Source organism: Actinomadura sp. WAC 06369, assembly GCF_003947565.1.
Lineage (GTDB): Bacteria > Actinomycetota > Actinomycetes > Streptosporangiales > Streptosporangiaceae > Spirillospora > Spirillospora rifamycini.
In genome coordinates, this window is record NZ_QHJN01000060.1 from 1 (window position 1) to 41,696 (window position 41,696).

General features: G+C 73.8%; 43 protein-coding genes. 28 read left to right on the plus strand and 15 right to left on the minus strand.

Going from position 1 to position 41,696, the window contains the following annotated elements; genetic code table 11:
* The 3 genes from DMH08_RS17970 to DMH08_RS17980 all read left to right on the plus strand — a co-directional run.
* Positions 1-484 (plus strand): PP2C family protein-serine/threonine phosphatase (locus DMH08_RS17970; RefSeq protein ID WP_148108594.1); only part of this gene is annotated, 484 nt, incomplete at its 5' end.
* Positions 485-643: 159 nt separating this feature from the next.
* Positions 644-967: a hypothetical protein gene (locus tag DMH08_RS17975; RefSeq protein WP_026402353.1), complete on the plus strand. Its 324-nt coding sequence runs from the start codon at positions 644-646 to the stop codon at positions 965-967.
* Positions 968-1,239: 272 nt separating this feature from the next.
* Positions 1,240-1,653, plus strand: a complete 414-nt coding sequence (locus tag DMH08_RS17980) for a hypothetical protein (protein ID WP_125616083.1) — start codon at positions 1,240-1,242, stop codon at positions 1,651-1,653.
* Positions 1,654-1,818: 165 nt separating this feature from the next.
* On the opposite strand, the gene DMH08_RS17985 is transcribed toward DMH08_RS17980, so the two are convergent.
* Positions 1,819-2,247, minus strand: a complete 429-nt coding sequence (locus tag DMH08_RS17985; protein ID WP_026402351.1) for an NUDIX hydrolase — start codon at positions 2,245-2,247, stop codon at positions 1,819-1,821.
* Positions 2,248-2,339: 92 nt separating this feature from the next.
* On the opposite strand from DMH08_RS17985, the gene DMH08_RS17990 reads away from it, so the two are divergent.
* Positions 2,340-2,636, plus strand: coding sequence for a GntR family transcriptional regulator (locus DMH08_RS17990; protein WP_125616085.1), 297 nt, complete (start codon positions 2,340-2,342; stop codon positions 2,634-2,636).
* 9 nt (positions 2,637-2,645) lie between these two features.
* On the opposite strand, the gene DMH08_RS17995 is transcribed toward DMH08_RS17990, so the two are convergent.
* Positions 2,646-3,491: a GntR family transcriptional regulator gene (locus DMH08_RS17995; protein ID WP_199747867.1), complete on the minus strand. Its 846-nt coding sequence runs from the start codon at positions 3,489-3,491 to the stop codon at positions 2,646-2,648.
* A gap of 329 nt (positions 3,492-3,820) precedes the next feature.
* Between DMH08_RS17995 and DMH08_RS18000 the strand changes: the two genes are divergently transcribed.
* The 4 genes from DMH08_RS18000 (at position 3,821) to DMH08_RS18015 (ending at position 6,265) form a co-directional block, all read left to right on the plus strand.
* Positions 3,821-4,066, plus strand: a complete 246-nt coding sequence (locus DMH08_RS18000) for a sensor histidine kinase (RefSeq protein ID WP_026402349.1) — start codon at positions 3,821-3,823, stop codon at positions 4,064-4,066.
* Positions 4,067-4,162: 96 nt separating this feature from the next.
* Positions 4,163-4,567 carry a transposase gene (locus tag DMH08_RS18005; protein WP_158642338.1) on the plus strand — a complete coding sequence of 135 codons (405 nt, stop codon included), beginning with the start codon at positions 4,163-4,165 and terminating at the stop codon, positions 4,565-4,567.
* Positions 4,564-5,676: a methyltransferase domain-containing protein gene (locus tag DMH08_RS18010; RefSeq protein ID WP_158642339.1), complete on the plus strand. Its 1,113-nt coding sequence runs from the start codon at positions 4,564-4,566 to the stop codon at positions 5,674-5,676. Before DMH08_RS18005 ends, DMH08_RS18010 begins: the two co-directional genes overlap by 4 nt.
* Before the next feature lie 7 nt (positions 5,677-5,683).
* Positions 5,684-6,265, plus strand: a complete 582-nt coding sequence (locus DMH08_RS18015; RefSeq protein ID WP_125616095.1) for a hypothetical protein — start codon at positions 5,684-5,686, stop codon at positions 6,263-6,265.
* 34 nt (positions 6,266-6,299) lie between these two features.
* Here DMH08_RS18015 and galE read toward each other — a convergent pair whose 3' ends face one another.
* Entirely contained in the window at positions 6,300-7,301 is a 1,002-nt protein-coding gene (gene galE / locus DMH08_RS18020) for a UDP-glucose 4-epimerase GalE (protein WP_125616098.1), read from the minus strand.
* Positions 7,302-7,504: 203 nt separating this feature from the next.
* On the opposite strand from galE, the gene DMH08_RS18025 reads away from it, so the two are divergent.
* From DMH08_RS18025 to DMH08_RS18065, 9 genes are all read left to right on the plus strand, one after another.
* Positions 7,505-8,149, plus strand: coding sequence for a response regulator (locus tag DMH08_RS18025; protein ID WP_125616101.1), 645 nt, complete (start codon positions 7,505-7,507; stop codon positions 8,147-8,149).
* Positions 8,150-8,240: 91 nt separating this feature from the next.
* Entirely contained in the window at positions 8,241-9,578 is a 1,338-nt protein-coding gene (locus DMH08_RS18030; RefSeq protein WP_125616104.1) for a hypothetical protein, read from the plus strand.
* Positions 9,579-9,583: 5 nt separating this feature from the next.
* Positions 9,584-10,726, plus strand: coding sequence for a DegT/DnrJ/EryC1/StrS family aminotransferase (locus DMH08_RS18035; RefSeq protein WP_125616107.1), 1,143 nt, complete (start codon positions 9,584-9,586; stop codon positions 10,724-10,726).
* Positions 10,727-10,728: 2 nt separating this feature from the next.
* Positions 10,729-11,841, plus strand: a complete 1,113-nt coding sequence (locus DMH08_RS18040) for a polysaccharide biosynthesis protein (RefSeq protein ID WP_125616110.1) — start codon at positions 10,729-10,731, stop codon at positions 11,839-11,841.
* Positions 11,838-13,061: a glycosyltransferase gene (locus tag DMH08_RS18045; RefSeq protein ID WP_026402343.1), complete on the plus strand. Its 1,224-nt coding sequence runs from the start codon at positions 11,838-11,840 to the stop codon at positions 13,059-13,061. The genes DMH08_RS18040 and DMH08_RS18045 overlap by 4 nt, the downstream gene beginning before the upstream one ends.
* Complete coding sequence (locus tag DMH08_RS18050) at positions 13,058-14,428, plus strand: O-antigen ligase family protein (RefSeq protein WP_125616113.1); 1,371 nt, start codon at positions 13,058-13,060, stop codon at positions 14,426-14,428. Before DMH08_RS18045 ends, DMH08_RS18050 begins: the two co-directional genes overlap by 4 nt.
* The gene (locus DMH08_RS18055; RefSeq protein WP_125616116.1) at positions 14,425-15,771 is read left to right on the plus strand and encodes a lipopolysaccharide biosynthesis protein; all 1,347 of its coding nucleotides are present in this window, start codon (positions 14,425-14,427) and stop codon (positions 15,769-15,771) included. Before DMH08_RS18050 ends, DMH08_RS18055 begins: the two co-directional genes overlap by 4 nt.
* A 4-nt stretch (positions 15,772-15,775) precedes the next feature.
* Positions 15,776-16,633: a sugar transferase gene (locus DMH08_RS41050; RefSeq protein WP_199747868.1), complete on the plus strand. Its 858-nt coding sequence runs from the start codon at positions 15,776-15,778 to the stop codon at positions 16,631-16,633.
* Positions 16,634-16,664: 31 nt separating this feature from the next.
* A complete protein-coding gene (locus tag DMH08_RS18065) occupies positions 16,665-17,579 on the plus strand; it encodes a hypothetical protein (RefSeq protein ID WP_125616119.1) in 915 nt (304 codons plus the stop codon).
* A 12-nt stretch (positions 17,580-17,591) separates the two neighbouring features.
* Here the strand turns inward: DMH08_RS18065 and DMH08_RS40185 are convergent, their stop codons facing one another.
* Entirely contained in the window at positions 17,592-17,765 is a 174-nt protein-coding gene (locus tag DMH08_RS40185) for a hypothetical protein (protein WP_157432984.1), read from the minus strand.
* Between the two features lie 143 nt (positions 17,766-17,908).
* Positions 17,909-19,474: a Rieske 2Fe-2S domain-containing protein gene (locus DMH08_RS18070; RefSeq protein ID WP_125616122.1), complete on the minus strand. Its 1,566-nt coding sequence runs from the start codon at positions 19,472-19,474 to the stop codon at positions 17,909-17,911.
* Positions 19,475-19,762: 288 nt separating this feature from the next.
* Between DMH08_RS18070 and DMH08_RS18075 the strand changes: the two genes are divergently transcribed.
* The 3 genes from DMH08_RS18075 to DMH08_RS18085 all read left to right on the plus strand — a co-directional run bounded on the left by DMH08_RS18075 (position 19,763) and on the right by DMH08_RS18085 (position 22,147).
* On the plus strand, positions 19,763-20,494 hold the full coding sequence (locus DMH08_RS18075) for a sensor histidine kinase (RefSeq protein ID WP_125616125.1): 732 nt from the start codon (positions 19,763-19,765) through the stop codon (positions 20,492-20,494).
* Positions 20,491-21,138 carry a response regulator transcription factor gene (locus DMH08_RS18080; protein ID WP_125616128.1) on the plus strand — a complete coding sequence of 216 codons (648 nt, stop codon included), beginning with the start codon at positions 20,491-20,493 and terminating at the stop codon, positions 21,136-21,138. Before DMH08_RS18075 ends, DMH08_RS18080 begins: the two co-directional genes overlap by 4 nt.
* Positions 21,139-21,217: 79 nt before the next feature.
* The gene (locus DMH08_RS18085) at positions 21,218-22,147 is read left to right on the plus strand and encodes an alpha/beta fold hydrolase (RefSeq protein ID WP_125616132.1); all 930 of its coding nucleotides are present in this window, start codon (positions 21,218-21,220) and stop codon (positions 22,145-22,147) included.
* 89 nt (positions 22,148-22,236) lie between these two features.
* On the opposite strand, the gene DMH08_RS18090 is transcribed toward DMH08_RS18085, so the two are convergent.
* Together DMH08_RS18090 and DMH08_RS18095 are read right to left on the minus strand one after the other, a co-directional pair.
* The gene (locus tag DMH08_RS18090; protein WP_199747869.1) at positions 22,237-23,316 is read right to left on the minus strand and encodes a sensor histidine kinase; all 1,080 of its coding nucleotides are present in this window, start codon (positions 23,314-23,316) and stop codon (positions 22,237-22,239) included.
* Between the two features lie 14 nt (positions 23,317-23,330).
* Entirely contained in the window at positions 23,331-23,987 is a 657-nt protein-coding gene (locus tag DMH08_RS18095; protein WP_125616138.1) for a response regulator transcription factor, read from the minus strand.
* Positions 23,988-24,140: 153 nt separating this feature from the next.
* Here DMH08_RS18095 and DMH08_RS18100 point away from each other — a divergent pair, with 153 nt between their 5' ends.
* From DMH08_RS18100 to DMH08_RS18125, 6 genes are all read left to right on the plus strand, one after another.
* Positions 24,141-25,619, plus strand: a complete 1,479-nt coding sequence (locus DMH08_RS18100; protein WP_125616141.1) for a hypothetical protein — start codon at positions 24,141-24,143, stop codon at positions 25,617-25,619.
* A gap of 57 nt (positions 25,620-25,676) precedes the next feature.
* On the plus strand, positions 25,677-26,975 hold the full coding sequence (locus DMH08_RS18105) for a sensor histidine kinase (RefSeq protein ID WP_125616144.1): 1,299 nt from the start codon (positions 25,677-25,679) through the stop codon (positions 26,973-26,975).
* On the plus strand, positions 26,972-27,637 hold the full coding sequence (locus DMH08_RS18110; RefSeq protein WP_125616147.1) for a response regulator: 666 nt from the start codon (positions 26,972-26,974) through the stop codon (positions 27,635-27,637). Before DMH08_RS18105 ends, DMH08_RS18110 begins: the two co-directional genes overlap by 4 nt.
* A gap of 43 nt (positions 27,638-27,680) precedes the next feature.
* Positions 27,681-28,385 carry a response regulator gene (locus DMH08_RS18115; RefSeq protein ID WP_442778642.1) on the plus strand — a complete coding sequence of 235 codons (705 nt, stop codon included), beginning with the start codon at positions 27,681-27,683 and terminating at the stop codon, positions 28,383-28,385.
* Positions 28,386-28,694: 309 nt separating this feature from the next.
* A complete protein-coding gene (locus DMH08_RS18120; protein ID WP_125616150.1) occupies positions 28,695-29,285 on the plus strand; it encodes a DUF6230 family protein in 591 nt (196 codons plus the stop codon).
* 5 nt (positions 29,286-29,290) lie between these two features.
* Complete coding sequence (locus DMH08_RS18125; protein WP_125616153.1) at positions 29,291-30,232, plus strand: DUF6114 domain-containing protein; 942 nt, start codon at positions 29,291-29,293, stop codon at positions 30,230-30,232.
* Here the strand turns inward: DMH08_RS18125 and DMH08_RS41665 are convergent.
* Genes DMH08_RS41665 through DMH08_RS18140 form a run of 4 tightly spaced genes read right to left on the minus strand, consistent with a single transcriptional unit; the run spans position 30,139 to position 35,208 of the window.
* On the minus strand, positions 30,139-30,480 hold the full coding sequence (locus DMH08_RS41665) for a hypothetical protein (RefSeq protein ID WP_158642340.1): 342 nt from the start codon (positions 30,478-30,480) through the stop codon (positions 30,139-30,141). The two genes, DMH08_RS18125 and DMH08_RS41665, sit on opposite strands and share 94 nt — an antisense overlap.
* Positions 30,477-31,556 (minus strand): serine/threonine-protein kinase, encoded by a 1,080-nt coding sequence (locus tag DMH08_RS18130; protein WP_125616156.1) that lies wholly within the window; start codon positions 31,554-31,556, stop codon positions 30,477-30,479. The genes DMH08_RS41665 and DMH08_RS18130 overlap by 4 nt, the downstream gene beginning before the upstream one ends.
* Before the next feature lie 22 nt (positions 31,557-31,578).
* Positions 31,579-33,366, minus strand: coding sequence for a serine/threonine-protein kinase (locus DMH08_RS42395; RefSeq protein WP_267898556.1), 1,788 nt, complete (start codon positions 33,364-33,366; stop codon positions 31,579-31,581).
* 3 nt (positions 33,367-33,369) lie between these two features.
* Positions 33,370-35,208 carry a serine/threonine-protein kinase gene (locus DMH08_RS18140; protein ID WP_084551061.1) on the minus strand — a complete coding sequence of 613 codons (1,839 nt, stop codon included), beginning with the start codon at positions 35,206-35,208 and terminating at the stop codon, positions 33,370-33,372.
* A gap of 308 nt (positions 35,209-35,516) precedes the next feature.
* On the opposite strand from DMH08_RS18140, the gene lysX reads away from it, so the two are divergent.
* Both lysX and DMH08_RS18150 read left to right on the plus strand, forming a co-directional pair.
* Positions 35,517-38,747 (plus strand): bifunctional lysylphosphatidylglycerol synthetase/lysine--tRNA ligase LysX, encoded by a 3,231-nt coding sequence (gene lysX, locus DMH08_RS18145; RefSeq protein WP_233617663.1) that lies wholly within the window; start codon positions 35,517-35,519, stop codon positions 38,745-38,747.
* A 42-nt stretch (positions 38,748-38,789) separates the two neighbouring features.
* Positions 38,790-39,308: a GNAT family N-acetyltransferase gene (locus DMH08_RS18150; protein WP_125616159.1), complete on the plus strand. Its 519-nt coding sequence runs from the start codon at positions 38,790-38,792 to the stop codon at positions 39,306-39,308.
* Between the two features lie 4 nt (positions 39,309-39,312).
* Here DMH08_RS18150 and DMH08_RS18155 read toward each other — a convergent pair whose 3' ends face one another.
* The 4 genes from DMH08_RS18155 to DMH08_RS40195 form a co-directional block, all read right to left on the minus strand.
* Positions 39,313-39,852, minus strand: coding sequence for a hypothetical protein (locus tag DMH08_RS18155; protein WP_125616162.1), 540 nt, complete (start codon positions 39,850-39,852; stop codon positions 39,313-39,315).
* A gap of 50 nt (positions 39,853-39,902) precedes the next feature.
* Entirely contained in the window at positions 39,903-40,283 is a 381-nt protein-coding gene (locus DMH08_RS18160; RefSeq protein ID WP_125616165.1) for a hypothetical protein, read from the minus strand.
* 40 nt (positions 40,284-40,323) lie between these two features.
* Positions 40,324-41,412, minus strand: a complete 1,089-nt coding sequence (locus DMH08_RS18165) for a winged helix DNA-binding domain-containing protein (RefSeq protein WP_125616168.1) — start codon at positions 41,410-41,412, stop codon at positions 40,324-40,326.
* Positions 41,413-41,473: 61 nt separating this feature from the next.
* On the minus strand, positions 41,474-41,696 hold a 223-nt coding region (locus DMH08_RS40195), incomplete at its 5' end, for a hypothetical protein (protein ID WP_158642341.1).

Genomic DNA, 41,696 nt, shown 5'->3' on the forward strand with positions numbered 1-41,696 from the left:
GCGCGGCGCCGCCGTCGTCTGCCAGGAGCCGCCCGAGGCGGTCCTGCACCACCTCGACGTCGCGAACCGCCTCCTCGCCGAGGAGGCCACCGCCACCTGCATCTACGGGGTCGTCAAGGGCTCCGGCGCGGACTGCGAGCTCCTCCACTCCTCCGCGGGCCACCCCCCGCCGCTGCTGACCACCGCCGACGGCGCCACCCGCTACCTCGACGACGGCTCCGGCCTCATGCTCGGCACCGGCGTCGACCTGCCCCGCCCCGCGGCCCGCACCCCGCTCCCCCCGCACTCGACCCTCCTGCTGTACACCGACGGCCTCATCGAGCGCCGCGACGAATCCATCGGCGCCTCCCTCGACCGCCTCCGCGAGCACGCCGGCGCCCTCGCCCGCGCCCCCCTCGGCGTCTTCTGCGACGAACTCCTCATCCGCCTCGGCGCCGACGGCACCGACGACATCGCCCTGATCGCCCTCCGCCCCACCGGCTGACTAGCCGCCCGGCGACGAACGCACCGCATGTCCCCTGTGCGGGAGCGTCACGGCCTTGGCACGGGCCTCGTTCCATCAACGCGAATTGGTGAGCGAACTTTTCGGGGTGGGAGCGAGTCGTACGTGATGCCATCATGTTTCCGGAGCGAAGGAAAACGTATGAATGCCGGTGACCTGACCATTGTCGCAGTGCTGGCCGGGTGCGCCGGCTTCGCCGGGGTCGTCACTTACCTGCTCGTCGGTCGCGACCTTCGAGGTGGGGCCAGGGTGGCGGCCGCGGTGGGCGCCGCCGTGCTCGTGGGATTGGCGTCCATATTCGTGCTCTACCTCGCGGTGGCCGCGTTTCTGGCGTGCGGGGCGGCCTACCTGGTGGCGCGCCGCATGCTGCGACCAGGGCTCGCTTTGGCGGCGTCCGGGGTCGTTCTACTCGGCGGACTCTCGTGCGCTGTAGCGCTCATGTCCATCGCACTCAGTGAAATGTAGGCGGCGACTTCTCCCGTCAGATAGCCACCGGTTGTCGTGGAGGACGAGCGTTACTCAGCAGGGACCACCGGACGGGCGTCGGGGTTGGCGTCGGCGTGCGTCGGCACCCAGCACGGCGAGGGGGGGCGACCGATGGACGGGCCGGGACAGGTTCACGGATCGTCATGCGGTTGTGGACCCAGGATCAATAGCCGTTGACCGCCGCGTGGCACCCTGACAGCGCAAGTCACCGCACATAGCCGAAGCGGGCGCCAGCAGACGGGAGCGTGGGCATGAAAAAGATTTCCACCATAATGGTGGCGGCGGGAACGGCGGCCGCGGCAATGACCATTACCGCGTCCCCGGCGCACGCCAGCCAGGATGCGGTGGTACACGTGCGCCTCTGCGATATGACCTGGTGCGGCAGCGCAGGGTACGCGCACTTCAATTCAGACCCCACCCCCCTCATTCCCGGTGACGCATTGAGGGTCTGCGACACCGAGGCCGACGGCTGGGGGGTCATCGGCTGGCTGGTCACCAACGAAGGCCAGGTCATTCGCAGCGCGACCACCCAGGGCCGCAATTCGCCGTACTGCACGTCCTGGAAGAGCGGGAACCTGCCGGAGGACATGTACCTCACTGTCATAGCCTGCAAAATCAAGGGGAAGACCACGGAGGGCTGCCGAAGCCTCGACGCATGGGCCTGACCGAGGGGCTCCGAACGGGCGTACCTGGACGCCCTTGCTCAGCAAGGGCTCCGGGGACGGCCCCCGCCGCAAGGCGTTCGAGCCAGCGGATTGGCTCGACGAAGTACGCGTGCGACGACGTGCCCTCACCGAACGCGATGAGTACTCGTTCCCGTTGCCCGTCCGTCACCCGATGATCCGGACGCCATCATGATGCCGAATGGGGACGGTCGCATGATGGGCCATGGCGTCCACTACCCTGACCGCAAACGCTTCATTTGCCAGCGTTCGAACTTCCTCGACGGTGGCCCAATAGAATGCCTTGCTCTCCTCGGACGGGGTCAGCACGCCACCGTCGACCGTGCAGCGGAAGACCAGTGCAACAATACTGCGAACTATATTCTTGTACACTCCGGTAAGCCCGACCGGCGTCACCAGCAGGCCCGTTTCCTCCAGCACTTCTCGCTGCACTCCAGCGACAATGCTTTCGCCCTGCTCGAGGATCCCGCCGGGAGCCTCCCAGTGCCCGTTGTCTCTTCGCTGCATGAGTAGCGCACGGCCCCGCTCGTCCACGACGACCCCGGCAACACTGACCGAGTGACGACCGTCCAGCATGTCGTGCCCCCTGGTACGAGTCTAAGGAACCACTGGCCAGCTACTCGCGAACGCTATTGCTCTCCCGCCTGTGGCTACACTCACCGTAGTACATGTACGTACGAGTTGAGGAGTTGCCTCACGTGGCTGGCCTTAAACTTCCGGAAGTGGACCCACTCAGCGACCGGCCGGTATTCAAGCAGATTGCGGACCATCTTCGGGTGGCAATCGAAAGCAACGGGTTCCCGCCCGGAGCAAAACTTCCTTCCGAGAGCAACTTGATCGCACATTATGAAGTAGCTCGCATGACAGTGAGAAACGCTCTTCAGATACTCCAAAGCGAAGGGCTGACTGTCGCGGAGCACGGGAAGGGAGTGTTCGTCCGTTCCCGTCCACCGGTTCTCGTCTGAGGGCGAGCGTTACCCGGCAGGGGCCACCGGACGGCCGTCGGGGCCGGCGTCGGCGTGCGGCCACAGCGCGGACTCGTCCCGCCGCAGACGCGACACCTCCTCCATACGGTCGCCCGGGATGACGACCTGAGTCACCTCAACGGCCTTCTCGTCCTTCGCGCTGTAGCTGATGCGAGCGATCTCCCAGACGGGAAGCTCGGCCGGAATCAGCAGCGACTTGGTCTCGCTTGCCGTCGGCATCCGCACCCGACGCCTCTCCAGCCATTCCAGAGGCCCGTGCCCCGCGGCCTCGATCGCGTCGACCCACGCACCCGGCCCCGTCCCGAACGGCTCCGCGACCTCTGGCACCTCTCTGCTGATCCTGGGGTGGATCCACGTCGTCGAAATCTGGAAGGCTGGCTCCCCCTCCGGCCCCGTCACGCGCAGACGCCTCATGACCGTCGTCCCGACCGGCACGTTCAGCATGTGCGCGAACCGCGGGTCCTCGATCGGCGCCTCACCGACCTCCGGCTCGATATGGTGCACCCACAGCTCGTTGCCCATGGCCGCCGGGAAGCTGTAGCCCGCCGCGAACTCCTGCCCGTCCTTCAGATGCCGGGTGTTCCGCCTGACCAAGTCGGTACGCATGACCGTCTTCCGATGCTTCGGCCGGACGACCGTGCCCCGCCGAGGCACCGACACCAACCGCCCCTCCTGCGCGAGCTTGCCGACCGCACGGGCCACCACGTTCCGGCTCGCGTCGTAGTGCTTCGCCAGCTTCTCCATCTGCGGCAGCGTCTCGCCCGCCTGCCACTCACCTTCGTCGATCCGGCGCAGCAGGTCGTCGGCGATCTCGTTGTACCGAGCTGCCCCCACGTGTCCACCCCATCGCATCTATTTGTTGAAGCTTATTGACAGACCTGCAGGCCAAGGAGACGATGAAGCTCGGACGCGATTTGTTGAAGCAAATCCCGTCCGAGGTCGTCGCTCGCACCCTACAGACGTACCCGGCATGTCGGAAGCGAGACCCGCTATCCCCCTTAGCCACAGGGCGTGCGAGCACCACAGGTACGCGATCCGGAGTCTCCGATGACGCTCGTCCAACCTACGACGACCGCCGTCGCCTACAGACCTGGATCACCACGACCGGCTCGACCACAGGGTCGGAGAAGTTCCTTGGGTCGAGCCAAACAAGGGCGCACGTAATGGACATCAGACTCGCTGCCGCTGCGAACTTGGACCTGACCTGTGTCGTCACTCGGACGACGCCTGGGCAGGTGCGGACGCTCGTGGAGTTTCGGCTCACGGAGTGGGGGCTGCTCGGCATCGTGGACGACGTGCAGCTTGTTGCCAGCGAGCTCGTCACCAACGCGCTGCGGTGTACGCCGGATCGGAAGGTGCGGGTCCGGCTCACGCGCGAGCGCGACTCGGTCCTGTTAGGTCCTGTTTAGAAAGTCCTGGTTCGGGCGGCATGTCGCGCCTGGAGACGAGTGAGGTCTCCGGTAGATGGATCAACGACCAAGAAGACCATCACCACCGGAGACCTCGTGCCCAGCGTACCGATCGGAGCCCGCAAAGACCTGACCGACCGGCAATGGCGGGTCCTGGAGCCGCTGCTGCCGGACGGGCGCGGACGTGGCCGTCCGCCCAAATGGTCGCGCCGGCAGCTGGTGAACGGCGTCCGGTGGCGGACCCGGGTCGGCGCACCGTGGCGTGACGTGCCCGAACGCTACGGGCACTGGCAGTCGGTCTACCGGCTGTTCCGCTGCTTCCAGCGAGCCGGGGTCTGGGCGTTGATCTGGGCGAAGCTGATGGCATTCGCCGTGACCGAGGACGGTGCATGGTGGTTCCTCGAGTGCGGGCCGGGCTCCCAGTGGGCCTGGCTGGAGGACGAGACAGGGGCTCCCATCGCGGAGGCCGTCGCCGACACCCTTCTCGGAGCGGCCGTATGACCGACGACCTCGATGGTTGGCGCGGCCGCGCGGCCGCCCTCGCCGAGGGGCTCGCGCGGCAAGGCGCGATCACCGACTCCGCATGGCGCGAGGCCGTCGCGGCGGTGCCTCGGCACGTCTTCGTGCCCGCGTTCCACGACGATGAGGCCGGAGTCGTGCGCGCCGGTGATCCTCGGTGGCTCGACGCGGTCTACAGCGACGACACGCTGGTGACGCAGCGCAAGGAGCACGACGGGTCCGCATGGTCCACGAGTTCGACCACGCGGCCGAGCCTGATGCTGCGGATGCTGGAGCTTCTGGACGTCTCGGACGGCATGACCGTCCTCGAGATCGGCACCGGGACCGGGTACAACGCCGCTTTGCTGTCCGAGCGGCTCGGAGCGGAGAACGTCACGTCGGTCGACATCGACCCGGAGCTGGTCGAGGCCGCTCGGGGACGGCTTGCCGGTGCGGGGTACGTCCCTCGTCTCGAGGCGCGCGATGGTGCGCTCGGGTGCCCGGGGCGGGCTCCGTACGACCGGGTTATCGCGACCGTCGCCTTCGAGCGCGTCCCGCGTGCCTGGATCGGGCAGGTTCGTCCGGGCGGGGTCGTCCTCGCCGACGTCCGTCCACGGGGCATGACCTGGGCGGGCGCGCTGGCGCTCCTCACCGTGGGCGCGGACGGGACGGCGGGTGGGCCGCTCGTGAGCTGTACGTGGGGCTTCATGTCCGCGCGTCCGGACGTGTCGCGGCCCGGCGCGCCGGAGCCCGTCCACATCGACGCGACGTCCGTGCGGAGCCGGACGAGCGAGGTCGGCGCGGGTGCGCTGCGCACGCCGGGCCTGTCGTTGCTGATCTGGCAGCGGCTACCGGGGATCAACGCCTACTCCGAGGCCGGCGGCGCGCAGATCACGGCGCCGGACGGCTCGTGGGCGAAGGCGTCCGGGCGCGTCCCGGCGCACGTGGAGCACGGCGGGCCCTCGGACGTCTGGACGCGCGTCGAGGAAGCCCACGCCTGGTGGGTCGGGCACGGACGGCCGGGGGTCGAGGACTTCGGGCTCGCCGTCGGACCGGACGGGCAGCGCCTCGTGCACCGCGGGCGCGGGAGAGGGATGGGGGGTTTGGGATAGTTCTTTCATGATCAAAGTTGTCGTCGCCGTGGTGGTCGGGGCGGTGTTCGGGGCGGTCACGTCGTTGCTGAACGCGCTGTCGAGTCCCTACACCGGCATCGGGGAGCCGCTCGCCGGGACGGTGGCGGCGCCGGTGCTTCAGGTCGCGAGCCGGCTGCTGGGCGTGGGGTGGTCGTGGGCCGCGCTGGCCCTGGCCGCCGGGTGGTACGCCCGGCGGGCGCCGCTCGGGGCCGCGGCCGGGACGGGCGCGCTCTTCGCGGCCACGGCGGCGTACTACGTGCTCGATCCGGTGCTGCGCCAGGAGCCGTTCGGCTGGCACGCGGGCGCGCTGGTGTTCTGGGGCGTCGCCGCCGCCGTGTTCGGGCCCCCGCTCGGCGCGCTCGGGGCGTGTGTCGGACGGCCGGGGCCGCTCGGGCTCCTCGCGGGGCTCGTCGTCCCCGCCGGCGCGGCCGCGGAGATGCTCTGGTTCCGCGCGCCGCATCCGCTCATCCCGCTGTCGCCCGCCGAGCAGACCGCCCGGTGGATCGTGCTGGTCGGCGCCGCGGCGGTCGCGTTCGTGCTGGTCGTGCGGCGGTTCGCGCGGCTGTGAGCCCGTCCGGCTCCGCCGGACGGGCCGCACGCGGTCAGGGGGCGAGGGTCCGGCGGCGCTCGGCCCACTTGAGGGAGTGGCGGATCGCGTCCTCGATCGTGTAGTCGGGCTTCCAGCGGAGCAGGTCCCACGCCTTCTCCGGACGGACGAACGCGCCGACGACGTCGCCGGGGCGCGCGGGCGCGTCCTCGGCGCGGAACGCGTCGCCGACGACCTCGCGGAAGGCGGTGACGAGCTCGCGGACGGTGGTGCCGCCGCCGGTGCCGAGGTTGACGACCTCGTAGCCGGGGTGGTCGGACTTGGGCGGGACGACCGCGTCGAAGCGGGTCGCGGCCTCGTAGAAGGCGCGGGCGATGTCCCAGACGTGGATGTAGTCGCGGACGGCGGTGCCGTCGCGGGTCTCCCAGTCCACGCCCGTGATCTGGAAGGGGACGCCGAGCTCGTAGGACTCGATCATCTTGCCGAGGGCGTGGGTGGGTTTGCTGCTCTGCAGGCCGGAGCGGAGCCGGGGGTCCGCGCCGATGGGGTTGAGGTAGCGGAGGGAGATGACGCGGAGGCCGTGGGCCCTGCAGAGGTCCTGGAGGAGCAGTTCGGCCATCATCTTCGAGCGGGTGTAGGGGTTCTGCGGGTCGAGGGCCGAGGTCTCCGTGACCGAGAGGTCGGGTTCGGGCCGGTACATCCCCGCGGTCGAGGCGAAGATCATCCGGTCGGCGCCGTTGCGGAGCAGGTGCCCCGCGAGGTCGAGGGTCTTGGCGAGGTTGACCCGGTAGTAGCGCTGCGGGTCCCGCATGGAGTCGGGCACGACGATGAGCGCCGCGCAGTGCACGGTGGCGATGACGTCGGGGTGCTCGCGGAAGATCGCGTCGATGAGGTCCCCGTCGCCGATGTCGCCCTGGTAGAAGATCTTCCCCGCGGTGAACTCCGGCCGCCCCGTGACGAGGCTGTCGAGCACGACGGGCGTGATGCCGTGCTCGGCGAAGACCGACGCGATCGTGCTGCCGATGAAGCCGGCTCCCCCGGTGATCAGGACTTTCATGTGGCATCCCCTGAAGCCAGTGCCTGGACACGCACAGAATCCGCAGCGTCACGGGGGCGGTCAACGCCGGTGTCCGAGTTCGGACGGGCGTCAACCGGGGCGGGGCGGCGGGCGTCCGCGCACGGTTCCTCCGGGCGCGCGAGGCGGGACGAGTACAGCGTTTGCGGGATCCGGACGGGCGCCGGACGCGGCATGGTCGGGAGATGCGACCCATCCGCGTCCTCATCGTGGACGACCACACGCTGTTCGCCGAGGCGCTCGCCGCCCGGCTGGGGCGGGAGCCCGACCTGGTGATCCTGCCGATCGCCGCCGACGCCCGGCGGGCGCTGGCGCTGGCCGCGACCGAGCGCCCGCAGGTGGTGGTGCTGGACATGACGCTCGGCGCGGAGAGCGGCCTGGACGTGCTGGACCGGCTGCGGGAGTCGCATCCGGACGTGCGGGTGGTGGTGCTGACGGCGATGAGCGAGCTCGACGTGCTGGTGCAGGCGGTGCGGCGGGGCGCGGTGGGGTGGCTGTCGAAGACGGAGAGCGCGGAGCTGGTGGCGCGGGTGATCCGGTCGGCGGCGCGGCGCGGCGGGTGGGTGCCGCCGGACGTGCTGGGCGAGGTGCTGCGCCGGCTCGTGGGCGGGGCGGAGGAGGAGCGGCTGCCGGAGCTGACGCCGCGGGAGCGGGAGGTCCTGCAGTGCATGGTGGACGGCCTGGGCCGCGCGGAGATCGCGGACCGGCTGGGGCTGTCGGCGAACACGGTGCGGACGCACACGCAGAACCTGCTGGCCAAGCTCGGGATGCATTCGGCGCTGGAGGCGATCACGCTCGCGATGCGGGCGGGGATGCGGCCGCGGGACTGATGCAAACGGCGTAGGCCGGGGTCGTCTTTTGGGCGATTTCGCGCGGTTACGACGTTCTTACGCTCGGCCTGACGAGGGCGGAGGGAAGATCGTGGAACTCGACGAGGTCGCCGCGCGGGTGGGGCGCCGCTACTGGGCGCTCCTGCTGGTCCTGACCGTTGTCCCCGTGCTGGTCGTGGGGTTCGTGATGAACGGGCGGGAGCCGCCCGCGGTCGCGCAGACCCGGATCGAGGCGAGCGGCAGCGTGACCGACGCGGCCGTCGGGGACGCGGGCGTCAGCATCGTGGTCAGCCAGGTGACGGCCTACGCGACGAGCCGGAACCTGCTGACGGCGGTGCTGAAGGAGCAGAAGATCGACCGCGACCCGCGGGAGCTGGCGAAGAAGATCGAGGTGACGGGCCTCGGCACGGCCACGATCGTGGAGCTGGCGGTCGAGGACGCCGACCCGGAGACGGCGCGGAAGCTGGCGGACGCCGTCGGCGACGCGGTGGTCGAGCAGATCAACGAGTCGAACCGGGGTGCGCTGACGGAGCAGATCGACGAGATCAACGACCGGATCCGGGACCTGGAGGAGAAGCTCGCCCCGCTGGCGCGGCGGGCGTCGGGGACGGTGCCCGACGTCGGGGCGATGAACGAGCGGGAGCGCGTCCAGGCGGAGCTGACGGACCTGCGGTCGAGCCGGACGGAACTGACCTCGCAGCTGACGGCGGCGGGTTCGGCGTCGGTGGTGCAGCCGGCGGTGCTCGCGCCGGAGTCGGACCCGATGGTGATGCTGGCGGCGATCGCGGGGCTGGTCGGGCTGGTGCTGGCGATCCTGGTCGCGGTGGTGTGGGAGATGCTGCGGCCGACGGTGCCGGGGCAGCGCCGGGTGGCGCGGCGGCTGGGCGTCCCGCTGCTGGGCTGGGCGGACCGGGGCCCGGCGGAGCTGGCGGACCTCGGCCGGTGCACGCGGCTCGCGGCGCGCCGGGAGGGCGTCGCGCAGATCACGCTGGTCGGGGCGCCCGGCCCGCTGCCCGCCGAGCTGGTGTCGACGGTCGCGTCCGCGGTGTACGGGGACGAGACGAAGCTCGTCGACGCGCGGACGGAGGAGCCGGAGGAGGAGCGGCCGGACGACGGCGGGGACGGGCCGGCGGCGAACAGCAGCGGGCCCGCGGCGAAGAAGACGAGCACGTCGGTGGTGCGGGCGGGCACCGCGGTGATGGCGAAGAAGGCGGGCGAGGTCGCGCGGCGGACGCCGGTGCCGTCACGGGAGCCCTGCCACGTGCACGCGTTCGAGGACGTCGACCCGGGGACGGACGCGTCCGCCGGTGTCGTCGTCGTGGTCGGTCCGGTCACCGCGGTGTCGGGGCTGGAGGCGGTGCGTGACCTGGTGGCGGCGTCGGGGTGGCCGCTGCTGGGGGTCGTCGGTACCCGGAAGATCAAGAGGTAGGGCAGATGAGTTCCGTTCCCTTCACCGTTCCGTCGCTGGCCGGAGAGGTCTCCGACGCCGTCGTCAAGGTCCTCGACTCGGGGTGGATCACCACGGGCCCGCAGACGGCCCAGTTCGAGCAGGAGTTCGCCGACTACCTGGGCGCGCCGCACGTGGTGGCGGTGGCGTCGTGCACGACGGCGCTGGAGCTGAGCCTGCGGGCACTCGGGCTGCCGCCCGGTTCGGCGGTGCTGACGCCCAGCCTGACGTTCTGCGGGGCGATCAACGCGATCCTGCACGCGGGCCACCGGCCGGTGCTGGTGGACGTGGACGAGGACACGCTCGTCCCGAGCGCGCGGACGGTCGCGGCGGCGGCGGCGCGGGCGGGCGCGGCGGCGATGGTCGTGCAGAACCAGGGCGGCTACCCCGTGGACGTCGCGGCGCTCGCCGAGGCGGCGGGGCTGGACCGGACGCGGGTCGTCGAGGACGCCGCGCACGGGCCGGGCGCGGCGCGCGGCGGCGCGCCGGTGGGTTCGGCGTCGTTCGCGGCGTGCTTCAGCTTCTACGCGACGAAGAACATGCCGATCGGCGAGGGCGGGGCGGTCGCGTCGGACGACCCGGAGTTCGCCGACCGGGTGCGGGCGATGCGGCTGCACGGCATGTCGAAGGACTCGTGGCGCCGCTACCTGCCGGGCGGGAGCTGGCGCTACGACGTGAAGGCCGTGGGGCTGAAGGCGAACATGACGGACGTCCAGGCGGCGATCGGGCGGGCGCAGCTCGCGGCGCTGCCGGACTGGCAGCGGCGCCGCGCGGAGATCGTCGCCGCGTACGACGCGGCCCTCGCGGGGCTGCCGGGGCTGACGCTGCCGCAGCGGGACCTCGACGGGATCACGCACGCGTGGCACCTGTACCAGGTGCGGGTACCCGACCGGGACGCGGTGAGCGCCGAACTGGAGGAGGCCGGCGTCGCGACGTCCGTCCACTTCATCCCGGCGCACCAGATGACCGCCTACCAGGAGATCCTGGGCGTGGAGGAGTGCGCGTCGGTGCCGGTGACGGAGCGGATCGCCGGGGAGCTGCTGTCGCTGCCGCTGTACCCGGGGCTGACGGCCGACCAGGTGGACCGGGTGGTGTCCGCGCTGACCGAGGCGCTGCGGGCCCGGGGCTGACCGTGCGTCGCTACCTGCCGCGCCGCCGTCCGGTCCCCGCCGTCCCGGGACCGGCCAGCCCGATGGCGCTGCTGCTCGGCCGGGACGAGGTGGTGCTCGCGGGCCCGCGCGGGCGGCGGCTGGTGCGGGGCCGGCGGGTGCTGGTGACCGGGGCGTGCGGGCCGGTCGGGGCGGCGCTGTGCCGGCGGGTCGGGCGGTACGGTCCGGCGGCGCTGTGCCTGGTCGACACCGACGGCGGCGGGCTGGAGCGGCTCGGCCGCGAGTTCACCGGACTGCCGGACGGGACGGTGACGATCGCGCGCGCCGACGTGCGGGACGCGGCCCGCGTCGACCGGGTGGTGGCGATGGCGGGCCCGGAGCTGCTGTTCCACACGGCCGGGCGGCGGGACCTGGCGGCGGTCGAACGGGACCCGTGCGGGGGCGTCGCGGAGAACGTCCTCGGCACCCGGCACACGGTCGACAGCGCGGTGCGGCACGGGGTGGAGCGGCTGGTGCTGGTGTCGTCGGAGCTGGCCGCGGACCCGACGTCGGTGCTGGGCGCGACGCTGCGGCTGGCGGAGCTGCTGCCGCACGCGGCGACGGGCACCCGGACGTGCTTCGCGGCGGTCCGCGTCGGCAGCGTGCTGGACGGCGGGCCGCCGCTGCGCCGGCTGGCCCGCCGGATCTCGGCGGGCGAGGCGGTGACCGTCCCGCATCCGGCGGCGACGCGGAACTTCATGACGGTGGAGGAGGCGGCGGGGCTGCTGCTGGAGGCGGCGGCGCTGGCGGAGGAGGCGGAGACGTTCGCGCTGGACGTCGGCCGCCCCGTCCCGGTCGTGGACCTGGTGCACCGGTACGCCGAGCAGCTGCGGCTGCCGGAGGTGACGATCCGGTTCAGCGGCCTCGGCCCCGGCGAGAAGCTCGCGGAGAAGGCGTTCGCCGACTCCGAGCGCCGGATCCGCACCGTGCACCCGAAGATCTGGGCGACCCGGCCGGCGCCGCCTCCGGCCGGGCTCCCCGCGCTGCTGGACGCGCTGGAGGCGGCGGCGGGCGCGGGCGACGCGCGCCGCGTGCGGCTGCTGCTGCGGCGGCTGCTGCCGGAGTACCGACCCTCCTCGGCTGTGAGGTGCCCGTGAGCAAGGACCGGAAGCTGCGCGTGGCCACGGTGATCACCCGGTTCAACGGGGGCGCCGGGCAGGTCGCGCTGAACGGGATGCTGGCGCTGCCGGACGGCGCCTACGAGCGCGCGATCGTCACCGGCGGCGTCGGCATCGACAGCGAGGCGTCCGGCGGCGGGCGCGCGGCGGTGCGGTACGGGGACGACGCGGTCGCGCACGCGGCGGCGGGCGACCTGACCCCGCGCGCGCACACGGCGGGGATGGAGATCGTGCAGGTGGGGCCGCTGGTCCCGCAGATCTCCCCGCGCGACGACCTGGCGGCGCTGCGCACGCTGGAGGCGGTGCTGCGCGACGGCCGGTACGACGTCGTCCACACGCACAGCGCGAAGGGCGGCGTGATCGGGCGGGTCGCGGCGGCGCGGGCGGGCGTGCCGCGCATCGTGCACACCTGGCACGGATTCCCGTTCAACGAGTTCCAGTCGTGGGCGCGGCGCCGCGCGTATATAGGTCTGGAGCGGATCGCGGCGAAGCGGACGGACGCGTTCCTCGCGATCGGGTCCGAGACGGTGACGACGGCGCTGCGGCTGGGGCTCACGACGCCGGAGCGGGTGCGCCTGTCGTGGCCGGCGGTGGACGTCGCGGCGTACGCGGCGGCGCCGGGGTCGCGGGCGCAGGCCCGGCGGCGCCTCGACCTGCCGCTCGGGGTGAAGGTCGTCGGGTCGGTGGGGCGGCTGACGTTCCAGAAGGGCCCGGAGGTCTTCGCGAAGGCGATCGCGCGGCTGCCGGGCGACGTGTTCGGGCTGTGGGTCGGCGGCGGGCCGATGGCGGGCGAGCTGGCGCGGCTGACCGACCGGCTCGGGATCGGCGAGCGGATGCGCTGGCTCGGGCACCGCGACGACGTCGCGGCGGTGCTGCCCGCGTTCGACGTGATGGCGATGGCGTCCCGCTGGGAGGGGCTGCCGTGCGTGCTGGTCGAGGCGATCGGCGCGGGGATCCCGCTGGTCGCGACGGCCGTCCCGTCCAACCAGGACCTGGTGCTCGCCGGGGAGACCGGGATGCTCGTCCGGCCGGAGGACCCGGCGGGGCTGGCGGCCGCGGCCGCGGTGCTGCTGGACGATCCGGTCGCCGCCGCCCGGATGGCGGCGCGGGCCCGCGACCGGGTCGGCGACTGGTTCTCCCCCGCGCATCTCGGCACCGTGCTGGACGAGACGTACCGAGGGGGCTCGCGGCGCCCATGACGACGATCACCGACAGGCCGCCGGTCGCGGCGGCGCCGGACGGGCCGGACGGGCGCGGCGCGGGCCCCGGCGGCGGCGCGGGCCCGGCGCCGCTGCGGAACCGGTGGCGGCCGGAGGCGGTGCTGCTGTCCCTCGGGATCGCGTCGCTGCCGATGCTGATGCCGGCGGGACTGCCGCCGGGCCCCGGCAACACCGGGCTGCCCGACCTGATGCTCGTCGTCCTGACGGTCGCGACGCTGCTGTGGGCGGGCACCCGGAAGGTGCCGGTGCGGTGGCCGTTCCTGCTGCCGACCCTGCTGACGATCATCGCGGGCGGCGTCGCGGCGTACGTGAACCAGGCCGGGCTGCTGACCCTCGCCAAGGACCTGTTCGTCCTGTTCTGGGGCGTGTGCGTGGCGAACCTCAGCCGCGACCCGGGGCTGCTGCGGGTCGCCGTCCGCGCGTTCGTCGGCTTCGGGACGTGCTACGCGCTCGTGATGATCGGCGGGTTCGTCCTCGGCGTCGACGCGCTGTCGGGCAAGCAGCCGGACGGCATGCGCGCCATGTTCACGTTCGGCGACGCGAACTACGCGTCGAACTGGTTCATCTGCGTCTTCTTCATCGTCCGGGCCACGCGGACGCCGCGCGCGGCGTGGCGCCGGTACGCGGTGCTGGGCGTCCTGCTGGCCGCCGAGCTGCTCACCGGCTCCAACGGCGGCCTGCTGTCGCTGCTCGTCGCGCTCGTCCTCGGGCACCTGTTCCGGCTGTTCCGCGAGGGCCGCGCGTACCGGGCGGTCGCCACCGGCGCCCTCGCCGCGCTCGTCGGCGGCACCGGCGCCGCGGTCGTCACGACCGTCGACATCCAGCCCTACCTGCACCGGATCAGCGCCGTCCACCCGGTGCTGCGCGACTCGATCGGCCGGACGACCGACTCCAGCACCGCGACGCGCAGCACCGTGTTCGCCACCACCGCCGACATGATCGCCGAGCAGCCGCACCCGTGGGGCATCGGGCCCGGCGAGACCGAGAACGCGATGCGGGACCGGCAGGAGACGTACGTCCGCGAGGCGCACAACGACTACATCGCCTCGACGCTCGAACGCGGCTTCCTCGGCGGCGTCGCCCTGGTCGCCCTCGTGTTCGCGCTGCTGCTGACGTGCGCGCGGATCGCGCGGCACGGCGCGCTGACCGGGGAGTACGCCCGGATCGTCCCGCGCCCGGAACTGTTCGGCGCGCTCGTCGCCGTCTTCCTGATCTCCGGGATGTTCTACGAGACGCTGCACTACCGGCACGGCTGGGCGGTGTTCGGGCTGATCGCGGCCCTGCACCTGTTCGGGCGCCGGGAGTCGGCGGACCGTCCGCTCGCCGCGACCGGGGGCGGCCGATGACCGACACCCGCACGCCCGGACCGGCCGTCCCGCCCGACCCCGTCCCGCGGGACGCGGCCGGGGCGGACGCCGGACGGCTGCGGCGGCGGCTCGTCGCGCTCGTCGCGGGCAACATGGCGGGCCGGGTCGGGGCGCTCGCGTCGCTCGGCGTCGCGACCGTGATGGTCGCGCGGATCGGCGGCCCCGCGCTGGTCGGCGCGTTCACGCTCGTCCGGATCCTGCCGGGGCTGCTGTGCCAGCTGTCCTCGGCGGGCCTGCCGGGCGCCGCCCCGTACTTCCTGGCGCGCGACGCCGAGGACCGGCGCCGCGTCCGTCCGACGCTCGCCGCGCTGACGGTGCTCGGCGCGGTCGTCGCGGGCGCCGGCTGGCTGCTGCTCAGCCCGGCGATCCACCTGGTGTTCTTCCAGTCGTTCGGGTTCTGGATCACGCTCGCCGCCGCCGCGCCCGCGTTCACGCAGACGTTCGTGTCGGTCGGGAAGGGCCTGCTGCAGGGCACCGGCGACCAGGCCGGCGCGAGCCTCGCCATCGCCGTCGAGGAGTTCGTGTTCCTGCCGATCTACGGGGTCATCCTGATCGGCTGGTACGGGCCCGGCGCGCTGATCACCGGGCTGGTGCTCGCCGACGTCGCCGCCGCCGCGTGGATCGTCCGGCGGCTCGCCCGCGGCGGGTTCTTCGCGGGCTGGGGCCGCCCGGACGCGCGGCTCGGCCGCCGCATCGCCGGGTACGGGCTGCGCGGGTACGTCGGGCAGCTCATCGACCTGCTGCAGCTCCGGTTCGACATGGCGCTGCTCGGCGCGATCGCCGGGCCGAGCGTCCTCGGCGTCTACACGGTCGCGAGCAAGTTCGCCGAGCTGGTGCAGCTCCCGGGACTCGCCGTGAACTACGTCCTCTATCCCGACTTCGCCAAGGACGACCGGGCGACCGCCGCGCGGCGCACCGCCCGGCTCGTCCTGCCCGCGCTCGGCGTGTCCGCGCTGGCCGCGCTGCCGCTCGCGCTGGTCGCAGGAACGGCGCTGCCGTGGGTGTTCGGCGACGTGTTCGACGACGCGGTGGTCCCCACCTACATCCGCCTCGCGGGCGTCGTCACGTTCGGCGTGACCGGCCTGGTCATGGCCTACCTGTACGGGGTCGGACGGCCCGGCGCCGCGTCCACCGGGCAGGCCATCGGCCTCGCCGTCGTGGTGGTGCTCGGGGTGCTGCTGATCCCGTCGCACGGAGCCACGGGCGCCGCTATCGCCACGTCCGTGTCCTTCGTCGCGACCACCGCCGCGCTGCTGCTCTGGTTCCGGCGCGTCCGGGACCGGGACGTCCGGGCCCGGCGGGCCGCCGGAGAGAAGGGGTGACTCCATGTCCGAGGACCGCACCGACCTGCCGAGCAGTCCCGTCGACCCGTCCGACGGCGTCCCGCCGTCCCGGTCCCGCCGGGTGCTGGACGTCGCGGGGGCGCTCGCCGGGCTGCTGCTCCTCAGCGTCCCGCTGCTGCTGATCTACCTGCTCGTCCGGCTGTCGAGCCGGGGGCCGGGGGTGTTCCGGCAGACCCGCGTGGGCCAGGGCGGGCGGCCGTTCACGATGTACAAGTTCCGGACGATGCGGCAGGGCGTCGGCGGGCTCACCGTGACCGCGACCTGCGACCCGCGGCTGACCCGGGTCGGGAAGCTGCTGCGGCAGTGGTCGCTGGACGAGCTGCCGCAGCTCGTGAACGTCCTGCGCGGGCAGATGACGCTGGTCGGGCCGCGCCCGGAGACCTACGACCTCGCCGTGCACTACGACCCGCACTGCCGGTGGATCTTCGACCACCGGCCGGGCCTGACGGGCCTGTCGGAGGTGCGGTTCCGCGACTTCGACGTGCTCCCGCCCGGCGAGGAGGTCGACCTCGGCAACTACATCCGGAAGATCGTGCCCGCGCGGGTCGCGATCGACGCCGTCTACCTGCGGGACCCGTCGATGCGGGCGACGTTCCGGGCGCTGTGGGACACCGTCCGGCACATCCTCGGCTTCACGCTGCCGCCGCTGCGGGTCGGCGCGGACGGCGCCGTCGGCGAGGCCCCGGAGGGCGGGCGCCCGCGCGCCGTCCCGCCGCCGGACGACCCGGCGCCGGACGACCGGGCGCCGGAGCCGCTCGCGGAGCCCGGGCCGCTCGCGACGCCGTTCGCCGACCCGGCGCGGCCGACCGGGGCCGCGGAGAAGCCGGGCCCGGCCGCCTGAACCGCCGCTCGACGCTCTCGGGGGAGAGGGAATGGACCTGCGGTACAAGATCGGGGCGGCCGTGGCCGCGGCCGCGCTCGGGACGGCCGGCCTGCTGCTGGCGGTGCGGGCGGCGGACCGCTACGACCCGTACACGGGGCCGCCCGCGGCGCCCGGCACGTCCCCCGCCGACCCCGACCCGACCCGCCGCATCGCGCTCAACACCGAACCGGCCGACTACCCGCGGCTGCGGGAGCTCGGCTACGACCTGGTGGACATCCGGCCGGACCCGTCGCTCGTCGCCGGGATCCCGCACGGCATGCAGGCGCTGATGTGGGTCGGCAACTTCCACTGCGACGACTTCACCCTCGACTTCGACGCGTTCACGCGGGCCGTCCGGACGTACGGGCGGGACCCGCGCGTCTACGGCTGGTACCTGTCGGACGAGCCGAACACCGGCGAGTGCCCGCGGGTCGCCGCGGAGATCGAGCGGCGCGCCGACTTCCTGGAGGAGCACGCGCCCGGGCAGGTCTCGTTCATCTCGCTCACCGACTGGCCGATGGGGCCGGTGACGCCGGGGAAGGTGAACGTCGACATCGTCGGCCTCGACCCGTACCCGTGCCGGGGGGCCGTCGAGCCGAAGCGGACGTGCGACATCGGGGCGATCGACCGGATGGTCCGGATGGCGGACCGCGCGGGCATCCCGCGCGACCGCGTCGCGCCCGTCCTGCAGGCGTTCGGGCAGGAGTGCTCGTCCGGCGACAAGCAGTACTGGCTGCCCACCGAGGACCAGTTCCGCGCCCTGCTGCGCCGCTGGGACCGGCTCGTCCCCGCGCCCGCGCTGGAGATCACCTACACGTGGGGCCCGCAGGAGGAGTGGGCGTGCCCGACCCTCGCGGACGCGTCCGGCGGCGGGCATCCCGACCTGCAGAGCATCGTCCGGGCCCGCAACACCGGGCGCCCGTAGCCCGGACGTCCGCTAGGGGGCGGCGTCCGGGGCGCCGTTGGTGTCGGTCACCGCGCCCTCCGGCGCGTTGCTCGGCAGCGGGACCTCGACCGAGCCGATGGTCACGGCCGCCCACTCCATGAGGCCGACGACGAACACGAGACCGACGATGAGCAGGCCGAGCCTGGTGCGGTTAAGGCCGCGCACCCTATCAACCCCCAAACGATCACCGAAAGCACCACAATAGTGGCAAAGCCGAGCCCGGACGCTCACGCGGGCGAGCATCCGGGCCCGGCCCTCGACGCGGGCCCCGGGACGGAAGGGGGTCCGGGGCGCGCGAGCCCGGGACGTCAGCCGATGCGGCGGCTGGTCAGGTTCGCGGCGCGGGCGTTGACGCACACGCCGGTCGCCAGGTCGAACGCGAAGTTGTGCGCGAGGCAGTGGACCCGCCCGTCCCGGACGATCGCGCCGACCGCCAGGTCCTCGCCCGCGTGCGGGCAGTACCGGGGGATGTCGTAGCGGCCGCCGTCCCACTCCACGGTGATCCGCTCGCTCCAGTCGCGCCCCGTCTCGTACGCCTCGACGGCCTGGAGTGCGGGCGCGTTCGCGTGCTTGAGCAGCCCCACGAGGTGGTCGTTGTAGACGTCCGGGTCCCGGTAGAGGCTGAGCCGGAACGAGATCAGCAGGTCCTCCCACGCCATCCGGCCGGCCAGGACCGACTCGACCCAGCGGCCCGCCGTCGTGATCCGGTAGTGCGGGCGGACGTCCGCGGCGGCCTCGGCGACCGACACCCCGTCCGGGGACAGGTCCACGTCCCACGTCCCGCCGTTCGGGCCGGTGACCTCGAACCGCACCACCATCGCGATCTGCCGCAGGAAGTAGTCGCTGAGCCCGCCCAGGTACTTGAAGTGGGCGGCGAACCGGTCGAACAGGCCCGGCTCCGGCTCGGGGTTCGCGGCGAACACCCGCGCGATGTGCGGCGCGCGGTCGGCCGCGTACCGCTCCAGGTACTCGGCGCGGGCGCCGTCGGCGAACGAGAACCCCGCCGACACCGGGTCCCGGACGATCCCGCCGGTGTCGAGGTCGAGGGAGTCGCCCGGCTTGAAGCAGTCGAACCGCTGGCCCGGCAGGTGCTCGCGCAGCCACACCGCCGCGGCCTCCGGGTCGCAGAACGCGCCGTCCTTCTGCTCCAGCACCCAGTTCAGCGGCGCGACCTCGGCGTCCAGGAAGCAGGGCGGGCCGGCGAACGGGACGGCCAGCTCCGGCGCGGCCTGCCGGACGAGCCGCTGCACCGACCGCAGCTTCGACACCCGCTTGCTCATCGAGATCTCCGCCATCTCGGCGGCCGGGTACTCGTAGCAGATCGGATGCCAGGACGCCCCGGACGCCTGCAGGGCCATGACGTCCAGCCGTCCCCCCGCCATGTGCTTCGCCCGGCGCGCCTGCGCCGCGGTGAGCCGCGCGTCGTTGCCGTGCAGCACCGACCGTCCGTCCGCGACGAACAGGAAAGCGGCGTCATGGCACATCGGCGATAGTTCCGGAATGACGGTCATCCAGGACCCATGGGAGTCGAGTGGAAATGTCTCCCACGGTTCTATCTCTATTACCGTTCGGTCACCCGCGACGGCCGCCATCCGTTCACGGAACGCGGGACCGGGGTAGCGCGGAATGAGGATTCGGGTCCGCGCCGGCAGCCGGCGGATGACCCACGGGTCGAAATGATCTAGATGCTCGTGCGAGACCGCGACCCAGTCGGCGTCCAGGAACCGGTCGGCGTCCAGGTGATCGTTTCTCGGATACTGGTGCCAGGCCCCGAGAAACGCCCCCGTCGGTGCGAGCCAGGGGTCCGCGAGCAGGCGGAACGCCCGGGCGTCCAGCGACACGCCCGCATGTCCGAGAAAAGTGACCGTCGGCATACCGCGACTGTCCCCCCGCCGCCGCCCGCCCGCACCCGGCGTAATGCGCAATACGGCTACGCCGTAGGCATGACGGAAATGTCATACGGGTAACCGACAATCTTGCCCGAGACGCCGATCCAATCAGCCGCGTTTACCGACAGATGTGCATGACCACTACCGGTCAGCCAGGGGACGGTTGCGGCCAAATAACTGGACACCGCGCGTACACCGGGTGACCGTCGATACGGTGCTGGTGATAACGGACGGGGGTCCTTCATGAGCGACGGGCGGTCTCGGGGAATTCCGATGGACGCGCCCGCGGGCGTCGCCACGCTCACCGGCGCGCAGGTGCGGGACTTCGCCGCCCGCTCCGCGCGCCCGTGCGCGGCGTCGTCCGCCGAGGGCGACGCGCTGCGGCGGCGGCGCCTGCGGCACGACATCCGGCACGAACTGGGGACGATCATCATGCTGGCCTCGGCCGTCGCCGTGGCCGACGACATCGGCGACGCCAGCCGGGCCCGCGTCGAGCAGCTGCTCGGCGAGACCCGCTGGCTCGACCACCTCCTGCGCCGGCTCGACGGGGACGACGACGACCGCCTCCCCGGCCCCGAGCGCATCCGCGTCGACGAGCTCACCGCCGAGGTCGTCACCGGCATCAAGCTCGCCACCTCCCACGAGGTCTGCTACCACGGCGGCGAGGCGTGGGCCCACATGGACCCCGTCGCCCTGTGGCGCGCCGTCCGCAACGTCCTCGACAACGCGTGCCGCGTCGCCCGGAGCCGCGTCGACGTGCACGTCTCGGCCGACCAGCACTGGGTGACCGTCCAGATCGACGACGACGGCCCCGGCTTCGGCACCGGCGGCTCCCGCGGCACCGCGTCCCGCGGCCTCGCGTCCCTCGGCCTCGGCATCGTCCACGACCTCATCTCCGGATACGGCGGCAGCCTCGAGATCCGCACCTGCGAGATGGGCGGCGCCCGCGTCCGCATGCTGCTGCCCGCCGCCCCCGACCCGGACGACTGGCGGCCCCACCCATGAGAGTGCTGATCTGCGACGACCACGCCGTCTTCGCCGACTCGCTGTCGCTCGTCCTCGCCGACGCCGGGCACACCGTCGTCGGCGTGGCGTACTCCCCCGCCGACGCGCTGCCGCTGCTGCGCGCCGGCGGGGCCGACGTCTGCCTCATCGACCTGCGGTTCCCGTCCGGCACCGCGCTCGACTGGATGCCGCGCCTGCGCACCGCCGCGCCGCACACCCGCTTCGTCGTCCTGACCGGCTTCCTCGAACGCCCGGTCCTGGACGCGGGCATCGCCGCGGGCGTCCGCGGCTTCGCGCACAAGGGGCAGCAGGCCGGCGACGTCCTCGACGTCCTGCGCCGCGTCGCCGCCGGCGAGACCGTCGTCGACCAGGGCCTCGGCCGCCCGAACGCGCGCCGCCGCGGCGACGCCGAACGCGTCGCCCGGTTCCTCACCCCCCGCGAGCGGGAGGTCCTCACCCGCCTCGCCCGCGGCGAGTCCACCCAGGCCCTCGCGAAGGCCATGGGCGTCACCCGCAGCACCGCCCGCAGCCACGTCCAGAGCGTCCTCAGCAAGCTCGGCGTCCACTCGCAGCGCGAAGCCGTCATCGAAGCCGCCCGCCACGGCCTCGTCAGCGTCGAGACCGGCGAGTGGATCGCGGGCTGACCCCCGCCCCCGTCGGCACCTCGGCGACGCGATGTCCGTTGATCCAGGCACTTGCAGGCCACTGGACGAGGACCGCGCCATGACCGAACGCCCGACCCGACTCATCGACCTGGACGCCGGAAGGGTGGAGTACCGGCTGGAGGAACGCGGGCCCCGCACCGTACTGATGCTGCACGGCGGGCACATGCGCGCCGGGATCGCGCTGGGCGAGGCCGCGTTCACCGGCGCCGGGCACACGGTCCTCGCCGTCTCCCGCCCCGGCTACGGCCGTACTCCGCTGGCCACCGGGACGACGCCCGACCGGTTCGCCGGCGTCCTCGCCGACCTGTGCGCGCGGCTCGGCATCGGCTCCCTGGCGGCCGTGGTGGGCCAGTCGGCGGGCGGGCCCTTCGCCCTCGCGCTGGCCGACCGCCATCCCGACCTGGTCGAGCGCCTCGTCCTGGAGAGCGCCGTCGGCCTGCTGCCGTGGCCCGACCGCCGCTCCCGCCTGGCCGCCGGAGCGGTCTTCCACCCCCGGACCGAGGCCGTCACCTGGTCCCTGGTGCACGCGCTCGCCCGGCGCGCCCCCGGCCTCGTCCTCCGCGGGCTGCTTTCCGACCTGACGACCCGCCGCGCCGCCGATGTGCTCGGCGAACTGGACGGCCCCGGCCGGGCCGCTCTGGCGGGGCTGTTCGGCCGGATGCGCTCGGGCTCGGGGTTCGCCAACGACGTGCAGGTCATGTCCGCCCCGGACGGCGTCGGCCGCAGGGCCTCCCAGGCGGCCCGGCTCCGCTGCCCGGCCCTGGTGATCGCCTCGCGCGACGACGGGTCGGTGCCCTACGCGCACGCCCGGTCCCTGGCCGGCGCCATCCCGGACGCCCGGCTCGTCCCCTGCACGGCGCCGAGCCATCTCATCTGGTTCGGTGACGCCTACCGCGACGCGGCCGCCGCCGTCATCGAGTTCCTCGCCGTCCCCCGCACCGGCTCCGCCGCGGATCCGGCCCCGCCGGCGGAGCCCACGCCGTCCTGACCCGTTCGGGGACGGAGGCGGGGTGTCTCCCGGGGCCTCACCCGCAGCCACGGCCTCGCCGGCGTCGGGACCGGCGAATGGATCGCGGGTCAGTCCCCGTGGGCGGGTAGTTCCACGGTCACCGTCAGGCCGCCTTCCGCGCGGGGGGAGGCGGCCACCCGGCCGCCGTGGGCTTCGGCGATGGCGCGCACGATCGACAGGCCGAGCCCGCTGCCGCGGTCGGAGCCGAGGCGGTCGCCGTGCAGGCGGCGGAACGGGTCGAAGATGCTCTGGACCTCGTAGGCGGGCACCGGCAGGCCCGTGTTGGCGACCAGCAGCTCGATGCGGTCGTCGCGCCTGCGGGTGGTCACCCAGAGTTCGCCGCCGGCCCGGTTGTGGCGCAGGCCGTTGTCGACGAGGTTCTGCACCAGGCGTTCGAGCAGGATCGCGTTCCCCGCCGTCGGCGCGCCGTCGAGGAGGCGATGGACGGTGACGTCCTTCGTCCCGGCCTCCTCCTGCGAGCGGTCGAGGGCGTGCTCGGCCACGTCCCTGAGGTCCAGGGGGCTCCGGTCGAGGACGGTGCGCTCGCCCTCCGCGAGGGTGAGGAGGCCGTCGATCAGCCGTTCGTGCCGGGCGTTGACGAGCAGGAGGGACTCGCCGAGGCGGCGCAGGTCCTCGGAGGCGGCCGGGTTGCGGACCGCGACGTCGACCAGCGTCTGGTTGATGGAGAGCGGGGTGCGCAGCTCGTGGGAGGCGTTGGCGACGAACCGCCGCTGCCCGTCGAAGGAGCGGGCGAGCCGCGCGAGCATGCCGTCGAAGATGCCCGCCAGTTCGGTGGCGTCCTCGCGGGGGCCGTCCAGGCCGATGCGCTCGGTCAGGTCATGGCTCTGCGCGACCCGCCGCGCGGATTCGGTGACCCGCCGCAGCGGGCGCAGCGCCCACCCCGCGAGCAGCCAGCCGAGCCCGGCCGCCACCAGGCTCACGACGGTGACACCCGCGGCACCGAAGACGAGCAGCCTCGACAGCGCCGCCCGCCGGATGCGGTCGTACGCGGGGAGGTTCCAGTAGACGTCCTCTTCCGCGGAGTGGAGCATCTCCGGGAGGTACCGCCTGGCCGCCACGTGCAGGACGGCCAGGAACGCCCCGCAGGCGACCGCGGTCACGAGAGCGCAGACCAGTGCGAAGCGCACGCGGATGGTCGGTTTCATGCGACGCGGTACCCGTGCCCCGGGACGGTGACGATGACCTGGGGTTCGCCGAGTTTGCGGCGCAGCTTCATCATCGTGACGCGCACGGTGTTGGTGAACGGGTCCGCGTGCTCGTCCCACACGCTCTCCAGCAGGTCCTCGGCCGACAGCACACCGCCGTCCGCCCGCATCAGCTCGGCGAGCAGGCCGAACTCCTTGCGGGCCAGCGGGATGTACCGGCCGTCGCGGTAGACCTCGCGGCGCGCCCGGTCGAGGAGCACGCCCGCCCGCCTGAGCAGCGGCGGATCGGCCGGACGGGCGCGGCGTCCGAGGGCGTGCACGCGGGCCAGCAGCTCCTCGAACGCGAACGGCTTGGTCAGGTAGTCGTCCGCGCCCATGGACAGCCCCGCCACCCGGTCCGGCACCGTGCCCGCCGCGGTGAGCATCAGGACCCGCACCGGGTCGGCCGACCGGACGACCCGCCGGCAGATGTCGTCGCCGTGGACGACCGGCAGGTCGCGGTCGAGGACGAGCACGTCGTACCGGTTGCAGCCGAGCCGCTCGAGCGCGCCGTCGCCGTCATACGCGACGTCGACGGCGAACGCCTCCGTGCGCAGGGCGTCCGCGATCGAGTCGGCGAGGAGGTGCTCGTCCTCGGCGATGAGAATCCGCATGCCGTCCCCTTCCAGGCTCGCGGCCGGTCCGGAGTATGCCCCGCTTCGGATAACGCCGACGTAACCGAAACCGGTTACGGCGAGTTTAACGATCTTGAGTTGTACTCCCTGGCGTTCCGCCGGGGACCGCCCCGGCGCCGAGGGGCGGGAGATATGGCGATCACCTTCGAGAGGCCGGCGGCCCGGCCGTCGTGGCGGCGCGACGCGCCGTTCGCGGTGTTGCTGGCCGCCGGCACCGGGTTGCGGGCGTTGACGATGGCGGGCTACCGCCCCGCGCTGTGGTTCAACGACTCCTACGACTACGTCCGGATCGGGTTGGACCCGTTCCCGCATCCGCTCCGCCCGGAGGGGTACGGCCTGCTGCTGCACCTGCTCGGTCCGCTGCACAGTTTCGCGGCGGTCACCGCCGTGCAGCACCTGATGATCCTCTGCCTGGCGATCGCGGCCTACCGGCTGATGGTGTACCGGTCGGGCGTGGACGGACGGTGGGCGGCCGTCGCGACCGCACCGCTTCTCCTGGACCCGTACCAGATCCAGCTGGAGCACATGGTGATGTCGGACACCCTCTTCACGGTGCTGGTGTTCGGCGCCGTGTGCGCGCTGGTGCGCGCGTCGCCGCGGTGGGCCGCCGTGGCGGGCGTCCTGCTCGGGGCGGCCGCCGTCACGCGGACGGTCGGCGTCCCGCTGGTGATCGTCGCGGGGCTCTACCTGGCGGCCCGCCACGGGCCGCGGCGCGCCGCGGCGGCGCTGGCCGCGCTGCTCGCGGCCTTCGCGCTTCCGGTGGGGTCGTCCGTGCTGTGGCACCACTCGGCCACGGGACGGTTCGAACTCGCCGGGGCCGGCGGCGTCTACCTCTGGGGACGCACCGCCGCCTTCGCCGACTGCGCCGCGCACCCGCCGCCTCCGCGACTCGCCCCCATGTGCCCCCGCGAACCTCCGGGGCGGCGGGCGGCGTCGTCCACGCAGATCTGGCAGGAGGGCTCGCCGACCGGCTGGCGGCACGGCCGGCCGTTCCCGGAGCGGACCGACGCGACCGCGAGGCGGTTCGCGCTGTGGGCCATCGCGAACCAGCCGGGCGACTACGCGGAGACGGTCCTCTACGACGTGTTCGTCCGCGGCTTCTCATGGTCGAGGTCCGGCTACCCGCACCCCTGGACGGAGTCCTTCTACCATTTCCCGAGCGCGTCGCGGCCCGACGCCGGCTTCCCGCTCATCGGCGGCGGAACCGCGTCCGGCGCCGCCCGGCGCTACGAGCACGGCCCCGCGGGGACGCGGGTCGTCGAACCGTACGCCGCGCCGCTGCGCTGGTACCAGCGCCACGTCCGCATGCCCGGTACGGTTCTCGGGCTCGTCACCGCCGCCGGCGCGGCGGGTCTGCTGCGGCGCCGCAGGACGTCCCTCGAAGCGGGGCTCCTGTGGACGACCGGAGTCGCGCTCCTGGCGGTCCCGCCCGCCATCACGGACTTCGACTACCGCTACCTGCTCCCGGCCGCTCCCCTGCTCTGCACGGCCGCCGCCATGGCCTGGCGGACGGGGGACGCGGGCACGCCCGGCCGGCCGGGGCGGGCGGACGGGGAGCGCGATCGGCCTCGCCCGCGCACGGGCCGACGCGCGGTACGTCCCGGGGCGTAGGCGGGGTGTCCCCCGGGGGGCGACGTGGCGGCGGGGCCGCTGACCTACTGTTCAGGCATGAGCACTCAGCCGCACGCGCCGGTTCGGGGGCAGTGGCCGCGGCCGAGCGGGTGGCCGGTGTGGATCGTGCCCCTGTTCCTGGCGTTCTTCCAGGTCGCGGGGTCGATCGGGGCGCAGCACGGGCCGTCGGACGGGACGCGGGACGGCGGCCCGTGGAGCGACCAGGGGCCGCCCTGGGCGGACGGCTCGATGGACATCGGCAGCACGCCGCTCGACCCGCTCGGGTTCGCGCTGCTCGTCGGCGGGCCCGCGCTGCTGCTGTTCCGGCGGCGGTACCCGGTGTTCACGCTGGCGGCGGTCGGCGCGGTCACGGCCCTGTACTTCCTGCGCGCCCACACCTACGGGCCCGCGCCGACGGCGCTGGGCGTGGCGGCGTTCGGCGCGGTCATGGCGGGGCACCGGCGCGCCGCGTGGGCGGGGACGGCGGTCGGGCTGGCCGGGTTCTTCACGCTCACCGCGCTCATCGGCGTCCCGCTCGCGGAGCGCGGCGCGCCCGGCCCGGTGTTCCCGGTGGAGGAGCCGACCGCCGGCGGCATGACGATCTTCGTCGGGTGGGCGCTGGTGGTGCTGATCGGCGGCGAGCTGGTGCGGATGCGCGCGCAGCGGGCGGCCGAGAGCGCGCGGACGCGCGCCGAGGAGGAGCGCCGGCAGGCGAGCGAGGAGCGGCTGCGGATGGCGCGCGAGCTGCACGACGTGCTGGCCCACAACATTTCGATGATCAACGTGCAGGCGGGCGTCGCGCTGCACCTGATCGACGACGATCCGGGCCAGGCGCGGACGGCGCTCGCGGCGATCAAGGAGGCCAGCAAGGAGGCGCTGACCGAGATGCGGTCGGTGATCGGGGCGCTGCGGGCGCAGGGCGAGACGGCGCCGCGCTCGCCGACGGCCGGGCTCGACCGGCTGGACGAGCTGCTCGCGCGGGCCGAGTCGGCGGGGCTCACCGTCGACGCCGAGGTCACCGGCGACCGGGGCGCGCTGCACGCCGGGACGAGCCTGGCCGCGTTCCGGATCGTCCAGGAGGCCCTGACGAACGTGACGCGGCACGCGGGGCCCGGCCCGGTGACGGCGCGGGTCCGCATCGCCTACCGTGAGCAGGAGATCGAGGTGCGGGTCGAGGACGACGGGCGCGGGGTGTCGCTGCTGGACGACCGTCCGGCGGGCAGCGGCATCCGCGGGATGCGGGAGCGGGCCGCGGCGCTGGGCGGTACGTTCGAGGCGGGTCCGCGGCCGGGCGGCGGGTTCGCGGTCCGCGCCGCGCTGCCCCGCGACGCGCCGGACGAGAGGGACGCCCCGTGATCAAGGTGCTGCTGGCCGACGACCAGATCCTCGTCCGCGCCGGGTTCCGGGCGCTGCTGGACGCGCAGACCGACATCGAGGTCGTCGGCGAGGCGAGCGACGGCGAGGAGGCCGTCGCGCAGGCGAAGCGGCTGCGCCCCGACGTGATCCTCATGGACATCCGGATGCCCGGCCTCGACGGGCTCGCCGCCACGCGGCGGATCGCCGAGGACGAGCGGCTGGACGGCGTCCGCATCGTCATCCTGACCACGTTCGAGCTCGACGAGTACGTGTTCGAGGCGCTGCGCGGCGGCGCGAGCGGGTTCCTGGTGAAGGACACCGAGCCGGTGGAGCTGATCCACGCCGTGCGGGCGGTCGCGGCGGGCGACGCGCTGCTGTCGCCGAGCGTCACCCGGCGGCTGATCGCCGAGTTCGCGGCGCGCGCCAAGGAGCCGGCGCCGTCGCCGCACCTGAACGCGCTCACCGACCGGGAGCGCGAGGTCATGGCCCTCGTCGGTGAGGGGCTGACGAACGAGGAGATCGCCGCGCGGCTCGTCGTCAGTCCCGCGACGGCGAAGACGCACGTCAGCCGCACGATGGTGAAGCTCGGCGCGCGCGACCGGGCGCAGCTCGTCGTGTTCGCCTACGAGTCCGGGATCGTCAAGCCGGGCTGGCTGCCGTAAATTCTCACTTCCTGGAGATTGGCTGTCGCCCCACCGCGCCGACGTGGCAGGGTGGAGCGAGCAGGGATGGGAAGCGGAGGAGCCGCGCGGCGACGCCGTCAGCGAGCAAGGGAGTCCGGTGCCGAACGACACGAGGATCCTCGCCGTCGACGACCGCGAGGAGAACCTGACCGCGCTCGCGGCCGTGCTGGACGCGCTGCCCGTGGAGGTCGTGACGGTCACGTCCGGCCAGGCGGCGCTCAAGGAGCTCCTCGACGGCGAGTTCGCGCTGATCCTGCTCGACGTCGTGATGCCGGAGATGGACGGGTTCGAGACGGCCGCGCACATCAAGGGCCGGGCCCGCACCCGGGACGTCCCGATCATCTTCCTCACCGCGGCGGGCGACACCGGCGAGGTGGCGTTCCGCGGCTACTCGGCGGGCGCCGTCGACTTCCTGACCAAGCCGTTCGACCCGTGGCTGCTGCGCGCCAAGGTGTCGGTGTTCATCGAGCTGCACCGCCGCAACCTGGAGCTGCGGCGGCAGGCGGCGCTGCTGCAGCGGACCCTCGGGGAGGACGGCGAGGAGGCGTCGGCGCGCTGCGACCGGCTGGTCAAGGCCCTCGACGAGCGCCTCAGGCGGGTCGAGGACGACGTCGCGCACCTGCGGCCCGACGAGTCCGCGGCCGACGTGCCGGGCGCCCTCCACGACCTCGCCGACCACGTCGGCGAGCTCCGCCTCGCCCTCGACGCCTTCACCGCCGGCGGCTGACCCGCGCCGCCGCGACCGCGGCGCGCCTTCACGCCTTCGCGCCTTCACGCCTTCGCGCCTTCGTGCCGCCGCGCCCGGCGCCCTCAGTAATCACTTACTGTGACGGTCCGCGCGGGGGACCGAAATGCCCGCCGGGGCGGGCGATCCGCAAGATCACACAGGTCAGGGGCGATTTCGGTCATGACCGAATCTCTGGTTCCGGGGTTGTCGAAAGTAAGTACTTAGGAGTAACTTGCACTCTACGTCACGCCCGTGACCCCGATCACGCGGTGTGCGCACCCCCGCCGTCGACCCCCCGGGAGCAGTGCCATGTCCAAGTCCGCCGCGCCGCCCGGCCGCGTCCGCTGGAAGCGTTTCGCCGCCGTCGCCGCCCCCGCCGCGATCGGCGCGGGCGCGATGGTGTTCATGACCGCCCAGGGCTCCGTCGCGTCGTCCTTCGCCGTCTCCGGCGGCAGCTTCAAGGTCAGCGCCGACCGCCTCGTCGGGACCGGGTTCGTGCAGTACGGCGGCGTGGACAAGGACGGCAAGGGCGGCGATCACCCGGTGCAGGTGTCCGGCATCAGGAACGCGAAGATCTCGAACATGTGCCAGTCGGTGAAGGTCGGGCCGTTCACGCTGCGGCTGACGGCCGGGACGGGCGACACGCCGGTCGAGGCGACGGACCTGGTGCTGGACGTCGCGCAGCTCGACGCGGACGCGACGTTCTCCAACATCGAGATCGGGCGGGACGCGAGCACGCTCGACAAGGGCCCGTCCGGCTCGACGGGCGCGGCCGGCATGTTCGGGCAGCAGGCCGACCGCATCGAGCTGCGGAACGTCCGGCAGACGGCGTGGGCGACCACCGCCGGGACGTTCAAGCTCAGCGACCTGCACATGACGCTCGGCGACGAGTGCTTCTGAGCGCCGTGAACGCCTCCGCACCGCACGGGTTCCGCCGTTGGCGGCGGACGCGCCCCTTCTGGGGCGGTCTGCTCGCCGTCCTCGGCGGCGTCGAGCTCATCACCGTCCCGCTGGCGCCGATGCCGATCACCGTCCACCAGGGCATGGCCGGGGTCGCGAGCTGGCTGATCGGCGCGCTGCTGGTGACCGCGGGCGCGCTGCTGTGGTTCCAGCCCGCCCAGCGGTCGTTCTTCGGCGTGCTGGCCGTGCTGCTGGCCCTCGCGTCGTTCCTGACCTCGAACTTCGGCGGCTTCTTCGCGGGCCTGCTGCTGGGCGTGCTCGGCGGCGCCCTCGGGTTCGCGTGGACGCCCGCGCCGGAGTCGCCGCCGGTCCGGGACGCGACGGGCGCGTGGGACGTCCCGCGCGGCGGGCGGCTCACGGCGCTCGCCGTCCCGCTGGCGCTGCCCGCCTTCCTGGGCGCGCACCTCCCCGCCCCCGCGCCCACCCCGCCGCCGCAGGCCGCCGCCGCGCCCGCGCCCGCGCCCGCGAAGGACGCGGGGGCGGGGCCGCGGGTCTACCTCGGGGCGGCGGCGCTGCGCGCGACCTCCCTGACGATGACGGGCCTCAGCTACGACGGCGTCGCGCGGCTGCCGTCGGCCGGCGGGACGGTCGAGGCGCTCAAGTTCTCGATGTCGAAGGCCGTGCTGAAGGACGTCGACCAGGTCGCCGGACGCGGCGGCGCCGCGTCCCGCACGACGACCGGCAGCCTGGCGCTGGACGGCCACGTCGTCATGTACACGACGAAGATGTCGGCGAAGCTGCTCGGCGTGCCGGTGACGTTCACGCCCGCGCATCCGCCGCCGCTGACGCTGCCTCACATGGTGATGACGGACGTGGTGTCGGAGCGGCCGTCCGTGCGGGCGGACGGCGCCGCGATCGACGGGCTCGGCATCTCCGCGCGCGCCTGATCCAGGGCGCCCGTCCCCATCCGGTCGCGGAGGATGAGCGCCCCGGCGATCACGGCCGCGACCACCAGGATCGCCGCGACCGTCACGATGATGATCGTCTTGCGGCGCTCGCGGGCCTTCGGGGTGCTGCGGGACGGCCGCGACACCGGCGGGGGCGGCTGCTGCTGCCAGTTCGACTGCGGCAGGCCCCAGGGCGGCGCCGACTGCCGCGGCGACGGCGCCGGCGGCGGCGCGGGCGGCGGCGTCACCGACGGGCGCGGCTGCGACGTCGACGGCGACGGCCGCTGCGCGGACGGCGACGGCTGCGGCGGCGGGGGCGCCCACTCGGTCTCCACGAGGGTGCGCGGCTCGCCGCGCCGGTCGTCGTCGGTCTCGGTGGCCTCGGGGTCGTGCGGGTCGAGGACCCGCGGGTCCAGGATGGTCTCGGCGGCGTCCTCCCGCGTCTCGTCGTCCACCGGGCGGGACACCGGGTTCGGCGCCGGACCGGGCGCGGGCCGGGCGGCCGGGGCTCCGGCATCGTCGCGACCTGGGTGAGCAGCGGCTGCGCCTGCGCGGCGGTCATCCGGACGCGGGGCTCGCGCGCCAGCAGCCCTTCCAGGACGCGCGCGAGCGGCCCGGCGTTGCGGGCGGGCGGGACGGGCTCGGTCAGCGCGGCCTGCAGGGACGCCATCGCGTCGGGGCGCTCGTACGGGGAGCGGCCCTCGACGGCCGCGTAGATGGTGGCGCCGAGGCCCCACAGGTCGGAGGCGGGGACGGCCCGCTCCCCCGCCGCCCGCTCGGGCGGGATGTAGGCGGGCGACCCCATGACGAGACCGGTCTGGGTGAGGGTCGAGTCGCCCTCCATCTGCGCGATGCCGAAGTCGGTGAGGACGACGCGTCCGGTGGCGGTGATCAGCACGTTGCTGGGCTTCACGTCGCGGTGCAGGATGCCCTTCTCGTGGGCGTGCCGGAGCGCACCGAGCATCTGCAGGCCGATCTCGGCGATGCGGCGGTGGCCGACCGGGCCGCGCTCCAGCAGGTCCTGGAGGGACGGCGCGGTGACGAGTTCCATGACGATCCAGGGGCGCCCGGCCTCCTCGACGACGTCGTGGACGGTGACGACGCCGGGGTGGTTGAGCCGCGCGGACGCCCGCGCCTCGCGCAGCGTCCGCTCGTACAGGACGGCGTGCTCGGACTCGGTCAGGCCCGGCGGGAGCTCGACTTCCTTGACCGCCACCTCGCGGTCGAGCATCGTGTCGTGGGCGCGCCAGACGGTGCCCATGCCGCCGCGCCCGACCACCGAGTCGAGCCGGTAGCGGTTGCCGAGCAGCCGTCCCTGTGCCATGTCGTCAAGGTCCCCCCGTCGTTCATCCCACCCCCGTGGGACGGAACGTGTCGAGGACATTGTTCACGAGAGTCGTGTTCGCGTTCCACCGGGAGGCCGGAAGCGCGACCACGATCGCATACGACCGGCCGTCGATGACGACCCCGCGGTCGCGGGCGCGGGTGGTCTCGCCGGCGCGGATCCAGGTGAACTCGATGTCGGCGGCGGGGTGCCCGGCGACCGTGCTGCGGGTGAGGGACACCCGCTCGTAGGCGCGCAGGTTGCCGTCGGCGATGGCCTGCTGCTCCCAGACCTCCCAGTGCCGGTAGGGCTCGCCGTGCCACGGCGTGGGGTCGACCTGGACGTACCCGCCGGTCGCGGGGTCGTTCCACACGATGCCGCGGCCCTGCTCGTTGCGGACCCAGGTCTGCGGGACGCCGATCGTGTAGCCGGGGCCCTTCTCGCGCTTGAAGTTCGGCGGGATCACGGCCGGGGCGGGCGTGCTCGGGTACGCCTCGACCTGCGTGGACGGGCCGTCCAGCGGTCCGTTCGGCTGTCCCGCGGCGGGCGTCCCCGGTGCGCCGGACGCGTCGCCGGACGCCTGCCCCCGCGGCCGCTCCTGGCCGGTTCCGGCCCCGGCGGCGGACTCGCCGCCGTCCGGCCGCAGGAGGAACGCGCCGACGGCGACGACGGCCGCCACGGCGAGGGCGCCCGCGATGACCAGCGGTGTCCGCGCCCGGCCGCCGGCCCGCTTCCGGGCCGGCCCCGTGACGTGCGGGTCCGGGTGCGGGGGCGCGGTCGGGGCGTCGGGGAACCCGATCGTCCCGGTGCCGCCGGGCGGGTCGGGGACGGGGATCGGAGCGGGGATCGGCGCAGGGAGCGGGGCGGGGACCGGCGCGGAATCCACGGCCGTCGCGGCGCCCGTGCGCCCGGCCGCCGCGCGGCTCGCCGCCGTGCCGTCGAGCGCCGTGCCGTCGAGCGCCGTCCCGTCGGAGGCGGGCGCGGCGAGGGACGCGGCGCGGCCGTCCGCGACCGCCGCGAGCGCCTCCTCGGCCTGCTGCGCGCCCGTCCGGGCGGCCGGGTCGCGTTCGAGGAGCCCCATGAGGACGGGCGCGAGGGGGCCCGCGTTGCGCGGCGGCGGCGCGTCCAGCGTCATCACGGCCGCGAGGACGGCCATGGCGTCGCTGCGGTGGTGCGGGGCCTTGCCCTCGCACGCGGCATAGAGGGTGGCGCCGAGCGCCCACAGGTCGGACGCGGGGAGGGCGGCGTCGCCCTTGACCCGCTCGGGCGACATGTAGGCGGGCGACCCCATGACCATGCCGGTGCCGGTGAGGGTGGCGTCCCCGGCGACCTGCGCGATGCCGAAGTCGGTGAGGACGGCCCGGTCGTCGCCGGTGACGAGGACGTTCGCGGGCTTGACGTCGCGGTGCAGGACGCCGATGGCGTGCGCGGCGCGCAGCGCGCCGATGACCTGCCGGCCGATCGCGGCGACGCGGGCCGGGGCGAGCGGCCCGTCCTCGTCGATGATGTCCTGCAGCGACCGCCCCCGGACGAGTTCCATGACGATCCACGGGCGGCCGTCCTCGTCGACGACGTCGTGGACGGTGACGACACCGGGGTGGCCGAGCCGCGCGGACGCCCGCGCCTCGCGCAGCGTCCGCCGGTGCCGGTTCTCGCGCTCGTCGTCGGCGAGGCCGTTCGGCAGCACGACCTCCTTGACGGCGACCTCCCGGTCGAGGGTCTCGTCGGCGGCCCGCCAGACGGTGCCCATGCCGCCGCGCCCCACGACCGAGAGCAGCCGGTACCGCCCGGCCAGCAAGCGTCCCGCCACGTATCAGTCCTCCGCCGGGGTGAACGACCGGTAGACGGGCTGCAGTTCGGCGAACAGCCGGCCCCAGCCGTCGTGCGGGGCGCTCAGCAGGATGGCGTAGCCGTGGTCGTTCGCGACGAACCCGCGGTTGAGGATGTGCATGCGGGTGCCGCCCTTGCCGTCGTAGGTGAACTCCCAGTCGGCGGAGTCGTCGCCGTCGTCGGTGTCGGGGACGGGCGGCTGCTCGCCGGTCGGGGCCATCTTGAGCCGCTCGTACCCGGGCCAGCCGGAACCGCCGTTCTCCTGGTTCTGCCAGTCCTGGAGGGCGCTGTCGCCGGGGTTGTCCGTCTGGTCGATCTGGATGTAGGCGCTGCGGTCGGGCGAGTAGAAGAAGTCGCCGCCGCGCTTCGACTCGGGGCCGGTCCAGTCGTCGGGGACCTGGATGCTGTAGCCGCTGTCGTCCTCGTGGAGGCGGAAGCCGGCCGCGACGGTCGAACTCGGCGACGGGTCCGGCGTCTGCTCCGGCGTGCTCGTGGCGGGCACGGCGCCGCCGCCCGGGTTCGCCGCGCCGCTCTGCGTCGTGCTGGTCGCGCTCTCGTTGCGGGCGGGCTGCTCGTCGTCGCCGCTGCTCGCGAGCGCGATGCCGGTGACGACGAGGACGACGATCAGCACGACGACCGCGATGACGACCAGGTTCCGGTTCCCGGCGAGGCCCGTCCCGGACGGTCCGCCGCCGGACGTCCGGTTGCCGGGCAGCCGCGGCAGGCCGGGGATCCCCGCGAGCTTGGTCTCCGCCCCGCCGACGCCGCGCGTGTCGGGTTCGGCGCGCCACGGGTCGCGGGCCGTGTCGGCCGCGCCGCCGCCCTGCCCGCCGTCCGTCCCGCCCGGCCCGGCGTCGAAGCCGGACGCCGCGGCGGGCGCGGCCACGCGGGTCGCGTCGGGGGACGGGCCGCCGCGGGCGGGTTCCGGCGCGGTGCCGGCGGCCGGGGCGTCGACGGCCATCGTGTGCTGGGTGTCGATGGACTCCTGGCGGACGAGTTCGTCCAGCAGCGCCCCGGCCTCGATCGCGTCCATCCGCTGGTCGGGGTTCTTGCGCAGCAGGCCCTCGATGACCGGGATGAGGGGGCCGCCCTTGTCCGGCGGGTCGGGCTCCTCGGAGATGACGGCGACGAGCGCGGCCATCGGCTCGTTGCGCTCGAACGGCGACTTGCCGTGCACCATCGCGTACAGGGCGACGCCCAGCGACCACAGGTCGGACGCGGGCCCGGCCTTGCGGCCCCGCGCGCGCTCGGGGGCGATGTAGGCGGGGGAGCCCATGACCAGGCCGGTCTGGGTGAGGGTGGCGTCACCGGCGGCGATGGCGATGCCGAAGTCGGTGAGGACGGCCCGTTCGCCGGTCCGTCCGGTGCCGGTGATGAGCACGTTGCTGGGCTTGACGTCGCGGTGCAGGACGCCGGCCTGGTGCGCGGCGTGCAGCGCGGCGAGCATCTGCCGGCCGATCTCGGCGGCGCGCAGCGGGTCGAGGGGCCCCTCGCGTTTGATCACCTGGTCGAGGGAGCGCGACCGGATGAGCTCCATGATGATCCAGGGCCGCTCGTCCTCCTCCACGACGTCGTAGACGGTGACGACGCCGGGGTGGCCGAGGCGCGCGGCGGTGCGGGCCTCACGGAACGTGCGCTTGTGGTGGACGGCGCGTTCCTCATCGGTGAGACCATGCGGGAGGATGACCTCCTTCACCGCGACGTCACGACCGAGGACCTCATCGTGTGCCTGCCAGACCGTCCCCATGCCGCCTCGGCCGACTTGGGTCACCAGTCGGTAGCGGCGGGCGAGCAACCGCTCGCCGTTGGGCTCATTTGGCATATCCGCGACCATATCCACTTTTGCTGACAATCTTGGACCAAGCTTGCAAGCCACATCCCCCCACCCGTACGACGCCCGAGGCGGCGCCGGGGTTCGCGCACGGATGAGCAGGAGCGGGGAGGGTGACTGAGGTGTCACCGCCGACGAGACCGGACCAGGAAGAAGTCCCGGCACGGCCGCCGGGGAGACGCCCGGACCGGCGGCCGGACCGCCGGCCGGAGGCGGCGCCCGCCCAGGAGGCGGCGCCGGAACCGGCCGGGACCTGGCCGTCCGGTGAGTGGCGCCGCCTCGTCCAGGCCGCGCCGACGATCTTCTTCTGGTACACCCGACTCTCCGGGATCCTGTCACTGCTCGCCTGGATCTCCTATGGTCTCATCCTCGAGCTGGCCGACATCTGGGCCTTGCGGTGGATCGGCTACCTCGGCTGGTTCCCCAGCGTGCCCATCGGCCTCGTCTGGATCCTGCTGTCGATGGGCGTGCGGCGCCGCAAGAAAGCCGCCTGGCGCATCCTGCTGCTGGTGCTGTGCCTGCCCGCCGCCCTGCACGTCACCGCGTTCCTCGCGAAGCTGCTCGACCCCGGCCTGGACGTCCCGCCGGGCGTGGCCGTCGCGTCCGTCCTGTACCTCGCGGCGATCGCCCTGCTGGTGGCGGCGCGCGGCGAGTTCACCACCCTGCCGGACCGTGCCAACCGGCGCCTCGCCGCGCTCGTCTTCGCCACCCTCCTGGTCGTGACCTGCGGGATCGGCACCTGCCTGGTCACCGCGACCGACCGCGACGAGGGCGGCGGGTTCTGGACGCACCCCGTCTACGCGATCTCGCAGACCGTCCTCGGGCCGCGGGTCACCGGCGGGCCGATCGACATCTCCGTCGCGTTCTGGGTGGACGTCATCCTGTGGGTGCTCGGCACCGGCCTCATGCTCGCGACGTTCTGGGCGCTGTTCAAGCCGGGCCGCCGCGACCCCGTCCTCAGCCCGCAGGAGGAGCTGTCGGCGCGCGCGCTGCTCGCCGAGTACGGCGAGCAGGACTCCCTCGGCTACTTCGCGCTGCGCCGCGACAAGGACGTCATCGTCGCACCGAACGGCAAGGCCGCCATCGCCTACCGGGTGGAGGGCTCGGTCTCCCTCGCCAGCGGCGACCCGCTCGGCGACCCCGAGTCGTGGGACCAGGCGATCGACGCGTGGCTCGGCGAGTGCCGCGCGCACGCGTGGATCCCCGGCGCCGTCAGCGTCGGCGAGCGCGCCGCGCACATCTACCGGCGGCACGGCTTCGACGCCCTCGAACTCGGCGACGAGGCGATCATCGACCTGAGCGACTTCGGCCTGGACGGGCGCGAGATGCGGCAGGTCCGGCAGGCGGTGCGGCGGGTCGAGCGCGCCGGGTACACGGTCCGGATCCGGCGGCACGCGCAGATCCCCGACTGGGAGATGGCCGACCTCGCCCGCCGCGCCGACGACTGGCGCGGCGAGGAGACCGAGCGCGGGTTCTCGATGGCGCTCGGCCGGCTCGGCGACCCCACCGACGGGCGCTGCGTGATGGTGGAGGCGTTCGACGCGGACGGGAGGCTGCGCGGCCTGCTCAGCTTCGTCCCGTGGGGCCGCACCGGGCTGTCGCTCGACCTCATGCGCCGCGACCGGGCCGCCGAGAACGGCCTCAACGAGTTCATGGTCGCCAAGCTCGCGGAGAAGGCCGCGCTGGTCGGCGCGCAGCAGCTCTCGCTGAACTTCGCCATGCTGCGGTCGGCGTTCGAGCGCGGCTCGCAGATCGGCGCGGGCCCCGTCGCGCGCGGCTACTCCCGGCTGCTGTCCGTGGCGTCCCGGTTCTGGCAGCTCGAGTCGCTGTACCTGTCGAACGCCAAGTACATGCCGCACTGGCGCCCCCGCTTCATCTGCTACCTGCAGAGCCGCGACCTGATCCGCCTCGGCCTCGCGTACGCGCGCGCTGAGGGCTTCCTGCCGAGCCTCAACCGGCCCAAGCTCGACCGGGCGGCGGCGATGGTCCCGACCCTCGACCTCGTCGAGGCCGTCCGCAAGATCGAGGAGGACGCCGAGGCCGCGCGCGCGCCGCAGCGGCGCCTGTCGGAGCAGGAGCGGGTCCGGCACGCCAAGCTCGACCAGATCCGCGAAGCGGGCATGGACCCCTACGCGCTCGGCTTCGACCGCACCGACGTCGCCGCCGACGTCCGCGCCCGCTTCCCGGACCTGCCGCCGGACGGGCGCACCGGCGCGTCCGTCGCGATCGCCGGGCGTGTCGTGCTGTCCCGCGAGCACGGCCGCCTCATCTTCGTCACCCTGCGGGACGAGACCGGCGACCTCCAGGTCATGCTGACCGAGGACGCCCTCGGCGGCGAGTCCCTCGGCCGCTGGAAATCCCTCATCGACCTCGGCGACCAGGTCGGGGTGCGCGGCGAGGTCGTCGCGTCCCGGCGCGGCGAGCTGTCGGTGCTGGCCGCCGACTGGACGCTGACCGCCAAGTGCCTGCGCCCCCTCCCGAACAAGCGGTCCGGCCTGTCCGACCCGGAGGCACGCGTCCGGCAGCGGTACGTCGACTTCATCGTCAACGACGAGGCCCGCAGGATGCTGCGGATGCGCGGCGACGCCATCGCGGCCGTCCGCGACGGCCTGCGCGACCGCGGCTACCTGGAGGTCGAGACGCCGATGCTCCAGCCGGTGCACGGCGGCGCCACCGCCCGCCCGTTCGCCACCCGCATCAACGCCTACAACATGCAGCTCTACCTGCGGATCGCACCCGAGCTGTACCTGAAGCGGCTCCTCGTCGGCGGCGTCGGCCGCGTCTACGAACTGAACCGCAACTTCCGCAACGAGGGCGTGTCGAACCGGCACAACCCCGAGTTCACGATGCTGGAGGCGTACGAGCCCTACGGCGACTACGACACGATGGCCGAGCTGACCCGCTCCCTCGTCGTGGACGCCGCGAACGCCGCGCTCGGCACCACCGTCGTCGTCCGCGACGGCGTCGAGCACGACCTCGCCGCACCCTGGCGGGAGATCACCGTCTACGGCTCGGTGTCCGACGCCCTCGGCGAGGAGGTCACCCCCGGCACCCCGCGCGGCACCGTCCTCCGGTACGCCGAACGGCACGGGCTGAACTTCGACCCCGAGTGGGGGCAGGGCAAGCTCGTCCAGGAACTGTTCGAGGCGCTCGTCGAGGAACGCCTCGACGCGCCCACGTTCGTCCGCGACTACCCCGCGGAGACGTCCCCGCTGACCCGCCCGCACCGCGACGACCCGCGGCTCGCGGAGAAGTGGGACCTCATCGTGTTCGGGCTCGAACTCGGCACCGCCTACTCGGAGCTGATCGACCCGATCCTGCAGCGGCGGCGCCTCACCGAGCAGTCCCTCCAGGCCGCCGGCGGCGACCCCGAGGCGATGGAGCTGGACGAGGACTTCCTGCGGGCCCTCGAGTACGCGATGCCGCCCGCGGGCGGCATGGGCATGGGCATCGACCGGCTGCTGATCACCCTCACCGGCCGCACCATCCGCGAGACGATCCCGTTCCCGCTCGTCCGTCCGGGTTCGTGAGACCGGGGCCCGCGACCGCCGGGCCCCGGGCATGATGCGGCTATGGATGATCAACTGGCGCTGCGGCCCGTGGATGAGGAGGACCTGCCGATCCTGGAGTCCGTCACCCAGGACCCGCGGACGGTCGGCGAGCACGCCTGGTTCGGCTACTTCGAACCGGGGCGGTACCGGCGCGGCTGGGCGGAGAACCGGCTGATCGGCCCGGACGGCGGCACCCTGATGGTGGTGCGCGGCGCGGACCCCCTCGGGTTCGTGTCGTGGCGCCGCAAGACGACGTCGCCGACGTCGTACTGCTGGAACATGGGGATCGCCCTGCTACCGGAGGCGCGCGGCAAGGGCTACGGCACCGAGGCGCACCGGCTGCTCGCGCGGTACCTGTTCGCGCACACCACGGTCCACCGGATCGACGCGGACACCGAGACCGACAACATCGCCGAGCAGAAGGCGCTGAAACGGGCCGGGTTCACCCGGGAGGGCGTCATGCGCGGCTGCGTCTGGCGGGAGGGCGCCTGGCGCGACGGGGTGACCTACAGCCTGCTCCGCACCGACCCTCCGGTGTGACGTGTCAGAGCGTGCGCGGCGCCGGCCGGCGGCCCTGCTCGGCGAGCCACCGCCGGGCGGCGCCGCGCCGCGCGTCCTCGCCCTCCGGCGCCCCCAGCGGCGGGACGGGCGCCCAGCGGCCCGCGTCGCCGCCGCACTCCGCGTCGCCGGCGGCCTCCTCGGCGGGCAGGACGTCGCCGCGTTCGAGGTCGAGCAGCCAGGGCCCGCCCGCCGGGTCGGCGCCGAGCGCCGCGGCGACCGCGCCCAGGTCGGCCGGGAGCGGCGCCAGCCCGGGACCGGGCCCGTCGCCGAGCGCCGCCGCGAGCTCCGCGGCCAGCTCGGCGTCCCCCGGCCCGCCGCGCTCCCCCAGCTCGGCGAGGCACGCGCGGGCCCGCTCGTCCGCCCCGGGCACGCCCTCCGCCAGCGCCGCGACCAGCACGTCCCCCGCGTACTGCAGGACGGGCGCGAGCGGCCGCCCGGCCAGCACCGCGGCGCCCGCGGCGCCGTCGCCCCGCGCCACCGCCGCGCGCAGCACCGCCAGCGCGTCCTCGTCCCACCCGATCACACGGACATTTCTACATTCCGGCTACGACGCGGCGGAGGGGATCCCCGGAATCACCGGGGCCGCTTGTCCTCGACGTGGACGACCGTCAGCTCCTTGCCGTCCTGGTCGCGCTTGGAGCGCCCGAGCAGCCCGACGGCGAGGTCGCTCGGCTCGTCCCCGGCCTCCTCCGGCGCCACGTACGTGAGCACGTCGTTGTGGTGCCCGTACACGGCCCAGCCGGGCGCCGCGTCCAGGTCGATGGTGCCGAAGTCGCCCGCCGGGGTGCCCGCCTGGACGGGCCCGAACTCGCGCAGCAGCCCGGTCGCCTGCACGGCGAGGTCGTCCTCGGGGTCCATCAGGATGACGCAGGTGCCGTGCTCGAACAGCACCCAGGACTTGTGGTCGCCCGTGATGACGTCGCGCCACACCGCGACCAGCTCTTCCGTCGTCATGGGACGATCATGGCATTCGGGCCGTCCGGCGCCCATCGAATTATGCGGGCACCACCCGGACCTCGTGCGCGGACCCCGGGGCGGCGAAACCGAGCAGCCGCGCCGCCTCCTCCTCCACGGCCGGGCCCGCGGGCAGCGGCTCGAACGTCTCGATCGTCAGCGTCGCGCGCCCTTCCTTCTTGTCGTTGCGCAGGCTCCACACCGCGTGGACGCGGCCGTCGACCAGCAGCGTCGGCTTCGTGTCCGAACCGACGCAGACGACCTTGCGCCGCTCGTCCGCCATCACCCTCGTGCGGTCCGCGTACGCGAGCACCAGGTTGTCGAACTCGGGCAGGAACCGGACGGGCGCCGCGGCGTCCTCGACGAGCTCCCCGTCCGGGACGTCGAACAGCTCGACCCCGTTCTCGTCCCGGTACACCCGCAGCTCCGGACGGAGCCGCTCGAAGTCGACGTCCTTGCGCCGGAGGCCCGACCAGACCGCGAAGTCCCGCGCCGACGCGGGACCGAACGCCGCGAGGTAGCGGGTGACGAGCTCGTCCGCTCCCCGCTCCCGCAGCGGCTCGCCCGTCCAGTCCTCGGGGAGCGCCAACCGCATGGCGCCGAACGTGTTCCACGTCCCGCTCGGCGGCGGGTGCACCACGGACACGAGGGCGTGCAGCGACCAGCGGAGCGCGGCCGGGTCCCGGTCCGGCCACCGCTCGGCGAGCATCCGCGCGAGCTCCGGCCGGGTCAGCGTGCGCCCCGCGAGCACTCCGCGCGCCGCCGCGGCCAGCTCGTCCAGGTCCCACCCGGCGGCGACGCGCCCGAACCCCGCCCGCCACGCGCGCAGGGCGATCGGCTGCAGCAGCGGCTTCAGCCAGTGGAAGTCGGGCGTCGCCGCCATGTGCTGGGTGCCCCGCAGCAGCGACGAGCGGACGATCGCCCGCTCGTGCAGCAGGCCGGTGAGGACGTCCTGGTGGAAGCCTTCGAGCCGGTTCCAGAGCCCGACGTACGGGGCGTTCGGCTCCTGCGCCTGCACGGCCACGAGCCGCTCGACCGCCTCCTGCGCCGCCATCCCGGACCGTTCGAGGAGGAGCTGGCGGTGCAGCGTCGTCCGGTTGAGGGTCCGCCGGTCGAGAGTGCGCGGCATACCGATACCTCCAGAATGAAGCGTTCCGTTCCATGATATCCGAACGGAACGCTTCATTCCCCTACGCCGACTCCTCCCGGAACGCCTCCACCGCGTACCGCAGCCGCGCCCCCACCAGCAGCGCCTCGTCCTCCGGACACCCCAGCAGCCGCCCCACCAGCTCGATGAGCTGGTCGTCGCTCAACTCCGGCTCCCGCCCCGCGACATGCCTGATGATCTCGAGCAGCTCGGGCCGCTTGTACGTCGCGATCGACCGCCCCCGCCGCACCCGAGGCCCCCCGTCC

What these genes read in the sequence shown, in the direction of transcription:
- DMH08_RS18025 (WP_125616101.1), top strand. Translation starts at nt 7,505, where the DNA reads ATGCGACCCATCCGCGTCCTCATCGTGGACGACCACACGCTGTTCGCC.
- galE (WP_125616098.1), bottom strand. Translation starts at nt 7,301, where the DNA reads ATGAAAGTCCTGATCACCGGGGGAGCCGGCTTCATCGGCAGCACGATC.
- DMH08_RS18035 (WP_125616107.1), top strand. Translation starts at nt 9,584, where the DNA reads ATGAGTTCCGTTCCCTTCACCGTTCCGTCGCTGGCCGGAGAGGTCTCC.
- DMH08_RS18120 (WP_125616150.1), top strand. Translation starts at nt 28,695, where the DNA reads ATGTCCAAGTCCGCCGCGCCGCCCGGCCGCGTCCGCTGGAAGCGTTTC.
- DMH08_RS18015 (WP_125616095.1), top strand. Translation starts at nt 5,684, where the DNA reads ATGATCAAAGTTGTCGTCGCCGTGGTGGTCGGGGCGGTGTTCGGGGCG.
- DMH08_RS18140 (WP_084551061.1), bottom strand. Translation starts at nt 35,208, where the DNA reads ATGCCAAATGAGCCCAACGGCGAGCGGTTGCTCGCCCGCCGCTACCGA.
- DMH08_RS18050 (WP_125616113.1), top strand. Translation starts at nt 13,058, where the DNA reads ATGACGACGATCACCGACAGGCCGCCGGTCGCGGCGGCGCCGGACGGG.
- DMH08_RS18085 (WP_125616132.1), top strand. Translation starts at nt 21,218, where the DNA reads ATGACCGAACGCCCGACCCGACTCATCGACCTGGACGCCGGAAGGGTG.
- DMH08_RS18130 (WP_125616156.1), bottom strand. Translation starts at nt 31,556, where the DNA reads ATGGCACAGGGACGGCTGCTCGGCAACCGCTACCGGCTCGACTCGGTG.
- DMH08_RS17985 (WP_026402351.1), bottom strand. Translation starts at nt 2,247, where the DNA reads ATGCTGGACGGTCGTCACTCGGTCAGTGTTGCCGGGGTCGTCGTGGAC.
- DMH08_RS18010 (WP_158642339.1), top strand. Translation starts at nt 4,564, where the DNA reads ATGACCGACGACCTCGATGGTTGGCGCGGCCGCGCGGCCGCCCTCGCC.
- DMH08_RS17980 (WP_125616083.1), top strand. Translation starts at nt 1,240, where the DNA reads ATGAAAAAGATTTCCACCATAATGGTGGCGGCGGGAACGGCGGCCGCG.
- DMH08_RS18150 (WP_125616159.1), top strand. Translation starts at nt 38,790, where the DNA reads ATGGATGATCAACTGGCGCTGCGGCCCGTGGATGAGGAGGACCTGCCG.
- DMH08_RS18080 (WP_125616128.1), top strand. Translation starts at nt 20,491, where the DNA reads ATGAGAGTGCTGATCTGCGACGACCACGCCGTCTTCGCCGACTCGCTG.
- DMH08_RS18070 (WP_125616122.1), bottom strand. Translation starts at nt 19,474, where the DNA reads ATGCCGACGGTCACTTTTCTCGGACATGCGGGCGTGTCGCTGGACGCC.
- DMH08_RS18100 (WP_125616141.1), top strand. Translation starts at nt 24,141, where the DNA reads ATGGCGATCACCTTCGAGAGGCCGGCGGCCCGGCCGTCGTGGCGGCGC.
- DMH08_RS18075 (WP_125616125.1), top strand. Translation starts at nt 19,763, where the DNA reads ATGGACGCGCCCGCGGGCGTCGCCACGCTCACCGGCGCGCAGGTGCGG.
- DMH08_RS18165 (WP_125616168.1), bottom strand. Translation starts at nt 41,412, where the DNA reads ATGCCGCGCACTCTCGACCGGCGGACCCTCAACCGGACGACGCTGCAC.
- DMH08_RS18065 (WP_125616119.1), top strand. Translation starts at nt 16,665, where the DNA reads ATGGACCTGCGGTACAAGATCGGGGCGGCCGTGGCCGCGGCCGCGCTC.
- DMH08_RS18105 (WP_125616144.1), top strand. Translation starts at nt 25,677, where the DNA reads ATGAGCACTCAGCCGCACGCGCCGGTTCGGGGGCAGTGGCCGCGGCCG.
- DMH08_RS18095 (WP_125616138.1), bottom strand. Translation starts at nt 23,987, where the DNA reads ATGCGGATTCTCATCGCCGAGGACGAGCACCTCCTCGCCGACTCGATC.
- DMH08_RS18000 (WP_026402349.1), top strand. Translation starts at nt 3,821, where the DNA reads ATGGACATCAGACTCGCTGCCGCTGCGAACTTGGACCTGACCTGTGTC.
- DMH08_RS17990 (WP_125616085.1), top strand. Translation starts at nt 2,340, where the DNA reads ATGTACGTACGAGTTGAGGAGTTGCCTCACGTGGCTGGCCTTAAACTT.
- DMH08_RS18160 (WP_125616165.1), bottom strand. Translation starts at nt 40,283, where the DNA reads ATGACGACGGAAGAGCTGGTCGCGGTGTGGCGCGACGTCATCACGGGC.
- DMH08_RS18055 (WP_125616116.1), top strand. Translation starts at nt 14,425, where the DNA reads ATGACCGACACCCGCACGCCCGGACCGGCCGTCCCGCCCGACCCCGTC.
- DMH08_RS41050 (WP_199747868.1), top strand. Translation starts at nt 15,776, where the DNA reads ATGTCCGAGGACCGCACCGACCTGCCGAGCAGTCCCGTCGACCCGTCC.
- DMH08_RS17975 (WP_026402353.1), top strand. Translation starts at nt 644, where the DNA reads ATGAATGCCGGTGACCTGACCATTGTCGCAGTGCTGGCCGGGTGCGCC.